The organism is Caulobacter vibrioides OR37, assembly GCF_000372645.1.
GTDB classification, from domain to species: Bacteria; Pseudomonadota; Alphaproteobacteria; order Caulobacterales; family Caulobacteraceae; genus Caulobacter; species Caulobacter vibrioides_E.
This window is the reverse complement of sequence record NZ_APMP01000001.1, coordinates 226,751-281,180: the sequence shown is the minus strand read 5'-3', so window position 1 is coordinate 281,180 and position 54,430 is coordinate 226,751. Positions and strand designations below refer to the sequence as shown.

The 54,430-nt window shown below is 66.4% G+C and carries 59 protein-coding genes and 1 pseudogene (2 of these 60 cut by a window edge); 19 read left to right on the top strand and 41 right to left on the bottom strand.

Annotation, left to right across the window (positions count from 1 at the left end):
- Positions 1–832 carry the 3' portion of a hypothetical protein gene (locus OR37_RS01360; RefSeq protein WP_004615337.1) on the top strand. Its footprint begins 767 nt before the window's first position, so the window shows 832 of its 1,599 coding nt (coding positions 768–1,599); its start codon lies off the left edge, out of view; it ends in the stop codon at positions 830–832.
- A 6-nt stretch (positions 833–838) separates the two neighbouring features.
- Here the strand turns inward: OR37_RS01360 and OR37_RS01355 are convergent, their stop codons facing one another.
- Positions 839–1,738, bottom strand: coding sequence for a LysR family transcriptional regulator (locus tag OR37_RS01355; RefSeq protein WP_004615336.1), 900 nt, complete (start codon positions 1,736–1,738; stop codon positions 839–841).
- A 143-nt stretch (positions 1,739–1,881) separates the two neighbouring features.
- Here OR37_RS01355 and OR37_RS01350 point away from each other — a divergent pair, with 143 nt between their 5' ends.
- Together OR37_RS01350 and wrbA are read left to right on the top strand one after the other, a co-directional pair.
- Positions 1,882–2,580 (top strand): pirin family protein, encoded by a 699-nt coding sequence (locus tag OR37_RS01350; RefSeq protein WP_004615335.1) that lies wholly within the window; start codon positions 1,882–1,884, stop codon positions 2,578–2,580.
- 80 nt (positions 2,581–2,660) lie between these two features.
- Positions 2,661–3,260 (top strand): NAD(P)H:quinone oxidoreductase, encoded by a 600-nt coding sequence (gene wrbA, locus OR37_RS01345; RefSeq protein WP_004615334.1) that lies wholly within the window; start codon positions 2,661–2,663, stop codon positions 3,258–3,260.
- A 129-nt stretch (positions 3,261–3,389) separates the two neighbouring features.
- On the opposite strand, the gene OR37_RS01340 is transcribed toward wrbA, so the two are convergent.
- The 5 genes from OR37_RS01340 to ppdK all read right to left on the bottom strand — a co-directional run bounded on the left by OR37_RS01340 (position 3,390) and on the right by ppdK (position 9,787).
- Entirely contained in the window at positions 3,390–4,307 is a 918-nt protein-coding gene (locus OR37_RS01340) for a DUF4861 family protein (protein ID WP_004615333.1), read from the bottom strand.
- Between the two features lie 11 nt (positions 4,308–4,318).
- A complete protein-coding gene (locus tag OR37_RS20550) occupies positions 4,319–4,777 on the bottom strand; it encodes a GlcG/HbpS family heme-binding protein (RefSeq protein ID WP_004615331.1) in 459 nt (152 codons plus the stop codon).
- A gap of 100 nt (positions 4,778–4,877) precedes the next feature.
- Positions 4,878–6,251, bottom strand: coding sequence for an APC family permease (locus OR37_RS01330; protein WP_004615330.1), 1,374 nt, complete (start codon positions 6,249–6,251; stop codon positions 4,878–4,880).
- A 94-nt stretch (positions 6,252–6,345) separates the two neighbouring features.
- Positions 6,346–7,005 (bottom strand): SAM-dependent methyltransferase, encoded by a 660-nt coding sequence (locus tag OR37_RS01325; protein WP_004615329.1) that lies wholly within the window; start codon positions 7,003–7,005, stop codon positions 6,346–6,348.
- 94 nt (positions 7,006–7,099) lie between these two features.
- Entirely contained in the window at positions 7,100–9,787 is a 2,688-nt protein-coding gene (gene ppdK / locus OR37_RS01320; protein WP_004615328.1) for a pyruvate, phosphate dikinase, read from the bottom strand.
- A gap of 319 nt (positions 9,788–10,106) precedes the next feature.
- Here ppdK and OR37_RS01315 point away from each other — a divergent pair, with 319 nt between their 5' ends.
- Positions 10,107–10,655, top strand: a complete 549-nt coding sequence (locus OR37_RS01315; RefSeq protein ID WP_004615327.1) for a GNAT family N-acetyltransferase — start codon at positions 10,107–10,109, stop codon at positions 10,653–10,655.
- Between the two features lie 54 nt (positions 10,656–10,709).
- Here OR37_RS01315 and OR37_RS01310 read toward each other — a convergent pair whose 3' ends face one another.
- From OR37_RS01310 to flbT, 13 genes are all read right to left on the bottom strand, one after another.
- A complete protein-coding gene (locus tag OR37_RS01310) occupies positions 10,710–10,922 on the bottom strand; it encodes a helix-turn-helix transcriptional regulator (RefSeq protein ID WP_004615326.1) in 213 nt (70 codons plus the stop codon).
- Positions 10,915–11,331 (bottom strand): hypothetical protein, encoded by a 417-nt coding sequence (locus OR37_RS01305; protein WP_004615325.1) that lies wholly within the window; start codon positions 11,329–11,331, stop codon positions 10,915–10,917. The genes OR37_RS01310 and OR37_RS01305 overlap by 8 nt, the downstream gene beginning before the upstream one ends.
- Positions 11,332–11,524: 193 nt before the next feature.
- Positions 11,525–12,040: a single-stranded DNA-binding protein gene (gene ssb / locus OR37_RS01300; protein ID WP_004615324.1), complete on the bottom strand. Its 516-nt coding sequence runs from the start codon at positions 12,038–12,040 to the stop codon at positions 11,525–11,527.
- 158 nt (positions 12,041–12,198) lie between these two features.
- Positions 12,199–12,597, bottom strand: a complete 399-nt coding sequence (locus OR37_RS01295) for a hypothetical protein (RefSeq protein ID WP_004615323.1) — start codon at positions 12,595–12,597, stop codon at positions 12,199–12,201.
- A gap of 17 nt (positions 12,598–12,614) precedes the next feature.
- A complete protein-coding gene (locus tag OR37_RS01290; protein ID WP_004615322.1) occupies positions 12,615–13,307 on the bottom strand; it encodes a hypothetical protein in 693 nt (230 codons plus the stop codon).
- Positions 13,308–13,378: 71 nt separating this feature from the next.
- The gene (locus OR37_RS01285) at positions 13,379–16,258 is read right to left on the bottom strand and encodes a hypothetical protein (RefSeq protein WP_004615321.1); all 2,880 of its coding nucleotides are present in this window, start codon (positions 16,256–16,258) and stop codon (positions 13,379–13,381) included.
- Positions 16,259–16,335: 77 nt separating this feature from the next.
- Positions 16,336–16,890 (bottom strand): UDP-4-amino-4,6-dideoxy-N-acetyl-beta-L-altrosamine N-acetyltransferase, encoded by a 555-nt coding sequence (gene pseH, locus OR37_RS01280; protein ID WP_004615319.1) that lies wholly within the window; start codon positions 16,888–16,890, stop codon positions 16,336–16,338.
- A 79-nt stretch (positions 16,891–16,969) separates the two neighbouring features.
- Positions 16,970–17,806, bottom strand: a complete 837-nt coding sequence (locus OR37_RS01275) for a flagellin (protein WP_004615317.1) — start codon at positions 17,804–17,806, stop codon at positions 16,970–16,972.
- A gap of 187 nt (positions 17,807–17,993) precedes the next feature.
- Positions 17,994–18,353, bottom strand: coding sequence for a hypothetical protein (locus OR37_RS01270; protein WP_035016793.1), 360 nt, complete (start codon positions 18,351–18,353; stop codon positions 17,994–17,996).
- 121 nt (positions 18,354–18,474) lie between these two features.
- The gene (locus OR37_RS01265; RefSeq protein ID WP_004615315.1) at positions 18,475–19,299 is read right to left on the bottom strand and encodes a flagellin; all 825 of its coding nucleotides are present in this window, start codon (positions 19,297–19,299) and stop codon (positions 18,475–18,477) included.
- A gap of 276 nt (positions 19,300–19,575) precedes the next feature.
- Positions 19,576–20,397: a flagellin gene (locus OR37_RS01260; protein WP_004615314.1), complete on the bottom strand. Its 822-nt coding sequence runs from the start codon at positions 20,395–20,397 to the stop codon at positions 19,576–19,578.
- 248 nt (positions 20,398–20,645) lie between these two features.
- A complete protein-coding gene (gene flaF, locus OR37_RS01255) occupies positions 20,646–21,008 on the bottom strand; it encodes a flagellar biosynthesis regulator FlaF (RefSeq protein WP_004615313.1) in 363 nt (120 codons plus the stop codon).
- A complete protein-coding gene (gene flbT / locus OR37_RS01250) occupies positions 20,968–21,393 on the bottom strand; it encodes a flagellar biosynthesis repressor FlbT (RefSeq protein ID WP_004615312.1) in 426 nt (141 codons plus the stop codon). Before flbT ends, flaF begins: the two co-directional genes overlap by 41 nt.
- 195 nt (positions 21,394–21,588) lie before the next feature.
- On the opposite strand from flbT, the gene OR37_RS01245 reads away from it, so the two are divergent.
- The 5 genes from OR37_RS01245 (at position 21,589) to OR37_RS01225 (ending at position 26,534) form a co-directional block, all read left to right on the top strand.
- Positions 21,589–23,385 carry a tetratricopeptide repeat protein gene (locus tag OR37_RS01245; protein WP_004615311.1) on the top strand — a complete coding sequence of 599 codons (1,797 nt, stop codon included), beginning with the start codon at positions 21,589–21,591 and terminating at the stop codon, positions 23,383–23,385.
- A gap of 4 nt (positions 23,386–23,389) precedes the next feature.
- Positions 23,390–24,109 (top strand): cytidylyltransferase domain-containing protein, encoded by a 720-nt coding sequence (locus OR37_RS01240; RefSeq protein ID WP_004615310.1) that lies wholly within the window; start codon positions 23,390–23,392, stop codon positions 24,107–24,109.
- The gene (pseH, locus tag OR37_RS01235) at positions 24,106–24,672 is read left to right on the top strand and encodes a UDP-4-amino-4,6-dideoxy-N-acetyl-beta-L-altrosamine N-acetyltransferase (protein ID WP_004615309.1); all 567 of its coding nucleotides are present in this window, start codon (positions 24,106–24,108) and stop codon (positions 24,670–24,672) included. The genes OR37_RS01240 and pseH (OR37_RS01235) overlap by 4 nt, the downstream gene beginning before the upstream one ends.
- 95 nt (positions 24,673–24,767) lie before the next feature.
- The gene (locus OR37_RS01230; RefSeq protein ID WP_004615307.1) at positions 24,768–25,637 is read left to right on the top strand and encodes an AAA family ATPase; all 870 of its coding nucleotides are present in this window, start codon (positions 24,768–24,770) and stop codon (positions 25,635–25,637) included.
- Positions 25,638–25,718: 81 nt separating this feature from the next.
- A complete protein-coding gene (locus OR37_RS01225) occupies positions 25,719–26,534 on the top strand; it encodes a hypothetical protein (protein WP_004615305.1) in 816 nt (271 codons plus the stop codon).
- Between the two features lie 28 nt (positions 26,535–26,562).
- Here the strand turns inward: OR37_RS01225 and OR37_RS01220 are convergent, their stop codons facing one another.
- Both OR37_RS01220 and OR37_RS01215 read right to left on the bottom strand, forming a co-directional pair.
- Entirely contained in the window at positions 26,563–26,934 is a 372-nt protein-coding gene (locus OR37_RS01220) for a hypothetical protein (protein ID WP_004615304.1), read from the bottom strand.
- Positions 26,935–27,043: 109 nt separating this feature from the next.
- Positions 27,044–27,856: a universal stress protein gene (locus OR37_RS01215; RefSeq protein WP_004615303.1), complete on the bottom strand. Its 813-nt coding sequence runs from the start codon at positions 27,854–27,856 to the stop codon at positions 27,044–27,046.
- A gap of 105 nt (positions 27,857–27,961) precedes the next feature.
- On the opposite strand from OR37_RS01215, the gene OR37_RS01210 reads away from it, so the two are divergent.
- The gene (locus OR37_RS01210; protein ID WP_004615302.1) at positions 27,962–28,609 is read left to right on the top strand and encodes a YfbR-like 5'-deoxynucleotidase; all 648 of its coding nucleotides are present in this window, start codon (positions 27,962–27,964) and stop codon (positions 28,607–28,609) included.
- Positions 28,533–29,586, top strand: a pseudogene (locus OR37_RS01205) (NUDIX hydrolase). The gene OR37_RS01210 and the pseudogene OR37_RS01205 overlap by 77 nt, the downstream one beginning before the upstream one ends.
- A gap of 21 nt (positions 29,587–29,607) precedes the next feature.
- Here OR37_RS01205 and OR37_RS20900 read toward each other — a convergent pair.
- Genes OR37_RS20900 through OR37_RS01190 form a run of 3 tightly spaced genes read right to left on the bottom strand, consistent with a single transcriptional unit; the run spans position 29,608 to position 31,208 of the window.
- Positions 29,608–29,901 (bottom strand): putative quinol monooxygenase, encoded by a 294-nt coding sequence (locus OR37_RS20900; RefSeq protein ID WP_035016791.1) that lies wholly within the window; start codon positions 29,899–29,901, stop codon positions 29,608–29,610.
- Positions 29,902–29,910: 9 nt separating this feature from the next.
- Positions 29,911–30,825 (bottom strand): sterol desaturase family protein, encoded by a 915-nt coding sequence (locus OR37_RS01195; protein ID WP_004615298.1) that lies wholly within the window; start codon positions 30,823–30,825, stop codon positions 29,911–29,913.
- Positions 30,825–31,208, bottom strand: coding sequence for a hypothetical protein (locus OR37_RS01190; RefSeq protein WP_004615297.1), 384 nt, complete (start codon positions 31,206–31,208; stop codon positions 30,825–30,827). Before OR37_RS01190 ends, OR37_RS01195 begins: the two co-directional genes overlap by 1 nt.
- 157 nt (positions 31,209–31,365) lie before the next feature.
- Here OR37_RS01190 and OR37_RS01185 point away from each other — a divergent pair, with 157 nt between their 5' ends.
- The gene (locus tag OR37_RS01185; RefSeq protein WP_004615295.1) at positions 31,366–31,845 is read left to right on the top strand and encodes a DUF805 domain-containing protein; all 480 of its coding nucleotides are present in this window, start codon (positions 31,366–31,368) and stop codon (positions 31,843–31,845) included.
- 61 nt (positions 31,846–31,906) lie between these two features.
- Here OR37_RS01185 and OR37_RS01180 read toward each other — a convergent pair whose 3' ends face one another.
- The gene (locus tag OR37_RS01180) at positions 31,907–32,440 is read right to left on the bottom strand and encodes a porin family protein (RefSeq protein WP_004615293.1); all 534 of its coding nucleotides are present in this window, start codon (positions 32,438–32,440) and stop codon (positions 31,907–31,909) included.
- 224 nt (positions 32,441–32,664) lie between these two features.
- Here OR37_RS01180 and OR37_RS01175 point away from each other — a divergent pair, with 224 nt between their 5' ends.
- Positions 32,665–33,780 carry a beta-ketoacyl-ACP synthase III gene (locus tag OR37_RS01175; protein ID WP_004615291.1) on the top strand — a complete coding sequence of 372 codons (1,116 nt, stop codon included), beginning with the start codon at positions 32,665–32,667 and terminating at the stop codon, positions 33,778–33,780.
- A 49-nt stretch (positions 33,781–33,829) separates the two neighbouring features.
- Here the strand turns inward: OR37_RS01175 and mfd are convergent, their stop codons facing one another.
- Entirely contained in the window at positions 33,830–37,297 is a 3,468-nt protein-coding gene (gene mfd / locus OR37_RS01170; RefSeq protein WP_004615290.1) for a transcription-repair coupling factor, read from the bottom strand.
- Between the two features lie 21 nt (positions 37,298–37,318).
- Entirely contained in the window at positions 37,319–37,612 is a 294-nt protein-coding gene (locus OR37_RS01165; RefSeq protein ID WP_004615289.1) for a succinate dehydrogenase assembly factor 2, read from the bottom strand.
- A 221-nt stretch (positions 37,613–37,833) separates the two neighbouring features.
- Between OR37_RS01165 and OR37_RS01160 the strand changes: the two genes are divergently transcribed.
- Positions 37,834–39,384 (top strand): DEAD/DEAH box helicase, encoded by a 1,551-nt coding sequence (locus tag OR37_RS01160; protein ID WP_004615288.1) that lies wholly within the window; start codon positions 37,834–37,836, stop codon positions 39,382–39,384.
- A 94-nt stretch (positions 39,385–39,478) separates the two neighbouring features.
- Here OR37_RS01160 and OR37_RS01155 read toward each other — a convergent pair whose 3' ends face one another.
- Positions 39,479–40,936, bottom strand: coding sequence for a coniferyl aldehyde dehydrogenase (locus tag OR37_RS01155; RefSeq protein ID WP_004615287.1), 1,458 nt, complete (start codon positions 40,934–40,936; stop codon positions 39,479–39,481).
- A gap of 194 nt (positions 40,937–41,130) precedes the next feature.
- On the opposite strand from OR37_RS01155, the gene OR37_RS01150 reads away from it, so the two are divergent.
- The gene (locus OR37_RS01150; protein WP_004615286.1) at positions 41,131–42,192 is read left to right on the top strand and encodes a GGDEF domain-containing protein; all 1,062 of its coding nucleotides are present in this window, start codon (positions 41,131–41,133) and stop codon (positions 42,190–42,192) included.
- A 132-nt stretch (positions 42,193–42,324) separates the two neighbouring features.
- Positions 42,325–43,140: an enoyl-CoA hydratase/isomerase gene (locus OR37_RS01145; RefSeq protein WP_004615285.1), complete on the top strand. Its 816-nt coding sequence runs from the start codon at positions 42,325–42,327 to the stop codon at positions 43,138–43,140.
- Here OR37_RS01145 and OR37_RS01140 read toward each other — a convergent pair.
- From OR37_RS01140 to OR37_RS01130, 3 genes are read right to left on the bottom strand one after another with little or no spacing between them, the layout of a single operon-like run.
- Positions 43,127–43,534, bottom strand: a complete 408-nt coding sequence (locus OR37_RS01140; protein WP_106404322.1) for an ACT domain-containing protein — start codon at positions 43,532–43,534, stop codon at positions 43,127–43,129. The two genes, OR37_RS01145 and OR37_RS01140, sit on opposite strands and share 14 nt — an antisense overlap.
- Positions 43,531–43,935, bottom strand: a complete 405-nt coding sequence (locus OR37_RS01135; RefSeq protein ID WP_004615283.1) for a DUF6165 family protein — start codon at positions 43,933–43,935, stop codon at positions 43,531–43,533. Before OR37_RS01135 ends, OR37_RS01140 begins: the two co-directional genes overlap by 4 nt.
- Positions 43,936–44,907 carry a glycosyltransferase family 9 protein gene (locus tag OR37_RS01130; RefSeq protein WP_004615282.1) on the bottom strand — a complete coding sequence of 324 codons (972 nt, stop codon included), beginning with the start codon at positions 44,905–44,907 and terminating at the stop codon, positions 43,936–43,938.
- Between the two features lie 100 nt (positions 44,908–45,007).
- Between OR37_RS01130 and OR37_RS01125 the strand changes: the two genes are divergently transcribed.
- Both OR37_RS01125 and OR37_RS01120 read left to right on the top strand, forming a co-directional pair.
- Positions 45,008–45,568: a TetR/AcrR family transcriptional regulator gene (locus OR37_RS01125; protein ID WP_004615280.1), complete on the top strand. Its 561-nt coding sequence runs from the start codon at positions 45,008–45,010 to the stop codon at positions 45,566–45,568.
- An 11-nt stretch (positions 45,569–45,579) separates the two neighbouring features.
- Positions 45,580–46,380 (top strand): lysophospholipid acyltransferase family protein, encoded by an 801-nt coding sequence (locus OR37_RS01120; protein WP_004615279.1) that lies wholly within the window; start codon positions 45,580–45,582, stop codon positions 46,378–46,380.
- A 19-nt stretch (positions 46,381–46,399) separates the two neighbouring features.
- On the opposite strand, the gene OR37_RS01115 is transcribed toward OR37_RS01120, so the two are convergent.
- From OR37_RS01115 to OR37_RS01070, 10 genes are read right to left on the bottom strand one after another with little or no spacing between them, the layout of a single operon-like run.
- The gene (locus OR37_RS01115; RefSeq protein ID WP_004615277.1) at positions 46,400–46,600 is read right to left on the bottom strand and encodes a hypothetical protein; all 201 of its coding nucleotides are present in this window, start codon (positions 46,598–46,600) and stop codon (positions 46,400–46,402) included.
- Entirely contained in the window at positions 46,600–46,992 is a 393-nt protein-coding gene (locus tag OR37_RS01110; protein WP_004615275.1) for a HesB/IscA family protein, read from the bottom strand. Before OR37_RS01110 ends, OR37_RS01115 begins: the two co-directional genes overlap by 1 nt.
- A 14-nt stretch (positions 46,993–47,006) precedes the next feature.
- Positions 47,007–47,366, bottom strand: coding sequence for an SUF system Fe-S cluster assembly protein (locus OR37_RS01105; RefSeq protein ID WP_004615274.1), 360 nt, complete (start codon positions 47,364–47,366; stop codon positions 47,007–47,009).
- Positions 47,367–47,374: 8 nt separating this feature from the next.
- Positions 47,375–48,643: an aminotransferase class V-fold PLP-dependent enzyme gene (locus OR37_RS01100; protein WP_004615273.1), complete on the bottom strand. Its 1,269-nt coding sequence runs from the start codon at positions 48,641–48,643 to the stop codon at positions 47,375–47,377.
- Entirely contained in the window at positions 48,640–49,677 is a 1,038-nt protein-coding gene (sufD, locus tag OR37_RS01095; protein WP_004615272.1) for a Fe-S cluster assembly protein SufD, read from the bottom strand. The genes OR37_RS01100 and sufD overlap by 4 nt, the downstream gene beginning before the upstream one ends.
- Positions 49,674–50,423, bottom strand: coding sequence for a Fe-S cluster assembly ATPase SufC (sufC, locus tag OR37_RS01090; protein ID WP_004615271.1), 750 nt, complete (start codon positions 50,421–50,423; stop codon positions 49,674–49,676). The genes sufD and sufC overlap by 4 nt, the downstream gene beginning before the upstream one ends.
- A complete protein-coding gene (locus tag OR37_RS01085; RefSeq protein WP_004615270.1) occupies positions 50,416–50,805 on the bottom strand; it encodes a hypothetical protein in 390 nt (129 codons plus the stop codon). Before OR37_RS01085 ends, sufC begins: the two co-directional genes overlap by 8 nt.
- A complete protein-coding gene (gene sufB, locus OR37_RS01080) occupies positions 50,802–52,271 on the bottom strand; it encodes a Fe-S cluster assembly protein SufB (RefSeq protein ID WP_004615268.1) in 1,470 nt (489 codons plus the stop codon). The genes OR37_RS01085 and sufB overlap by 4 nt, the downstream gene beginning before the upstream one ends.
- Positions 52,271–53,410: a cysteine desulfurase family protein gene (locus OR37_RS01075; RefSeq protein WP_004615267.1), complete on the bottom strand. Its 1,140-nt coding sequence runs from the start codon at positions 53,408–53,410 to the stop codon at positions 52,271–52,273. Before OR37_RS01075 ends, sufB begins: the two co-directional genes overlap by 1 nt.
- On the bottom strand, positions 53,407–53,868 hold the full coding sequence (locus OR37_RS01070) for an Rrf2 family transcriptional regulator (protein ID WP_004615266.1): 462 nt from the start codon (positions 53,866–53,868) through the stop codon (positions 53,407–53,409). Before OR37_RS01070 ends, OR37_RS01075 begins: the two co-directional genes overlap by 4 nt.
- Positions 53,869–54,048: 180 nt before the next feature.
- On the opposite strand from OR37_RS01070, the gene OR37_RS01065 reads away from it, so the two are divergent.
- A protein-coding gene (locus tag OR37_RS01065) for an alpha/beta hydrolase (RefSeq protein WP_004615265.1) crosses the window boundary here: on the top strand, positions 54,049–54,430 show its 5' portion. 269 nt of this gene lie beyond the right edge of the window; the window shows 382 of its 651 coding nt (coding positions 1–382); its start codon is at positions 54,049–54,051; its stop codon lies off the right edge, out of view.

Sequence of the window (54,430 nt, the reverse complement as noted above, 5' to 3'; positions counted from 1 at the left end):
CTCGGGACTAAACTCGACCCAGGTCGGGAACCTCTCCCTGACCCAGGTCTCGGGCCTTTCGACCACCGTGCTGCGCTCGCTCAGCACGACCGACTTCGCCGAACTGACCGCGACCCAGGTGGCGAGCTTCTCGGCGTCGCAGCTTGGCGCGTTGTCGGCCAGCAATATCAGCAGCCTCGGCGCGACCCAGATCCAAGCCTTGAGCGCGACCCAGCTGGCCGGACTGACGACGACCCAGATGGGCGGCCTGACCACAACCGACTTCGGCGAGTTCACGAGTACGCAGGTCCAAAGTCTGAGCGCCAGCCAGATCGGCGGCCTGTCGACCACCAACATCTCCGGCTTGGACACCACGACCTTCCAGAGCCTGAGCTCGACCCAAATCTCTGGGCTGACCGCGACCCAGTTGGGCGCGCTCACGACCACCGACATCGGCGAGATCGCCACGACGCAAGTCGCCGCCCTCTCCGCCAACCAACTGAGCGCGATCTCCGTGACCGACCTGGCGGCGTTGTCGTCGACGCAAATGGCGTCGCTCTCGACCTACGCCCTGAAGGGACTGTCGGCTTACCAGGTGCGGAGCCTGTCCTCGACCGCCTTTGGTCAGCTTAGCGGAACGCAGGTCCAGGCGCTGAGCGGCACGCAGCTCGGTTCGGTGTCGACGACGGTGATCGCCGGCCTCAGCACCACCCAGATCGGCTATCTGCTGCCGGCCCAGATCCCGGGCCTGACCATCAGCCAGCTCGGCGCCTTGTCCAAGACCAATCTGAACGCCATGACTCCGCTGCAGGTGGCCGCGCTGACGCCGACGCAGGTCCAGGCCCTCGGCTAAAAGGGCCTAACTCTTGCCGGATAGGGCCTTGGCCAGATAGGCCGCCAGCGCCTCGACTCGGGCCGGTCGAGGCCCGCCGGGCGGCATGACGAGATGCAGAGCGATCGGCGCGGCGGTCCAGTCGGCCAGCACCGCCTCCAACTTGCCCTCGGCGATCGCGGGACCGACGATAAAGTCCGGCAACACCGCCACCCCGATCCCGGCGACCAGCGACGGAACCAGAACGTCGCCGTTGTTCGCGCGGATGGCCGCCCGAGGCCGGATCGAGACCTCCTCGCCCGCTTGGGTGAAGCGCCAGGTCTCTGGCGCGCTTTGATGGCCGTAGGTCACGCCGCGATGCTCGGCCAGGTGCGCCGGATGGCGCGGACGGCCGTGAAGCTCCCAATAGCCCGGCGAGGCGACGACGTATCGGGTCACGCTCCGCAGCCGGCGCGCCACGAGCGAACTGTCGGGCAAGGACGCCACGCGCAGGGCCATGTCGAAGCCCGCGCCGACCAGATCAACGGTGGCGTCCGAAAGATGCAGGTCGATCGAGACCTCGGGATAGGCCGCCAGGAACCCAGGCAAAACCGGGCCCAGGGTCGTGATACCCAGCGACATCGGCGCGGCCAGGCGCACAACGCCGCGCGGGGCCGAGGACTGGCTGGACGCCTCTTCCTCCGCGGCCTGGGCCTCGGCCAGCACCCGGGTGGCCCGCTCGACCAGAGACTGGCCGGCGTCGGTCAGAGCCAGACGTCGCGAGGTGCGGTTGAAGAGCCGCGCGCCAAGCCGCTCTTCCAGGCGGGTGACGGCCTTGGAAACCGTGGCCTTGGACATCGACAGTTCGTCCGCGGCGGCCGCGAACGAGCGCAGCTCCACCACCTTGGCGAATACGGCAAGGCCTTCGAGGTCGGGGAGTTTGGACATGGGGTATAGCTATATTTGGAAACAATGAGTTTCAACAGTTTCTATTTATGATGCGGGTGAGCGGCCTATCTTCTCCTCAACAGGACGCGCCGACGCGGCGCTTCGCCGGGCCCAAGGCCCAGAGGTAAGGAAGGGTTAGAGCCATGATCGAGCGCAGACCGTTCGACAAGCTTGGCGGCGCCGACCACGGTTGGCTCAAGGCCAAGCACCACTTCTCGTTCGCCAGCTACTACGATCCCCGCAACATGAACTGGGGCGCGCTGCGGGTCTGGAACGACGACGAGATCGCCCCCAACACCGGCTTCCCGCCGCATCCGCACAGCGACATGGAGATCATCACCTATGTTCGCGACGGCGCCATCACCCACCAGGACAGCCTGGGCAACAAGGGTCGCACCGTGGCCGGCGACGTCCAGGTCATGAGCGCGGGCACGGGCATCCGCCACTCGGAATACAATCTCGAGTCGGAAACCACCCGGATCTTTCAGATCTGGATCGAGCCCAAGGCCTTCGGCGGCGCGCCGTCGTGGGGCGCCAAGCCCTTCCCGAAGGGCGACCGCTCCGGCAAGTTCGTGACCCTGGCCTCGGGCTTCGAGAATGATAACGACGCCCTGCCGATCCGCACCGACGCGCGGGTTCTGGGCGCGACGCTGAAGGCCGGCGAGTCCGCGACCTACGCCCTGGGCAAGGACCGTAGCGGCTATCTGGTGCCGGCCGTCGGCGTGGTCGAGGTCAACGGCGTCAAGCTGAACAGCCGCGACGGCGCCGCCATCAAGGACGAGGACGCCATCACCGTCACGGCCCTGGAAGACGCCGAGCTGGTGCTGGTCGACGCCGCCTAACCCTTCAAGAAACCGGACGCGGGAACCGCTATCCCGCGTCCGCCCTCTTCACGTCTACGAGATCAAAAAAGGAGGCCCTCATGGCCAAGGTTCTGGTGCTCTACTATTCGTCCTACGGTCACATCGAGACCATGGCCAAGGCGGTCGCCGAGGGCGCTCGCGAAGCCGGCGCTCAGGTCGACATAAAGCGGGTTCCCGAAACCGCGCCGCTGGAAGTCGCTCAAAAGGCCCACTTCAAGCTCGACCAGGACGCTCCCGTGGCCACGGTCGAGGATCTAGCCAACTATGACGCCGTCATCGTCGGAACCGGCACGCGCTTCGGCCGCATGAGCTCGCAAATGGCGGCCTTCTTCGATCAGGCCGGCGGCCTCTGGGCGCGTGGCGCTCTGCACGGCAAGGTGGGCGGGGCCTTCACCTCGACCGCCACCCAGCACGGCGGCCAGGAAACGACCCTGTTCTCGATCATCACCAACCTGCTGCACTTTGGCATGGTGATCGTGGGCATGGACTATGGTCACGCCGGCCAGATGACCCTGGACGAAGTCACCGGCGGCAGCCCCTACGGCGCCACGACGATCGCCGGCGGCGACGGCTCGCGTCAGCCCAGCGAAAACGAGCTGGTCGGCGCCCGCTATCAGGGCCGCAAGATCGCCGAGACCGCCCTTAAGCTGCACGGCTAAGACCTTAGCCAGCGGCCGTTCGACACCCCTCCCCCCTTAGGTCGGACGGCCAGTAGCCGCCCCGAAGCCGCGAATGGTTTCGGGGCGGTTTTTATCTGGTCTGGATGGTCAGATCCAAGCCACGCGGGTTTAGTGCTTTGGATCGAAGTCCGGCTTCTGCGCCGCGACATAGGCGTCCCACTCGGCCTGGCTGTGGATGTCCAGCCCTTTGTCCCAAGCCGCGCCCATATAGTAGACGAACGGCTGGCCGGGCATGACCTTGACAAGGACCAGGTAGTTGTCGAAGTCCGAGCGCACGTCGACGACGGAGTTGGGATCGACCATCAGGGCGACGCCCATCGAGCCCTTCTCGGGCTCCGCGCCCTCCCAATAGGTCACCCGGCCCGGCGCCAGATCCTTGCGGAACACGCCAGGGCCGCCCGGATGCTTGTGCTTGGAGATCCCGATGCCGACGATTAGCGGCCCGGGTTTGTCGGAGCGGATGGTCGAGACCATGCGCGTGAAGTTCGTGCCCAGGGGCAACGCGAAGGTCCGCGTCTCCCAGACCTTGCGGTTCACATCCACCGGCCAGGGCGCGTAGTCGACGCTGAACTTGGCGACGTCGGGACCGTTCTTGATCAGCTTCCAGGATGTCCAGTTGCGCGAGGTCCACAGTTTGTTGTCGTACCAGATCCCCAGGCCGCCGGCGCCGCGCGCCGTGCCCACGTCGTAGAAGTCCAGGCCCTCGCCGTGATAGCGGTGCTGATCGCCCGTCTTCAGCTGGCGCTCCATGAACGGCCAGCGCACCTGCTTGCCCCAGGCGTCGATGCCCGAGCTCGATGGCGGCTCATTCGCTTCCAGCGCCTTGCCGTAGATGCGGTGCGCGGTGCGGTCGTTTTCCCAGAGGATGTCGTTGAAGCGGTACGGCGCCAGGCTGACCGTGGCTCGGGGCTTCTGTCCCTCGGCGTCGGGTTTCTCCAGCGTCGCGGACACTCCGGCGTGCTCCTGCGCGATCGCGGCGGAAACCCCGAGCGACAGGACGGCGGCGAGAACGAGGGTCTTGGTCATCGGACGCGCTCTCAGTGGAATTGCGGGAACTGGGCCAGGGCGGCGCGCGCGCACCGATCAGCGGTCTCATGGCTCGTGTCGGCGACGGCCAGGCCTCCGACCACGAAGGTTCCGACGCGCAACGGCAACGAACCAACGTGCGGATTGAGGCGCTCGGGATCGGCGGCGAGTCTGGCGGCGAAGTCGGGATCGGTCTTCTGACGCGGTTCGAGGACGCTGCCGGGCTCACCGAAGACCACAGCGGTGTTGGCCTTTCGGGGCGCGGCGATCGGGGGCTTGGGGCTCATGTCATCCCGCAGCACGACCAGGGGAACACCCTGGGCGTCGACCACGGCGGCGGAGACATGCTCTCCCTTAGCCACGCAGGCGTCGATGGCGGCCCGCGCCAGCTCGATCGCGGTGGGAAGCGTGAGCACGCGCGGCTGCGGCGGCGCCGTCAGGCCGGCCGCCAAGGCCAGGATCGCCAACATGCTGCTTCCTCCCAGAAGTCTTCACCTCTGGATATACCGACGTCGCAAAATTGGTCTATCCAAAAATTCGATATCGACGAAATTGGATAGTCCAAGCGGGTTAGACGTCCCGCAGCGCCAGGGAGCGACCGCGCCAGCGCAGCCACGACGCGACCACGACCCCAAGCCCGAGCCAGATCAGCCCGCCCAGCTTGGCCATTGGATCGGCGTTGACCAGCACGTAGCCGATGATGGCGGCGCCCAGCACCGGCGCGATCAGGTGACGCCACAGGCTGCCACCGTTCGCGCCCGCCCGGAAATGCAGGATCACCGAGACGTGCAGGGCCATGAACCCGGCGAGCGCGCCGAAGGTCACCAACGAGGTCAGCTGCTCCAGCCGCTCGCTGAAGAAAAGACCCGTGACGATGGTGATCGCGGCGATCAGCAGGACGCCGCGATCCGGGATTTTCCGCGCGCCGCTGACATGGGCTAGGAACCTGGGCATCTGGCCGTCCCGCCCCATGCTGTAGAGGATCCGCGCCGCGGCGGCCTGGGCGACGCCCGCCCCGGCCAGGGCGCCCAGCGCCATGCCCCCGACCGACACCGCCAGCCGGAAGCGCGGTCCACCGATGGTCTCGGAAACCACCAGGAAAGCCGTCGCCGCCTCGTCACCGTCGGCGAACCGCGGATGCCCGAGAACGAACAGGCTGGCCAGATAGGTCTGGCCGATGAACAGCGCCGCGGCCAGGGTCAGCGACAACAGGGTGGCGACGCCGACGGCGCGCGCGCCGCCCTTGGCTTCCTCGGCGAGGGTCGAGACCGCGTCGAAGCCCAGAAAGCTGAGCACCGCCAGCGACAGCGCCCCGAAGATCAGGCTTGGAGAAATCGCCTCGAGCTGGACCAGCGGCGCCAGGCTGAGATGGGCGCCGCCCACGCCATGGGCCAAGGCCCAGCCTCCGAAGCCCAAGAAGGCGACCAGCACGGCGACCTGGGCCAGCAGCAGGAGGCGATTGACCCAGACCGCCGCCTCCAGGCCAGCCAGATTGACCGCGGTGATGGCGACGATGAAGCCCAGGATCAGGGGGATCTTCGGCAGAACCGGGAACAGCACGTGCAGGACCGTGGCGGCGATCACGTAGGACAGGGTCGGCAGCAGGATGTAGTCGAGCAGAATAGCCCAACCCGCCAGGAACCCGGCGAAGGGGCCCGCTCCTCGCGCGACATAGGCGTAGACCGAGCCCGACAACGGAAAGGCGCGCGACATGGTCAGGTAGCTGAGCGCGGTGAAGGTCATCGCCACCAAGCCAACCGCGTAGACCAGCGCGGGCATCCCGTGGCTGGCGTTGTAGACGAAGCCATAGACCGTGAAGGGCGCCGTGGGTCCAATGAAGATCAGGCCATAGACCACCAGGTCCGTCAGGCTCAGCGAACGCTTCAGCTCCTGCCGATAGCCCAGCGCCTCGAGCTCGCGCTCGGCCGTCTCGAAGTTCGCCATGTCCACCGCCCCCGTGGCTCGGACGCGCCCCCGCCCCGCCAGACTCGCAGGCTAGCCTTGTCGTAGGTCAAGCTTCAAGCGACGCTTCACCGCGTCACGCGGGCGGACGAACGACCGCGACCAGCCAGCCGCCGCCCCAGGGCGTGTTGATCACCGCCTCGTCCAGCACCTCGCCCATCGCCTTCAGCCGATGCCACAGGCGCAGCGGTTTGAGCGCCAGCCACATGGTCAGGCCCACGGCGCCGCCGGCCTTCAGGTTGGGTCGGTAATGGGCGATGATCGTCTCAACCTCGCCCAGATGTTCGATGCATTCGGAAAAGACCACGACGTCAAAGGTCTCGTCCGTCTGGAAGTCGCGGCCGTCGCCCAGCAGCATCTTGACCTCGCCGATGACGATCTCGGGCGCCAGGCGCGTCTCGGCCCGCGCGACGGCGAGTTTGGAAAAGTCGACCCCAACATAGCGGGCCGGTCGGTGCGGCCGCAGGGCCTCGTAGAACACCCCCTCGCCCGCCCCGATCTCCAGCACGCGCGGATTGGGCCAGCGGTCGGCGATCATCGCGGCCAGCAGCCGATGATGATGGCGCTGTTCGGAACGGCTCAGGCGGTCATAGACGCCGGCCTGGTATTCGGCGTCCCACGTCTCGACCGGCGCGGCGACGATCGGCTTGTGGCGCTTGCGCATGAACAGCTCGCCCAGCGCCGGATTGTCCAGCGACAGCAGCTCCGTGAACCGGCGCCAGCGCAGATAGGCCATGATGTTTCCCCGAAACCCTTGCCTCGGATAGGGAAAGGGCCCCGGACTGTCTAGTCCGAGGCCCTCCCAGTGAGTTCAGGGTTGCTGCGAGCGTTTAGCTCTTGTGAGCCAGCGCCGCCTGGGCGGCCGCCAGGCGCGCGATCGGCACGCGGTAGGGCGAGCAGGACACGTAGTCGAGGCCAACCGTCTCGCAGAAGGCGATCGAGGCCGGGTCGCCGCCGTGTTCGCCGCAGATGCCCAGCTTGACGTCCGGGCGCGCGGCCCGACCGCGATCGGCGGCGATGCGGATCAGGTCGCCGACGCCGTCCTGGTCGAGGCTGACGAAGGGGTCCTTCTCGAAGATGCCCTTGTCGATATAGGCGTTCAGGAACTTGCCGGCGTCGTCGCGGCTGATGCCGAACGTCGTCTGGGTCAGGTCGTTGGTGCCGAAGCTGAAGAACTCGGCGTTGGCGGCCAGATCGCCGGCGCGCAGGGCCGCGCGCGGCAGTTCGATCATCGTGCCGACGGTGTACTTCAGGTCCACGCCCTGCTCTTCCAGCACCGCCTTGGCGACGCGGTCGGTCAGGTCGCGCAGGTACTTCATCTCCTCGCCCTTGGCGACCAGCGGGTGCATGATCTCGGGGACCGGCGCGGCCTTGCCCGACTTGGCGATCTCGCACGCGGCCTCGAGGATGGCCCGGACCTGCATTTCGTAGATCTCGGGATACGAGACGCCCAGGCGGCAGCCGCGGTGGCCCAGCATGGGGTTGGTCTCGTGCAGTTCCTTAGCGCGGCGCAGCAGCTTGGCGGCGTCGAGGCCGGTGGCGGCGGCCACGGCTTCCACGTCTTCCTCGGTGTGCGGCAGGAACTCGTGCAGCGGCGGGTCCAGCAGGCGGATCGTGACCGGCAGGCCTTCCATGATCGTGAAGAGCTCGACGAAGTCGGCCTTCTGGAACGGGGCGATCTTGGCCAGGGCGGCGCGACGGCCCTTTTCGTCGTCGGCCAGGATCATCTCGCGCACGGCGGCGATCCGGGTGTCGTCGAAGAACATGTGCTCGGTGCGGCAGAGGCCGATGCCTTCCGCGCCGAACTGGCGGGCGGTCTTGGCGTCGAGCGGCGTCTCGGCGTTGGCGCGCACCTTCAGGCGGCGGACCTGATCGGCCCAGCCCATCAGGGTGGCGAAGTCGCCGGTCAGCTCGGGCTCGATCATCTTCGGCGCGCCGGCCAGGATTTCACCGGTCGAGCCGTCGATGGTGATGATCTCGCCGGCCTTGAACTCGCGCCCCCGGACGCGGAACAGACCTTCCTTCTCGAAGATGGCGACGTCGCCGGCGCCCGAGACGCAGGCCCGGCCCATGCCGCGCGCCACGACGGCGGCGTGGCTGGTCATTCCGCCCCGCGCCGTGATGATGCCACGCGCCGCGTGCATGCCGTGGATGTCTTCCGGCGAGGTCTCCTCACGCACCAGGATCACGGCCTCGCCGGCGGCGGCGGCTTTCTCGGCCGCGTCGCTGTCGAAGACGATCTTGCCGGTCGCCGCGCCGGGCGAGGCCGGCAGGCCGACGGCGATGACGTCGCGGTGCGCGGTCGGGTCGATGGTCGGGTGCAGCAGCTGGTCCAGCGAGGCCGGCTCGACGCGGCCCACGGCCTCTTCCTTCGAAATCACGCCCTCGGCCGCCATGTCGACCGCGACCTTCAGCGCGGCCTTGGCCGTGCGCTTCCCGTTGCGAGTCTGCAGCATGTAGAGCTTGCCCTGCTCCACCGTGAACTCGATGTCCTGCATGTCGCGATAGTGACGCTCCAACGTCTCCACCACCGACTTGAACTGGGCGAACACCTCGGGCATCGCCTCTTCCATCGAGGGGGCGGTGTCGCCCATTTCCTCGCGGGCGGCCTTGGTCAGCGACTGCGGCGTGCGGATGCCGGCCACCACGTCCTCGCCCTGGGCGTTGATCAGGAACTCGCCGTACAGGCGGTTGTCGCCGTTCGATGGGTTGCGGGTGAAGGCGACGCCCGTGGCCGAGGTGTCGCCCATGTTGCCGAACACCATCGACTGGACGTTCACGGCCGTACCCCAGCTTTCCGGGATGTCGTGCATCCGGCGATAGAACTTGGCGCGATCGTTCATCCAGCTCGCGAACACCGCGCCGACAGCGCCCCACAGCTGCTCCTGGGCGTCTTGCGGGAACGGCTTGCCCAACTGATCGCGGACGGCGGCTTTGTAGTCCTTGATCACCGCGGCCCAGTCGTCGGCGGTCAGGCCGGTGTCGACATGGACGTCCAGGCGATCCTTATGGTCGTCGAGGATTTCCTCGAACATGTGGTGCTCGAGATTGAGCACGACGTTCGAGTACATCTGGATGAAACGGCGATAGCTGTCATAGGCGAAGCGGCGGTCGCCGGACAGCTTGGCCAAGCCTTCGACGGTCTCGTCGTTCAGGCCCAGGTTCAGGACCGTGTCCATCATGCCCGGCATCGAGGCCCGCGCGCCCGAGCGCACCGAAACCAGCAGCGGGTTCGCCACGTCGCCGAACGTCTTGCCGGTGATCTCCTCGATCTTGGCCAGACCGGTCTTCACCTGCTCGGCCAGCTCGGCCGGGTACTGCTTGCCGTTGGCGTAATAGTGGACGCAGGCCTCGGTCGTGATCGTGAATCCCGGCGGCACCGGCAAGCCCAAAGCGGACATCTCGGCCAGATTGGCGCCCTTGCCCCCCAGGAGGTTTTTCATGGACGCGTCGCCATCGGCGCCGCCTCCCCCAAATGCGTAAACCCACCGGGCCTTGGTCAACGTCTCAACCGGCATATGATCTCACCCTGCGATAAGTGAAGAAGGCCGCGTCTCTCTGTTGGAGACGTCTCGCCCTGGAACAAGCGCTGCTCGTCGTGTCCCGCAGTGCAATATCCGGGCGTTTCACTAGCACCTCGCCCAAGAACGCGTCCACTGGCGGTTGGCGTTCCAGGCGATTAGACGAGAATTCGGCAAATAATTCCAATGACAACGTTGTCCCGTCGACCGGGCTCGCGAGCATCGCGTCAAATGCGCCGCGAATCCTCGACTTGAGAGGGGTACGGACGATCAAGACCCCTTGTCCCCGCGTCGCGGAAGGCCTTTTCTGAAGCCCATGTCGCCCGTCATCGCCCGACTCGAACCGTCTCGAAACGACGCGGACCCGACCCTGGCGGACGCTTTGGCGGACCTCCACACCCGGAGCCGCCAGATCGCCTACCGCGGACTTTATGGCGACGCGTTCCTCGACCACGAGCTGGCCGCGGTCTCGCGAGCCTCCTGGCGGGCGCGGTTCGAGAACCACGACTCCGCTCGCGACCTGATCCTGGCGGCGATCGAGAACGGCGCGCCGGTCGGCCTGGCCTACGCCTCGTTCCGGCTCAATCCGGCGGTCGGCCTCCTGCTGGACAACCTGCACGTCGCGCCCGGGCGCAAGGGCGACGGCCTCGGCTCGGCGCTCCTGGCCGGCGTGGCGCGGTGGCTGATCGAGGATCATGCCAGCGCGCCGCTGCACCTGGAGGTCTATGCGCCCAACGCCTCGGCCCTCGGCTTCTACGAGCGCAAGGGCGGCGTGGCGGTCGCGCGCTATCGGGAAACGGTCCCCGGCGGACGCGAGACGGACGTGGTGCGATACCGGTGGGAGCGGCCAGCGTCGCTCCTTTAGGAGGATATCGCCCGCTTCAATCCATCGAAAAACGTCGACGGCTTTTGGAAAGCCCTATTCGGTCCATTGGAAGACTTCTTCGAGAGACTTTCCGAGCACCCTCGCTATCCGAAAAGCCGCTTCGAGGGACGGGGAATATTTACCCTGTTCGATCGCGGCAATGGTCTGGCGCGTCACGCCGATGCGCTCACCCAATTCCGCCTGTGTCATCTCGCCGGCGAGGAAGCGAAGCGTTCGGAGCTGGTTGGTGATCTTGCCCTCAACCATTCCAGCCTCGCCGATAGCTGACGACCACGACGCCGTACCTGACAACCTCGGCGACGACCAACGCGAGCAGGGCCGCATTACTGATCCGCCATCCCTGTTCGCTGAACGGCATAACGACTCCCACCATGATCATGCCGATCAGCAACACGAAATAGGCGATACGGGCGCTGCGCCGATCGATCGCGCGGTCCCGCTCGTCGGCTCGGGCTTGGGCTTCCTTGCCGGCCCGCGCGGCGAGAACGATGCTTCCGACGATCATTACAACCGCCTGCGCGATCGCCACGCCACCAAACAGGAGCAACATGGCGAGCATGGATCGCCGCTCCCCCGCGACTAGGGCGAAATAGACGCCATAGGCGACAACCATCACCGACAAGGCCAACCACGCCTGCTTCTCACGCCACGCCATGGCGATCCTCCACGTCAATTATCTCCGACTCAATGTTATTTATATATAACATTGAGTCAATAAAATTTGACGAATGGGGCGGGTTCGCGCCAAAACGAAAGCGGCGGGCGACCGTTTCCGGATCACCCGCCGCTCGCCCCCGTGGAGCGCCGATGTCGGCTTTCGTTAGCCGCCAACCGGCCGTCCACTGTCTCTAGAACGGGATTTCGTCGTCCAGATCGGCCGAGAAGCTCTCGCGCGGGCCGCTGGGCTGGCTGCGTTGGCCGCCGCCGAAGCTGGAGCCGCCACCGCCGCCGCCGGAATAACCGCCGCCATAGCTGTCGTCGCCGCCGCCCGACGACATGCCAGAGCTATCCCCGCGCCCGCCCAGCATGGTCAGTTCGCCGCGGAATTTTTGCAGGACGATCTCGGTGGAGTACTTCTCGACGCCCGAATTGTCGGTCCATTTACGGGTCTGGATCGCGCCCTCGATATAGACCGTCGAGCCCTTGCGCAGGTACTGTTCGGCGACCTTGACCAGGTTGTCGTTGAAGATCACGACCCGGTGCCATTCGGTCCTTTCCTTGCGCTCGCCGCTGTTGCGGTCGCGCCAGGTTTCCGAGGTGGCGATGCGAAGATTGGCGACGCGGTCGCCCGAACCGAGGCTGCGGATCTCGGGATCGGCCCCGAGATTGCCCACCAGAATGACCTTGTTGACGCTGCCCGCCATCGACTGACCTTGCTCTCGCCCGGCGACCCTCGCGCCGGAATCCGAGCATGACGTTAACGAGACGCTAAGACGGAAGCAAGTTTTGTTCTTGTAACGTTCTTGTGGGCAAGCAAGACGGCTGTGGACGGACGATGAGGCCGCCCTTCTCGGGCGCCCGCCTACTCGGCGGGAACGCGACGGATGGCGCCCGGAACCGCCAGGCGTCCATCGCCGGTGCGGACCAGCGACATGTAGCGCGGACCTTCAAAGGTCTGGCCCACGTAGATGCCTTCCTTCTCGATGAAGATGAAGGAGCCCTGATAGGCGCCGACCATGCTCTTGTTGTTCGACTGCCCCAGGCGCACGAAGCGGATGCGCATCCCCTCGAGGGTCGCGGCGCATTCCTCAAGCTGCGGCACGTTGTGGGCGACCGGGTTGAAGCGCAACGACTTGTCCTTGTTCGCCGCCACCTGGAAGCAGACGCCGGTCTCGAACGGCGCCTTGGTCTCTTTTTGGCAGCCGGCCAGGGCGAAACCCGAGGCGGCGAGGACGATGGCGGCGAGGACGGTCTTTTTCATGGATTACACTTATAAACCTATCCGGCGTTGGGGATAGTGCAGTTGGTCGATTGTTCGAACGCGGCATGGAAGCTGCGGTTGTCGGACGAGATCTCGACGCGGCCAGGCACCAGGCGCAGCGTCTGCTCGCCCCAGCGGCCGTAGGTGGCGCCGCCGGGCTTCTCGCAGCGACCGTTGAAGAGCTGCTGAGCGCAGGCGTTCAAGGTGATGTCGCCCGGCAGCCGTCGCCACTCCGCGCCGGAGTAGCGCCAGCAGCCACCCAGGGGCGCGTTGGCCGAAGCGCTGGTCGGCGCGACGGGCGCGCTGGCGGGCTGCGTGGGCGTCGCCGGAACGGAAGGGGTCGCGGCGGGCGGCGGCGGAAGCGGCGTCAGGAGGGTGCCGGCCTGGTCGGCGGCGGCCAGAGCCCCGGTTTCATCCACGCCGACGTCGAGACCGCCGGTCGCCACGCCGTTCTTCTTGGCGCATTGGGCGAGTGTGATCTCGCCCACGAAATTGCCGCCCACGAAGCAGCGCAATGGCCGGGCCGGGTCCAGCTTGGTGTCGTCGGCGCGCCCGGTCTCGACGATCAGGCCGCCGCGCGAGGCCGGCGGCTCCTCGGCCGGCTTCTTGTCGTGACCCGCCATGAGCGCCACGGCGATTCCCAGGCCGGCCAACAAGGCCAGACCGGCGCCGCCGCCAAGGATGATGCGTCGATCTTTGAGAAAATCCATGTCCACTGGCTACGACGCGTCGATGACGCTTTCAAGCGCGAGCGTCCGCTAAGCCGGCTCGGGCCGCTGGTTCAGCCGCCGCCGGTCAGGCGATCCAGGGCGGCTTGGTAGTTGGCGATCTGGTTGGTCAGATAGGCTGGCACCGTGCCGCCGGTCTTGCCCGAGGTCGGCGAGTTGCCGCTGCTGTCCAGTCCCAGGGCCGTGTTCGAAACGTCGCGATAGGCCGTGCGGATCTGGGACATGGCCCGGGTGATCACCAGGGTGGCGTTCTTGCGGCCCGCGTCGGTGGTCAGGTCCAGCTCGGGCGTCAATTGCAGGCCATAGGCGGGCCCGCCGCCGTCCGCGGAGACGGTCTTGCCATTGCTGTCGGTCTTGGTGGCGCGCACCACGCCGCCGGCCAGACCCAGCGACTTCAGGACGTCCGTGCCGCCCTTCCCCGCCACGATCTCGATGGTCGAGCTGTTCGAGGCCGGGCTGATCTTCAGCACGTTGCTGGAGCCGCTGGTCGAGATGTCGACCTTGGCGCGATAGCCGGTGGCCTGCTTGATCTTGTCGGCCAGCGTTTCAAGCGTGTCCTTGGCGTCGATGGTGATCGTCGTCAGCGGTCCGCGCTCTCGCGTCCGGATCTGGAAGGTGTCCCCGGCCCGGGCGGTCGTCGCCGAGGTGATCCGGTCGGACTGGCTGTAATCCATCGTCCCCGTCGGGAGGCCCAGGACGTCGAGGGCCGAGGCGCCGGACTTGTCGACCGCGACGGAGGTCGGGGTAGCGATGCCGTCCTTGCCCGTCAGCCGCTGGCTCCAGTCGACCGCGCCCGTCCCGACATTGATCTGGGCGACATAGCCGTCCTTGGTGCCGACCGTCGACTGGCCGTCGAGGTTCGCGCCGGCCGAGCCGACCAGCCAGGCCGTGCCGTTGGAGACGTCGAAACCGGTCACCGTGTCATTGCCGGTCCCGCCGTAATAGGTCAGCGCGTCCGCGCTGGTGTCCCCAAGATCCAGCGCCATGCGGCCGACGAAGGCGTCCGTCCCGCCTTGCGGCGCGGTCGTCGCGCCGCCGATCGACATCAGATTGTTGGCCGTATAACCGCCGACATAGAGCTGGCCATTGTCGATCTTCAGGCCGACAAGGTCGCCGCCCTTGAGGGAGCCCAGGTCGCGCGTCGCGCCGGCTGTCAGGGTCGCCGACTTGGTATAGGTCACCGCCACGTTCTGCATGGCGCCGTACTGGTCAAGCTGATTGACGTTCTCGGTCACCACGTTGGGCGAAACGTCGAAGCTGCGTAGCTTGGCCTCGCCGTTCTCCTTGGAGCCGACGATGACCTGCGAGCCGTTGACGACGATGTCGGAGACGGAGTCGTTCTCGGTGGTGCCGAACTGCTGGGTGAACAGCGACTTGGGCTGGCCGTTGGCGTCGTTGGCGTAGGCGGTGAGATAGGCGTCCCAGCCACCGCTGGGGTCGGTGCTTGTCGCGCCCGGCAGGCCGGCCTTTGTGCGACCGCCCACATAGAGCACGCCGTCGGAGCCGAACGCCACCGCCGTGGCCGCGTCGTCGTCCAGGCTGCCCCGGCGCACGGTCCATTGTTCGTTGCCGCTGGAATCGTAACGCGTGACGAAGCTATCGCTGGTCGTGCCGGCGTCGCTGCTGTTGATGGGGCCGTTGACCGCGCCGTCCAGGCGGCCGGTCACCGAGCCCGCCACGGCCACGCTGCCGTCATCCGCCACGGCCAGGGACAGGCCGCTGGCGTTGTCGGTCGCGCCCAGGGTGCGGGCGTAAAGCAGATGGCCGGCGCTGTCGTATTTCAGGAGCGCGGTGTCGCTGCTCCCCTTGATCACCTGGCCATTGATGTCGGTCTGGCCGTTCACCGGCGTGGCGACGTCGGCCAGCATATAGACCGAGCCGTCAGCGCCGGTCACCGACTTGTGGACCGTCGAAATCGTGCCCTGCAGGGTCTCGGTGAAGACCTTGCCGCCCGGCGCGCCCGCCCCCGCGCCCCCGCCAGCGCCGGCGGCGCTGTACTTGGACAGGGTGTTCTCGATAACCCCGTCGTTGGTCAGCGGGTTCTTGTCTGGATCCGGATCGCCCGATTGGGTTGTGACATAGACCGCCGGAGCCGCCGAGGGCGCGCTGAAGGTCAGCTGTTCGGTGGAGTCGCCATTGATACGCAGCGAGAAGTCGTCGCCGGTGGACGGCAGGGTCACGGTCTTTCCGTTGACCTGCATGGTCTGGCCCTGGGTCGCTTGGCGCTGGACCGAGAACGAGGTCCGGAAACCGGCGTCCTTCAGCTTGTTGTTCATGTAGGCGACGACATTGCCCATCGTGCGCGGCGTGGACCCCATCTCGGACAGATCCATCGCCACATTCGTCGTCACGCCGAAGCTCTTGACCGCGACGTTGAACGTCACCGCGCCCTTGAAACGTGGGACCTCATCGTCCACCTGGCCGGTGTACAGCGTATCGGTCTGATAGGTGTAGGTGGCCTTGGGCACGCCGACGCTGGCCTTGTCCGACGTCATCACCGACCCGGTGCTCAGCCGCAGCTGATCCAGGGACAGCCCTTGCACATAGGCGCCGACCTCGCCGAGTCCTCTGGTCAGGGCCTTCTGCAGCCCGTCGATCTGCCCCGCCGTCTCGCCCTTGGCGCCGGCCTGGGTGACCAGGGCCGACATGGTGTTCAGCGCCTGATAGGTGGCGAACAGCTTGGCGTAGTCCGGACTAGCGCCCTTGAGGCTGGAAGTGTTGGCGGCTTCGTCGACGAACTTGTGACCGCTCAAGGCCTGGCGAACCAGATCGCTGGTCGGGGGCGTCTTCGCCGCCAGCCAAGGCGCCGTCGGAACCACGGCCTTGGGCTTCCCCGTCGCCGTGGGCGTGGAAGATCCAGACGCGCCAGCGCCCGTCAGACCAGCCTTGGCCTGATAGTAGCTGAGCAAAGCGCTGGTATCGAAGCTGATCACGGCCCTGTCCGGACGAGACGCGGAATATCCCGCGTCTACATTCGCCCGGCGATCACTTAGGACTCGTTAACGGGAGCCTAAGCGGCGATCAGATTAGCGTCGGACAGCCCTCGGCGCGCGGCCTCGCGCAGGTCGGCCCATTCCGACGACAGGATGCCCAGCAGAACCACGTCGCGAGGGCGTCCGCCCTTGAGCACGTGCCCCCGCAGATAGCCCTCGCGACGGAAGCCCGCCGCGGCCTGGGCCTTCAGGGCCGCGTCGTTGTCGGCCATCACCTCGGCGAACACCTTGTGCAGGCCGAGCTCGCCGAAAGCCCTGTCCAGACCCAGCACCTGGGCGGCGCGGCCGACGCCCCGGCCACGCGCCTCGGCCGAGCCCAGGAACCAGTTCCAGCTGGCGCGACGGTGATGGCTGCTCAGGCCCGTCAGGGTCAGCAGACCCATGGACGCGCCGGCGCGCGTGATCATCCAGCCGCGCATGTCGGGATCATTCCGCAGCGCCTCGAACCACGCGGCGTGGGCGGCATGGCTGGGAAGGTCGGCGTCGGACATCCAGCGGTCGACCTCGGGTTCGGAACGCCACTGAAAGAGGACCGCCTCGTCCTCGTCCCGCAAGTCGCGCAACTCGATCATGCTCGTCGCCGAATCCCCGTTTTCCCGTCGGGCAGTTTAGCCCGGCGAACGTGACAGACCTAGGCGCGTCACGGCGATGTCAGCCGCCCTTGAACAGTGAGAGGATGATTTGCGGCGCGTTGTTGGCGATCGACAGGGCTTGGGCGCCCAGTTGCTGCTTGACCTGAAGGGCCTGAAGGCGAGCGCTTTCCTTGGCGAGGTCGGCATCGACAAGGTTGCCGACGCCCGTCTCCAGAACGTCGCTCAACTTGCTCACGAAGGTGTTGTGGGCGTCGATCTGCTTGGCCTGTGTGCCGAGATTACCCAGCGCCTGGGTCACCGAGCCCATCGTGGCGTCCAGGCGGGTGAGCACGCCCGCCGCGTTGGCCGGGGTCAGGATATCGTCGGTAGTCGTCAGCGTGTTGATCGGGCCGCCGACCGACAGGTTCTGCAGAGACAGGGTGATCGCCTGAGCCGCGTCCGCGTCGGCCAGGAAGGTCATGTTGGCGGTCTGGCTGCCGTCCAGCAGGTTGGAGCCGTCGAACGAGGCCGTCGACACGACCTTGCTCAGATTGGCCAGCAAGCCTTGGAAGTCAGCGTTCAGCGACTGGCGCGACGAAGTCGACAGCGAGGTGTCCTTGGCGGAAATCACCTTCTCGCGCATCTGGCTCAGCAGGTCGGTGACCGACTGGCCGGCGGCGAGGGCCACGTCGGCGATCGAGGTGGCCCGATCAAGGCTCATCTTGACAGAACCCAGAGCGCTCTGGTCGGCGCGTTGGCTCTGGGCGATGGACCAGACGGCCGCGTTGTCCTTCGGCGTGGAGATGGACTGACCCGTATTGATATGGGTCTGCGTCATCTGCATGTCGTCGTTGGTTTTATTGAGATTCTGCAGCGCGATCAGCGCGGGCTGGTTCGTATTGACGCTCAGCGACATGCGCGGCCTCCAACTGGCTTTTGCCGTGGTTGCGATCGCGCGCGATTCGACGCGCGATCTCCTCGCCGTCGAGACTGGGGTCAGAAAGTAAGATTATGGTTAACGCTTATAAACCATAATCCTTGAGGCCTGCGACACGGGGCCGCGGATCAGGACTCCAATATTAAAGCCTCCAACGACCTGTCGGTCAGGCCTTGCCGTTATAGACGTGCCCGGACTCGTAGCGCGCGGCCTCCCGGAGCTTGAGGATCTCCTCGCGAGGGAACTGCTGGAGCGTCTCGCCCGTGCGACGATCGACGGTCTTGTAGACATAGTCGCCCGACCCTGGGTCCTGGTCGATTACCAGGCGCAGGTCCCCTGGTTGGGGCCCCTTGTCGACCGGCGGCTCGGGCTTGGCCCGCGGAGCGGCCTGATCGACCGCGCTCGGCCCTTGAACGGCTTGACCCGAAACGACAGCGGCGCCCGCGGACAGGTCCGGGGCGTTCGAAGCGGGCGGTGAAACGGCGATGAAGTCTCTGATCGCCGACAATGCGGCCTTAGGTTCCATCCTCTGATGCCGGCGTTGAGCGCCGACCCTCCTCTCTTTCCTTTGGCTCTACTCCGTAGCCTCACCCCGACGAGAAGATCGGAGGCGAGTCCGAGGACCCGCCCCCCCCTCTTCCAAATCCTTAGCCGCGGAACAGGCTCAGGATCGACGACGTGGACTGGTTGGCGATCGACAGCGCCTGGACGCCCAGTTGCTGCTTGGTTTGCAGCGACTGCAGCTTGGCGCTTTCCTTGGCCATATCGGCGTCCACCAGGTTGCCAACGCCGGCGCTCAGGCTGTCTTGCAGCTTGCCGACGAAGGTCAGGTGGGTGTCGAGACCGGTCGAGCTGGTGCCCAGCGAGGCCAGTTTGTTCGTGGCGGTCTGCAGGGCGTTGGTGATCGTGGTGATCATCGTCTTGGCCGAGGCCGCGTCGGTGATCGTGGAGCTGGCCGAAAGGCCGATGCCGGCCAGCGACAGGGTCTGCGCGTTGACGGTGAAGCCCGAGCCGTCCGAATTGGCCAGGAAGGTCAGCTTGGAGGTCGTGCCGTCAGCGACGCTGACGCCGTTGAACTTGGCGTTGGTGGCGGCCTTGGTGATCTGATCGCGCAGCGACTCGAAGTCAGCCTTGAGGGCGTTGAACGAGGCCGTGTTCAGCGAGGTGTCGGACGCAGCCAGGGCCTTCGACTTCATCTGGCTGAGCAGGTTGGTGATGGTGTCACCGGCCGCCAGAGCGACGTCGATGGTCGACTGGCCGCGCTGCAGCGAGTCCTTCACCGAATTCAAGCTGTCGGCGTTCGCCTGCTGGTTCTTGGCGGTGGCCCAGATCGCGCCGTTGTCCTTGGCGCTACCGACCTTCTTGCCGGTGCTGATGCGTTGCTGCACCATGGCGAGGTCGCTGTTGGTCGAGTTCAGATTTTGCAGCGCCGCGAAAGCGTTCGCGTTCGTATTGATGCTGTTCAAGCCCATACGACTAATTCCCTTTTCAAGGTGTCCGACGCCATTTTGGCTGCCGGGAGCGTTTTGCTCGAAAAGGTCTGTAGCAATTGCCGGGCCAATATTGCCGGGCGGACATGTTTTTATAAGTTACTGAAAAATATGAATTAAACTTCTATTAAGCCTGAATGCTCCCGGCATTTTCTGCCGATGACGAGCCGCCATAGGCAATTATTGCCGGGCACAATATGCGCACCCAGCGGGAAAGAGGCGCCGGACGGCTTTTGAAGGCCGTCCGGCGTATCGGGATCACCCCTTGAACAGCGACAGGATCGACTGCGGGCTTTGGTTGGCGATCGACAGAGCCTGCACGCCCAGTTGCTGCTTGGTTTGCAGCGACTGCAGCTTGGCGCTTGCCTTCGCCATATCCGCATCCACCAGGTTGCCGACGCCGGCGTTCAGACTGTCCTGCAGCTTGCCCACGAAGGTCAGGTGCGTATCCAGACCGGTCGAGGCCGTGCCGAGCGAGGCCAGCTTGTTCGTCGCCGTTTGCAGCGAGGCAGTGATCGTCGCGATCATCGTCTTCGCGGAAGCAGCATCGGTGAAGGTCGAGGTCGCCGTCAGGCCCAGGCCGGTGAGAGACAGGGTCTGGGCATTGATCGTCAGCGTGCCCCCGTCCGAATTGGCCAGGAAGGCAAGCTTGGCGGTCGTGCCGTCGGCGAGGCTGACGCCATTGAACTTCGCGTTCGTCGCGGCCTTGGTGATCTGGTCGCGGAGCGATTCGAAGTCGGCCTTCAGCGCGTTGAACGAGGCGGTATTCAGCGAGGTGTCGGAAGCGGCCAGAGCCTTTTCCTTCATCGTGCTGAGCAAGCTGGTGATGGTGTCGCCCGCGGCCAACGCCACATCGATCGTCGACTGGCCGCGCTGCAGCGAGTCCTTGACCGAATTCAGCGAGTCCGCGCTCGACGTTTGCATTTTCGCCATCGACCAGATCGCGCCGTTGTCCTTGGCGCTCGAGATCTTCTTGCCGGTGTTGATCAGCGTTTGTGTCTGAGCGAGCTCCGAAGCAGTTGAATTCAGGTTTTGCAGCGCGATCATGGCGCTGGTGTTGGTGTTGATCGAGTTGAGCATTGGATACCTACCGTTTTGGTGGGATTTGTCCGGCCTATTGCCGGGCGGGCGTTTTGCCCGCGCGAACCGTCGCAAGCGGCGGGCCAACTGGCCGACGCGCGTAAAGGGCGATTAAGTAACTGGTTTAATTGATAATTTTTTGAATGACCGCCCAAAACGAAACCACCCGGCGAATGCAGCATTCGCCGGGCGGCAGGTTTTTCCGGATCTTGATAGGCAAGACGTTCAGTCTTGCGAAGACAAAAGAATCAGGCCGCGTCGACCCGTCCCGACAAGCCCTGCATGATCATGCGATTGATCTCGATCAGAGGCTCGAAATCCTCCTCCTTGCGCATCACGGCGCTGGAGTGCCGACTGACCCAAAGGCTGAGCGAAATGATGCTGGCGCGCAGATCCATCGGCAGCTGGTTTTCGGGCAACGAACAGTCGGTCGCGAGCGCGGACCAGACCTTGCGGTTCCAGTCCAGCGCGTCGATCCGCGTGGCAATGTCGTCCACCGAGGCCTTGGACGCGTCCATGAGGGCGCGCGTCACCTGACCGAACAGGCGGTACTCCATTTCACGGGGATTCTCAGCTCGCGTCGCCGCCTGCTGATACGCCCGAAGAGACATGCCCCAACCTCTCGTCTTCGTATTCAATCAACTTACGGCTCAGCATTAGAGCCTTGTAGTACTCGCGCGCCATCACGTGCTTCGAAATGGCGATACAGTCCTGGAGAACCGTAGGGTTCCGGACCACCCCCATGAACTCATTAAGGCGGCCGGCGAATTCTTCGTAGAACTTCTCGGCCCCTCCTTCGTCGAGGTACATCATCATCACCGGAAAGTAGATCCGACGCGCGGGCGTCGTGACCTGATCCGGTTGCATGATGTCCTTCTCTCGTAGGACGGAGGCCTTGTTCTGGAGCACCAGAACACCGCGCCGATCTCCGTTCTGGACAACGGCGCCGTTGAGAACAAACTTTTCGCCGGGCTTCAGCGACAGCTTCAGAGGCACTTGACGCCGCTCCCTTCCGTTAACGCTGCGAGCCCGATTCCGCCGAGAACGGCGGCTTCGACGGCAAGCTAGGCGAACATCTGTTAACGCCATCTTGCCGCCAGACGGCCGCCCTTGCGACGGTCGGACGCAGCTTAGGACTCGATTAAGCATAACGCCTCAAAACATGGTTAACGCCAGTCCAGGAGTTGGCCCATGGCCCGCAAAAGCGCCCTCGAAACGTCCGCCAGCGCCCTCCCCCATCAGGTCGAGGCCGGCGCCGTCGCGGTCCACCGCGGCACGATCGCCAGCGCGGTCGGCGATTCGACCTCCGCCGAGGCCCTGGCGCGCCTGCAACGCGCCGCCCAGGAGACCAAGAACGCCGAACATGCCAAGGCCCTGAGCCGCGCCGTCCAGGCCGTTCACCTGCGCGACTACCCCAAGGCCGACAAGCTGGCGCTGAAGCTGCTGGAAAAGGATGAACGCCTGGGCCTAGCCTGGCATATCCTGGCCATCACGCGCGAAAAGCAAGGCGACTTCGCGTCCTCGCTCGGAGCCTATGAGGCGGCGCTGAGACTGTTGCCGGACCATGGCCCCGTCGCCGGCGACCTAGGGCGGCTGGCCTTCCGGATGAACATGCCGGAAATCGCGATGAAGTTCTTCGCCCACTATCGCCTGGCGCGGCCGGACGATGTGGAAGGCGCCAATAATCTCGCCTGCGCGCTTCGGGAGCTGAATCGCGAGAGCGAGGCGATCGAGGTTCTGAAAGGCGCGCTCACCGCCCATCCGGAAGCGGCGATTCTCTGGAACACCCTCGGCACCGTGCTTTGCAATACCGGCGACGCCGCCGGCTCCATCGTCTTTTTCGACGAGGCGCTGCGGCTGGCGCCGGACTTCGGCAAGGCCTACCACAACCGCGCCTTCGCTAAGCTGGACATGGGGGATGTCGAGGGATCGCTGGCCGACTGCGAGCTGGCGATGAAGCTTCCCGACTCGGCCGAGGACCTGGCGATGATGCGCTTCGCCCAGGCCACGATCCTGCTGGCCCTGGGCCGCGTCGCCGAAGGCTGGGAAGCCTACGAGGCTCGCTTCTCGCCGGCCCTGAGCCACGCTCCGCTGTTCCAGATCCCCGGAACCCGGTGGTCGGGGCAGGATCTGAGGGGCAAGACCCTGATGATCAGCACCGAGCAAGGTCTGGGCGACGAGGTGATGTTCGCGGGCCTGCTGCCGGAGATCCTGGACGCGCTGGGGCCGGACGGTTCGTTGTCCCTGGCGGTCGAGCGCCGTCTGATCCCGCTCTTCAAGCGCGCCTTTCCGACGGTCGAGGTCACGGCCCACCGCACCGTCTCGCTGGAGGGCCGCGTCTATCGCTCCGCGCCGGAGATCGAGGATTGGGAACGCTTCGACTACTGGGCCGCGATCGGGGACTTTCTGCCGAGCCTGCGGCCAACGGTCGCATCCTTCCCCGACCGCGATCGCTATCTGACGGCCGATCCCGAGCGCGTCGCCCACTGGAAGGCGGAGCTCGCCAAGCTTGGGCCCGCTCCCAAGGTCGGCCTGCTTTGGAAAAGCCTGAAGCTGGACGCCGAGCGCGGTCGACAGTTCTCGCCGTTCGAGGCTTGGCGGCCGGTGCTCGAAACGCCCGGGGTCACCTTCGTCAATCTGCAGTATGGCGACTGCGAGGCCGAAATCGCCTACGCTCGAGAGACCTTCGGCGTTGAGATCTGGCAGCCGCCGGGCATCGACCTCAAGCAGGATCTGGACGACGTCGCCGCGCTGTGCGTGGCGGTCGACCTGACGATCGGCTTCTCCAACGCCACCATCAACCTGGCCGGGGCGTGCGGCGCGGCGATCTGGATGATCACCGGCGCGGCGGCCTGGACGCGCTTGGGCACCGACCGCTATCCTTGGTATCCCCAAACGCGCTGCTTCATCGCCAGCCAGTACGGCGACTGGACGGACGCGATGCAAGAGGTCGGCGGCGCGCTCGCGGCGCTGGCGGCCGAGCGTTAAGGCCATGACGCTGGCCATCCTCCAGGCCCGGATGTCTTCCTCCCGACTGCCGGGCAAGGTCCTCGCCGATCTGGTGGGCGCGCCGATGATCCTTCGGCAGATCGAGCGCGTCAGCCGCGCCCAGAGGATCAGCCGCTTGATCGTCGCCACATCGATGCGCCCGGACGACGACGTGCTGGCAAAAACCCTGAAGGACGCCGGCGTCGAGGTCGTCAGAGGCGACCTCGACGATGTGCTGTCGCGCTTCATTCTGGCCCTGGACGCCGCGCCCGAAGCGCCCGCGGCGGTGCGCCTGACGGCCGACTGCCCCCTGGCCGATCCGACCGTCATCGATGACACGATCGCGCTCTTCCACCAGTCCGGCGCCGACTACGCGTCGAACACGGGCGACACGCGCACCTTTCCCAAGGGCCTCGACGTCGAGATCTTCCGCGCCAGCGCCCTGCGCGAGGCCCACGTCGAAACCATCGATCCCTACGACCGCGAACACGTCACGCCGTTCCTCTATCGACGCCCCGAGCGCTACAGGCTGGTCACCCTGACCCAGGCGCGCGACGAAGGCGATGCGCGCTGGACGGTCGACCGCCCCGACGACCTGGACTTCGTTCGAGCCGTCTACGCCGCGCTCTACGCGGCCCATCCCGACTTTTCATCGGACGATGTCAGAGCCCTCGTCGCGCGGAGACCCGACCTCCAGACCCTAGGCGGAGATCCTCGCTCATGACCACGACCGTGCGGATGCGCGACATCACCGATGAGGACCGGGAGCGCCTGCTGGAATGGCGCAATAGCCCCGCCGTCTCGGCCTATATGTACTCGGACCACCTCATCAGCCGCGAGGAGCATGACCGCTGGTTCGACGCCATCCGGCCACGCGGCGACCGGCGCTATTGGATCATCGAGGTGGATGGCGCCCCCGTGGGCCTGGCCAATCTGAGCGACATCGACAGGGTCAACGGTCGTTGCGCCTGGGCCTACTATCTCGCCGATCCCGGCATCCGGGGACTGGGCGTGGGCTCCTATGTCGAGTTCTGGGTGATCGAACATGTCTTCGGCGTCCTGGGCCTCACCAAGCTGTGGTGCGAGGTGCTGCTTTCCAACGAGGCCGTCTGGAGGCTGCACGAGGCGCATGGCTTCAAGCGCGAAGCGCTCTTTCGCGAACATGTCGTCAAGAACGGCGCGCCGGTCGATGTCGTGGGGCTTGGCCTGCTGGCCCGAGACTGGGCTGAAAAGCGCGAGGCGATGGCCGCGAAGCTCCGCGCCAAGGGCTATGCGATACCCGTCTGAAACCAAGCGCTCTTGCCAAGCGCGTTTGCGCCGGTAGTTTGCTCCGTTCAATTTGAACAACTGTTCGAACCGGATCGATTCCGGCGGAGAAGGGCATGAGCCAACGCTTCGAAGGCACTTCCGACTACGTGGCCACCGAGGACCTGAAGGTCGCGGTCAACGCCGCCGTGGCGCTGGAACGGCCGCTTCTGATCAAGGGCGAACCCGGCACGGGCAAGACCGTCCTGGCCTACGAGGTCGCCAAGGCGATGGGCGCGCCGCTGATCACCTGGCACATCAAGTCGACGACCAAGGCCCAGCAGGGCCTCTACGAATACGACGCCGTCACTCGCCTGCGCGACAGCCAGCTGGGCGAGGAGCGCGTCAAGGACGTCCGCAACTACATCAAGAAGGGCAAGCTCTGGGAGGCTTTCGAGAGCCCTAAGCGCCCGGTCCTGCTAATCGATGAGATCGACAAGGCCGACATCGAGTTTCCCAACGATCTGCTGCAGGAACTCGATCGCAACGAGTTCTATGTCTACGAGACCGACGAGACGATCAAGGCCAAGGTCCGCCCGATCATTATCATCACCTCGAACAACGAGAAGGAACTGCCGGACGCCTTCCTGCGCCGCTGCTTCTTCCACTACATCCGCTTCCCCGAGGAGGCGACGATGCAGGCCATCGTCGACGTCCACTTCCCCGGCATCAAGCAGAAGCTGGTCTCCGAAGCGCTGCGTATTTTCTACGACATGCGCAAGGTCCCGGGCTTGAAGAAGAAGCCGTCGACGTCGGAGCTGCTGGACTGGCTGAAGCTGTTGTTGGTTGAGGACATCGACGATCAGGTCCTGCGCGAGAAGGATCCCACGAAGCTGATCCCGCCGCTGCATGGCGCTCTGCTGAAGAACGAGCAGGACGTCCACCTTTTCGAACGCCTGGCCTTCCTGGCGCGTCGCGAAGGGTCCGGCGGCCGCCCCGGTCAGTAGCCCTTACCGGGATTTCACTGGACGCGCGGACGTTGCACGCTCACCTTCCCGCTCAAACCAGGGAAGATCCCAAGGAAACCCATGCGTCACTCCAAATGGCTCGCCGCCGCGCTGCTGATCGGCGCGGCTGGCCTGTCCGCCTGCCAGCGCGCCGAAACCCATGGCGATCAAGCCAAGCCGGCTGCGCCCAAGCTGGGTCGTCAACCGGTTCGCGTCATCGACCGCCTGGATTGTCCGGAAAAGCAGGGCTACCTAAAGCGGGTCAGCGTCGCGCCGGACGGCCAGTCGTGCGCCTACGCCACCGACAAGGCGACGGTGGAGCTGCGTCTGGTCAAGCTGACCAGCGGCGACGCCGAGTCGGCCCTGACGCCGATCGAGGCCGAGCTGAAGAGCGTGATGCCGCCGCCTCCGCCGCCGCCCAAGCCCCCCAACGCCAAGAGCAAGGGCCACACCAGCATTCACTTGCCGGGCGTGAATATCGACTCCAACGAGCACGGCGCGGACATTCGCATCGGTCACCTGACCATCAATAGCGACGGCGGCGCGGCCGAGGTGAAGATCAACAAGAACGTCAACTTGTCCGATGACGATCGTAAGAGCGCTGTCGCGGGCGCGGCCAGCGATGACGAGCACGGCGACGGCGACGTGTCGATCAACGCCAGCAACGGCGGGGCCGAGATCAAGGCCCGCAAGGCCGGCGACAATCTGGTGCGCTCGACCTTCATCCTGGCCAACGACAAGGCGCCCAAGGGCTATCGCCTGGCCGGCTACGAGGCGCGCGGCCCCAAGGGCGGCCCGCTGGCCGTCGCGGTCGTCAAGGCCAAGACCCGCGACACCGGCGACCATGATATCTTCAAGGATATGAAGGCCCTGCTGCGACACAACGTCGGCGGCTGATGCTTGATCTATCCAAACGAGACGCCCGCTAGACCGGCGTGACTTCCATCACCTTGTAGGTCAGCGGTTGGCCGCCTTCGTCGGTGACGGTGACATATTCGCCGAGCGCGAAGCGATGCTGGCCCAGCCGATATAGGGGCTCGTCGTCGGTCTCATCCGCGTCGTCGTAGTCGAAGAACCAACGCGCGCCGCGGCGGTTCAGGCGGCCGTCCACCGGGTCCTCGTCGGGGGCGAAGCGGCGAACGTCGCAGCGATCCTTGACCTTGGCGTATTCGGCTTCGTCGAGGTGGCCGTCCTCGGTCAGGGGCGCGGTCAGGGCGTAGCCGCGATGGTCGTCGCCGCCGGAGAACTCCGTTCCCGGATTGCGCGCCAAGCGCATGACGATGCGTGAAAGAGACATGGGGCCTCCCTTGTTTTTGTGGTTTCAGAGCATCGCGCGGAAAGTGAATGCGGGTTTTCGGCGAAAGCGATGCGAGACAAAATCTAGCTCAGGCCACACGCGGCTTGCGCTAGTGCGACAGGAACAGCGAGGGGCCGTCGCTGTTCAGCAGCGAGCGGGTGGTCCCGCCAAAGATATATTCCTGCAGCCTCGGGTGACCGAACGCGCCGGCCACCAGCAGGCTTGCGCCCACCTCGCGCGCCGCGCCCAGCAGGAGGCCCGCCGCGTCGCTGGAGCCTTCCAGGGCCTTGACCTGCGCCTGGACGCCGCGCGCAGCCAGAAACTCGGCCAGACGGTCCAGGTCGAAAGCCCGCGACGACGCGCCAGCCGCGCCCGCGACAACCACCGAACGGGCCTTCTGAAGCAGAGGCAGCGACGTCCGCATCGCGCGACTGGCCTCCTTGCCGCCATCCCAGGCGACCAGCGCGACCCCGTCGACCTTGAAGCCCTCGCGCGCGACCAGGGTGGGACGCTGCTCGTCAGCGACCAATTGCTGGAAGGACTCGGCCAGAGGCCCCTTGCCGCGCGCGGCAGCGTCATCGAACACCACGACGTCGGACAGGCGGCCTTCCATGGCCAACCCCGCCCACACGGGCGATTCAAGGCTGATCAGTCGCGAGCGCGAATAGCCGGTCTCGGCCACCAGCTTGCCGCAGCTTCTGGAACCCTCCTGGGCGGCTTCCTTGAGGCTTTCCAGCGCCGTCACCTGGACGCCGCCCATGAACCCCTCGCCCATCCACGGCATAAGGTCGGCCATGTCGGCGGGCGTATGAACACAGGCCAGTTCGGCCTGAAAGGCGGCCGCCAGGGCCGCGGCGGAGCTCAGAACGCCCTTGTCGGTCGCGGTCCCGGCCAGCGGGACCATGATTCTCGCCCAACTCATGATCGAACTCCCTTTGAGGGCATTTCCACAGATGACGGCGACGACCACATTGATCTTTCTCAATCCATGGGTCAGTCAACCACCTTCACCGCAAGGAACGATCTCGTGGCCAAAGGGCTGCATACCAAGGGCAAGCCGCCCCGCGCATGGCAGAGGATGCTTTCCGGACGACGGCTGGACCTGCTCGATCCGTCGCCGATGGACATCGAGATCGAGGACATCGCCCATGGCCTGGCCCGCGTCGCGCGCTGGAACGGTCAGACGGTCGGCGATCACGGCTTCTCGGTGGCGCAGCACAGCTTGGTGGTCGAGGAGATCGCCGCGCACATCAAGCCGGACCTGGAGCCGCGCTGGCGTCTGGCCGCCCTGCTGCATGACGCCAGCGAATATGTCATCGGTGATATGATCAGCCCGTTCAAGGCGGCGCTGGGCATGAGCTACAAGGACTTCGAGGCCAGGTTGGAGGACGCGATCCACATTCGTTTCGGCCTGCCGGTGAAGACGCCCGCGCCGATCAAGAAGCTGATCAAGCAGGCCGATCGCGCCTGCGCCTTCTTCGAGGCGACGCAGCTGGCGGGTTTCGAGCACGCTGAATCCCTGGCCATCTTCGGCGCGCCGCCGGCCGGCTACGACCTGCGCATCACCCCGCTGCCGCCGTTCGAGGCCCAGGCGCGATATGTCCAACGCTTCCACGTGCTGTCGCGCGCGGCGGGTTACGAGAGCGCCCCTGGCGCGGCGTTCGAAACCGAATGAACGCCTCCGTCGTCATCGGTTTGTCGGCGGTGGTCGTGGCGATCCGCGACGGCGAGGCCGTGGTCCTGACCGTGCGACCGCACGACGCCGTCACCGATGTCGCCTCCCCGCTCTCGGGCCTGCCGTTCGGCCCCTTCGATCCGGAGGCGCACCGCACTTTCGAGCTTGGGCTGCGAGCCTTCGTGACCCAGCAGACCCGATTCCAGTTGGGCTATGTCGAACAGCTCTACACCTTTGGCGACAAGGGCCGGGAGGCGCCGCGCGCCGAGGTCGGGGCCGGCGCGGCCCGCGTGGTCTCGGTCGGCTATCTGGGCCTGACGCCCAAGGCCGTCGACACCGACGCCCCCGACACGGCCTGGGCCCCCTGGAGCCGGTTCTTCCCTTGGGAGGACTGGCGCAATGGTCGCCCCGCCCTGCTGGACGACGCCATCGCGCCGGCGCTGCGTCGCTGGGCGGGCGAGGACGCGGCCCGATGGTCGCGCGCCCGCCTCGCCTTCGCCCTGGACGGCGCCCCTTGGAACGAGGAGCGGGTGCTGGAGCGCTACGAGCTGCTCTATGAGGCGGGCCTGGCCCCCGAGGCCGCCCGCGACGCCGCCCGCGCCGAGGGTCATGATCCGGCCGAGCCCAAGGCTCTGTCGGCCGCCCTGGGCGAACCGATGATCTCGGACCACCGGCGCATCCTGGCCACCGGCCTGTCGCGCCTGCGCGGCAAGATCAAGTACCGCCCCGTGGTGTTCGAGTTGACGCCCGAGGAATTCACCCTGTCGACCCTGCAGCGCACGGTCGAGGCCATCGCCGGGGTGCCGCTGCACAAGCAGAACTTCCGTCGCGTGGTCGAGCGCGAGGAACTGGTCGAGGGCTTGGGACGCCTGGACGCCGAGACCGGCGGCCGCCCGGCCGAGCTGTTCCGCTTCCGCAGGGAAATGCTGGCGACGCGCCAGGCGACGGGTCTCTCGCTGCCGCTATTGCGCGACTAAAGAGTCAGGGGCCCGGCGAGTTCAGCCCAGCTCCTCGGCTTGCAGAATGCGCATGACCGGCGGCTTGACGGCGAGCTTTCCCATCTGCGCCGCGAACTGCTTCGAGGCGTCGACCGCGAAGTGTGCGCGCAGGGCGGTCATGTCCGACCAGACCTCGACAAATTGCAGCAGGTTTGGTCGCCCGACCGCCTGAAAGCACTCGTGGGAAATACACCCGGGCTCTTCACGCGAGCGCGCGCAATGCTCGAGCGCCACCCGCAATGTCAAGTCCAGGCTCTCGGGCTGAACATCGACCGAACCAAGAACAACAATCAAATTCAGCCCCTAGATCCGCTGATCCGTTGAGTCCGCCCCCACCCGCGCCCGCCATTTGGCCTTCAGCGTGTGCGAGGTGTCGCGCGAGCCGTCCGGGCTCCAGCCGGGCGGGCCGAAGATGTAGCCCAGCGCGTGACGCGGCGATCCCGCCACGTCCTTGGCGATGCCGATCCACTCGTGGAAAACATTGTGCAGAAGATTGAAATTGCCCAGGTTCTTCACCGTGCCATAGCGGCAGGGCTCCTCGTCGACCTCCGGGATGAAGGTCCCGAACATCCGATCCCAGATGATCAGGATCCCGGCATAGTTGGCGTCCAGATAGCGGGCGTTGCGGGCGTGGTGCACGCGGTGATGCGAGGGCGTGTTGAACACCGCCTCGAACCAGCCAGGCATCCGCTTGATCGCCTCGGTGTGAATCCAGAACTGGTAGACGAGGCTGATCCCCTTCTGGATCGCCACCATGGCCGGCGGGAAGCCTAGGAAGGACAGCGGCAGCCACAGAAGCCAGGTGCCCGCGACGCCGCCGGTCCAGGTCTGCCGCAGGGCGGTCGAGAGGTTGTAGTGGGTCGAGGTGTGGTGGTTGACGTGGCTGGCCCACCAGACGCGCCGCTCGTGCGCCAGGCGATGGAACCAGTAGTAGGTCAGGTCCTCCAGCAGGAAGACGGCGATCCAGGCCCAGACCGCGTTCATCGGGATCGTGAAGAGACGGTGCTGATAGACCCAGACCGTCGTGGCGAAGATCACGCCGCCGAACAGCGCGCCGGCGATCGTGCTGCCCAGACCCATGGTCAGCGACGTGGCCGTATCGCGCACCTCGTAGTGGGCCCTGGCCTTGCCGAAGCGGCCCAGCAGGATCTCCAGAACGATCGCTAGAATGAAAAACGGGATGGCCAGCTGGACTGGGTCGAAGGGCGCTTTGAGCATCAGGCGAACTCTCTGGGCGGCCAGACATCGTCCTTGACGGCGAGGACGGGACGGGCGTCGGACAAGCGCGGCCTCACCCGGCCGTTGATTGGCTTCAGGCTGGCGATCGCGCTCCACGGCAGGTCTCGCGCGACGTAACCGTCGCCCCGCCGGTACAGCACCAAGGCCGCGTCGCCATCGCGCGCGATCACGGCCGCGCCATCGGCGGAAATCCAGACCCTGTCGGGCCGCTGATCGGGAAATTCGAGCGCCAGCAATGCCCGGGCCGACTCGGCGTCCAGCGGCGGCGTCGGCCGCGCCACGCCCATCCAGGCCGTGAACCCCACGAGCACAGCGATACCGGCCGCGGAGCCGCCCAGCTGAATCAACAGCGCCTTGTCCAAGACCGACGCATCCCCCCGATAACTTATTGCCGTTCAGATTGACGATCCAGGCCCGGGCGTCAAGCGCGAGCCCCGGGCTTTACCAACACCACCGGCCTTGGCTATCCTCCCCTAGGGTTGAGCGCGCCGCCTCGGCGTCGCCAAAAGGGGAAGTGTGATGAGCTTGATGCTTGAGCCGCTACGCAAGTTCGCGGTGTTCGAAGGCCGGGCCAGGCGGTCGGAGTACTGGCTGTTCGCGCTCTTCCAGCTGCTGGTGACCGCCGGCTTCTTCATCATTGCTTCGGTCGCCTATGGGACGACGAGCGGTCGACAGGATGGGCCCGTGGCTATCCTCGTTGGCCTGTTCACCCTGTTGGCGCTGCTCTTCTTCATAGCTCTGATCATTCCGGCGCTCGCCGTCACGGTCCGGCGCCTGCATGACACGGACAAGTCGGGGTGGTGGCTGCTGATCAGCTTCATCCCCTTCGGCAGCTTCGTGATCCTGATCTTCACGCTTCTGGACAGCACGCCTGGCCCGAACCGCTATGGCGAGGATCCCAAAGGCCGCCCCGGTCCGCCCGGCGCCGGCCCGGTGATCCACAACCACTATTACGCGGCCACGCCCGCGACGCCGGATCAGCCGACCATCATCAGCTGATCCCGCCCAAGCAAACGGCGCGCCCCGCGAGAGGCGCGCCGTCTTCACTTCGAGCCGACGCCTAGAACTTGCGGACGTAGCCCAGCGACACCGTGTTCGAGCTCAAGTCGCTCTTGCTGTATTCGGACTTGGTCCAGTCGGCGCGGATGCCGTTCTTGTCGTCGATCTTGTACTGGGCGCCGACGCCATAGTTCCAGCTGTCATGGCTGCCGTCGAAGTCGGTGGCGGCCGGATTGTTGGTGCTGAACTTCGTCGACCCATACCCGACGCGGCCCAGAAGATCGAGGTTCTGGGTCACCGGCAGGTAGCCGACGGCGTAGGCCGCGACCTGGTGCTCCATCTTCACGTGAGCGGGACCGCCCGGGGTGTAGACGGTGTCGCCATCGACGCCGCCAGCGGCTTCGGCTTCAACGCCAAAATTAGGCGTAAACTTGGCGCCCACGCGCCCTTGAATAGCGCCGGTGTCGGCGCCTCGGGTCCGAGTTTGGTCATAATTCAGAGAGCCGTAGACCTCCGTCGAATTCTGGGCCTGAGCCATGAGCGGGGCCGCGAGAACCGAACCAGCGACCAGGGTAGTGGCGATGAGAGTCTTCATCGTTGAACTCCTATGCTACGCGTACTCTTCAGCTCCCTCAGCCAGCCTAGGGCTATGCGGATAACGCGGCGGGCGTGGGGCGGTTCACGGCCGGGTTCAAGGCCATTGCGTGTCGTGGCCCCAAAGCCACGGGGATGACGGCGCCGCCATCCATGCTATCTACGGGTCAAACAAACGTCAGAACGCGGGCTCCTAGGCCCGCGCGCATCATCGGGACCGTCGCCTTGCCGCAAGCCGTCATCGCCGCCACGGGGCTGTACACCCCGCCTCACAGCATTTCGAACGCCGAGCTGGTCGAGGCCTTCAACACCTTCGTCGAGCGCTTCAACGCCGCCAACGCCGAGGCCATCGCGGCCGGCGAGGTGGTCGCCCTGGCCCCCTCCTCGCCCGAGTTCATCGAGAAGGCCTCCGGCATCAAGGCGCGCTTCGTGATGAACAAGGACGGCATCGTCGATCCGGAGGTCATGCGTCCGATCATTCCCGAGCGTCCCAACGAGGAGATTTCCATCCTCGCCGAAATGGCGGTCGAGGCGGCCAAGGACGCCATCGCCCGCTGGGGCAAGCCCGTGTCCGAGATCGGCGCGGTGATCTGCGCGGCCTCGAACATGCAGCGCCCCTATCCGGCCATGGCCATCGAGGTGCAGCAGGCGCTGGGCATAGACGGCTTCGCCTTCGACATGAACGTGGCCTGTTCGTCGGCCACCTTCGGCATCAAGACCGCCGCTGACTTCGTCGCCACCGGCAGCGCCAAGGCCGTGCTGATGGTCAATCCCGAGATCTGCTCGGGCCACCTGAACTTCAAGGACCGCGACAGCCACTTCATCTTCGGCGACGTGGCCACGGCGGTGATCGTCGAGGACGCGGACCTGGCCAAGGGCGGCTGGGAAATCCTGGGAACGCGCCTGAAGACCGTGTTCTCCAACAATATCCGCAACAACTTCGGCTTCCTGAACCGCGCCGCGCCGGAAGGCGTCGGCGCCAAGGACAAGCTGTTCGTCCAGGAAGGCCGCAAGGTGTTCCGCGAGGTCGTGCCGATGGTCAGCGAGATGATCATCGAACACGCCGCCGACCTGGGCGTCGACCCGACCGGCCTCAAGCGCCTGTGGCTGCACCAGGCCAATATCAACATGAACGAGATGATCGGGCGCAAGGTGCTCGGCCGCGACCCCGCTCCCGGCGAGAACGTCATCATCCTGGACGAGTACGCCAATACCAGCTCGGCCGGCTCGATCATCGCCTTCCATTCGGCCAATGACGATTTCGCCGCCGGCGAAACCGGCCTGATCTGCAGCTTCGGCGCGGGCTATTCGGCCGGCACGGTGTTCGTGCGCAAGCGCTAGAGGGGCCCAAGCCTTCCATCGGCGCGGCACCGATGGAAGGCGTTCGGGCTCAGGCCTTGGCCAGCTTGGACAGCGCGGTCAGGATCTTCTCGGCCGCGTCGAGCCGCTGGGCCGGCGTGTCCCACTCGCCCTTGACCACGACCTTCTGGTCGGGTCGGGCCTTCCAGATCAGGCTGTTCTTGGCCACGAACTGAACCAGCGCCAGCGGGTTGGCGAATTCGTCGTTGCGGAAGGCCACGACCGCGCCCTTGGGACCGACGTCGATCTTGGCGACATTGGCCTCGCGGCACAGCCCCTTGATCGCCACGACCTTGAGCAACGAGTCGGTCTCGGGCGGCAGGGGGCCGAAGCGATCGATCATTTCGGCGGCCAGGGCTTCGCGGTCGGCGGCCTGCTCGGCTTCCGACAGACGGCGATAGAGCGACAGGCGCACGTTCAGGTCGGGCACATAGTCGTCCGGGATCATCACGGCGGCGCCGGTATTGATCTGCGGCGACCAGCCCCGGTCTTCCAGCAGGGCTTCCTGGCCCTGCCGCTGCTTCAGCTCCGCGACCGCGTCCTCCAGCATCTGCTGATAGAGCTCGACCCCGATCTCCTTGATGTGGCCGCTCTGCTCGTCGCCCAGCAGGTTGCCGCCGCCGCGCTGGTCAAGGTCGTGGCTGGCCAGCTGGAAGCCTGCGCCCAGGCTGTCCAGCGATTGCAGCACTTGCAGGCGCTTTTCCGCCGACAGGGTCAGCGACTTCTCGACCGGCGTGGTCAGATAGGCGTAGGCGCGCGCCTTGGAGCGGCCGACCCGGCCCCGGATCTGGTAGAGTTGGGCCAGGCCGAACATGTCGGCGCGGTGGACGATCAACGTGTTGGCCGAGGGGATATCCAGCCCACTCTCGACGATCGTCGTCGCGAGAAGCACGTCGTACTGGCCCTCGTAGAAGGCCGTCATCACGTCTTCCAGCTGGGTGGCCGCCATCTGGCCATGGCCGACGACGTACTTCACCTCCGGCACATGGACGCGCAGGAACTTCTCGATGTCCTCCAGGTCCTTGATGCGCGGCACCACGTAGTAAGACTGGCCGCCACGGTACTTCTCGCGCAGCAGCGCCTCGCGCAGCGTCACAGGATCGAACGGGCTGATGTAGGTGCGCACCGCCAGGCGATCGACGGGCGGCGTGGCGATGATCGACATCTCCCGGATGCCCGACAGCGCCATCTGCAGGGTGCGCGGGATCGGCGTGGCGGTCAGGGTCAGCATGTGCACGTCGGCGCGAAGCTCCTTGAGCTTCTCCTTGTGCTTGACGCCGAAGTGCTGTTCCTCGTCGACGATGACCAGGCCCAGGTCCTTGAACGACACCTGCTTGGACAGAATGGCGTGGGTGCCGACCACGATCTCCAGGCTGCCGTCGGCCAGGCCGGCGCGGGTGTCGGCGGCTTCCTTGCCGGTGACCAGGCGCGACAGACGCGTGACCTTCACGGGCCAGCCCTGGAAACGGTCCTTGAAGGTCTTGTAGTGCTGGCGGGCCAAGAGGGTCGTTGGGCAGACCACGGCCACCTGCTTGCCGCTCATCGCCACGACGAAGGCCGCACGGAGGGCCACCTCGGTCTTGCCGAAGCCGACGTCCCCGCAGATCAGGCGATCCATCGGCTTGCCGGACGCCAAGTCCTCCAGCACGTCGTGGATGGCGTTCAGCTGGTCGTCCGTCTCCTCGTAGGGGAAGCGGGCGCAGAACTCGTCGAACACGCCCGACGGCGGATCGGTCTCCTCGACATGCTTGAGCTGGCGCGCGGCTGCGATCTGGATCAGGCCCTCGGCCATGACCCGCAGACGCTCGCGCGCCTTGGCCTTGCGTCCCTGCCAGGCCGCGCCGCCCAGCTTGTCCAGCTGAACGTTGTCGGCGTCGGCCGCGCCGTAACGGGTCAGGAGGTCGATATTCTCGACCGGCAGATAGAGCTTGGCCTCGCCGCCGTAGAGCAGGTCCAGGCAGTCGTGTGGCGCGCCCTGCACGTCGAGCGTCTTCAGGCCCTCGTAGCGGCCGATGCCGTGATCGATGTGGACGACCAGATCGCCCGGCGTCAGGGCCGAGGCCTCGGCCAGGAAGTTGGCGGCGCGGCGCTTCTTGCGCGGCCGCGCCAGACGGTCGCCCAGGATGTCGGTCTCTGAAATGACCGCCAGGCTGTCGGTCTCGAAGCCGTGGTCCAGCGGCAGCACGACCCGCTGCGGAACCTTGGGGTCATTGGCCTTGGCCGCCTGCCAGTAGCCGGCATACGGGATCTTCTTCAGACCATGATCGCCCAGCATGGTCCCCAGGCGCTCGGACGAGCCCTCGGACCACGAGGCGAACAGCACGCGTTTTCCTTTGCCCGCGAGATCGCGGGCGTGGGCCGCGGTGGCCTCGAACAGGTTGACGCTGTCCTGGGCGCGTTCGGCGGCGAAGACCCGGCCCAGCTTCGCGCCCATGTCGACGACGTCCAGCCCCTGCGGCTGGAACGGCGTGAAGCGACGGTTCGGGCGATCGGCGATCTCCCGCTCCCACTCCTCCACCGTCAGATACAGCGCCTCGGGCGGCAGAGGGCGGTACGAGGATTTGCGATCGGCCTGCGACCGCGCCTCATAGGCGTCCAGGATCATCGACAGGCGCTCGTCCCGCGCCTCGGTCGCCTGGTGGTCGACGCCGATCAGGGCGCCGGCCGGCAGATAGTCGAACAGGCTGGCCATCCGCTCGTAGAACAGCGGCAGCCAGTGCTCCAACCCGGCGCGACGGCCGCCCTCGCTGACGGTGGCGTACAAGGGATCGTCGCCGGGCGCGCCGAACTCGGCGACATAGCCCTTGCGGAAGCGCGAGATGCCGTCGGCGTCCAGCAAGGCCTCGCTGACCGGAAGGAGATTGATCTCGGTCAGTTGCTTGGTCGAGCGTTGGGTCTCGGGATCGAAGGCGCGGATGCTCTCCAGCGTGTCGCCGAACAGGTCGAGGCGAACGGGCTCCTCGGCGGCCGGCGGATAGACGTCGATGACGCCGCCGCGGATCGCGAACTCGCCCCGCTCGGAGACGGTGGAGGCGCGGGCATAGCCGTTGACGGCGAAATAGCGCTCAAGGTCCTTGATATCGACCACGGCGCCGACCTTGGCGCTATAGCTGGCGCGCAGCAGCACATCCTTCGTCGGCACACGCTGCAACAGCGCTGGCGCGGCGATGACCAGCATGGCCGGCTTGCCGTCGCCCAGGCCCCTGGCCAGGCGCGACAAGGTCGCCATCCGCGTGGCCGAGACGCCCGACGACGGACCAATGCGGTCGTAGGGAAGGCAATCCCACGACGGCATTGGCACGGCCTCGATCTCGGGCGCGAAAAACTTCAGGGCGTCGACGAAAGCGTTGGCGCGCGCGGTGTCCCGGGCCACGAACGCGGTCAGGCCGCCGCGCGCCCGGGCGATGTCGGCCATCACCAGCGCGTCGAAGCCTTCCGGCGCGCCGGCGAGGGTCAGGCCGCCGGCGGCCTTGGCGATCTGTTTGGCGTCGTAGGCCATCGGGTCTCTTGATCTAAAGGGTCAGGCGCCGTCGCCGGCGGGGCGCGAGGCGTGCGCCTGGAACCTGAACGCGCGGATCATCGCCATGACGTCCGTCTCGAACCGTTCGGGCGTGGCCTCCTGGCCGACGATCCAGGCGTAGATCTCGCGGTCCGACTGTTCCAGCAGGGTTTCCAGGGTGTCGAACTGCTCGGGCGTCAGGCTCGGGCCATGGATGTCCGCAAACGGCCCAAGGATCAGGTCCGCTTCCCGGAAACCGCGATGCCAGGCGCGGAACCGAAGGCGCCGGAGGCGGGAGTCGTGGTCGATGCTCATGTGTCGGCGGATATAGAGCGAGCATCGACGCGGCGCCAGCGCCACGGCGTTTTCAGGTCCGCACAGTCGTTCCGAGCAAAGCTCCGAATACCCCCTATCGCCTTGTGGAGATTGACTTTGCCGACTTTCGGCCTATTTATCCCCAACTTCGGAGCAGGTCTGGCGAATCCGCGCCGCCCGCTCGCCCAAGCACGGGCGGCTCCGGATCAGACCAGCGTGTAATGACCGAATTTTCCGACCTCGGGCTTTCGCCCACGACCCTGCAGGCGGTCGCCGACACCGGCTATACCACCGCGACCCCCATTCAAGCCCAGGCCATTCCGGTCGCCCTCGCGGGCCAGGACGTCCTCGGCATCGCCCAGACGGGCACCGGCAAGACCGCCGCCTTCACCCTTCCGATGGTCGATCGCCTCGCCTCGGGCCGCGCCAAGGCCCGGATGCCGCGGGCCCTGGTCATCGCCCCGACCCGCGAACTGGCCGACCAGGTCGCCGCCAGCTTCGAGAAATACGCCAAGGGCACCAAGCTCTCTTGGGCGCTGCTGATCGGCGGCGTCTCGTTCGGCGACCAGGAAAAGAAGCTGGACCGCGGCGTCGACGTGCTGATCGCCACGCCCGGCCGCCTGCTCGACCACTTCGAGCGCGGCAAGCTCCTGATGACCGGCGTGCAGATGATGGTGGTCGACGAGGCCGACCGGATGCTCGACATGGGCTTCATCCCCGACATCGAGCGCATCTTCAAGCTGACGCCGCCGAAGAAGCAGACCCTGTTCTTCTCGGCGACCATGCCGCCGGAAATCACCCGCCTGACCAAGCAGTTCCTCCGCGACCCGGTCCGGATCGAGGTGGCTCGCCCGGCGACAACCAACGCCAACATCACCCAGCGCCTGGTCAAGGTGCCCTCCTCCGATCCCAAGGCCAAGCGACTGGCTCTGCGGGCATTGATCGAGAAGGCCGGCATCGAGACCGGCATCGTCTTCTGCAACCGCAAGACCGAGGTCGACATCGTCGCCAAGTCGCTGAAGGTGCATGGTTTCGACGCCGCCCCGATCCATGGCGACCTGGACCAGACCCAGCGGATGAAGACCCTCGCGGACTTCCGTTCGGGCGCGCTGAAGATCCTGGTGGCCTCCGACGTCGCCGCGCGCGGCCTGGATATTCCGGCGGTCAGCCACGTCTTCAACTACGACGTCCCGCACCACGCCGACGACTATGTGCACCGGATCGGCCGCACGGGCCGCGCTGGGCGCACCGGCGAAGCCTACATGCTGGTGACGCCGTCCGACGACAAGGGCTTCGACAAGGTCATCAAGCTGATCGGCTCGACGCCCGAGGAAGAGAAGCTGGACCTCGACTACTCGAACGCCGTCACGGTCAAGCGCGAGGGCGACCGCGATCGCAAGCGCGGCGGCCGTGATCGCGGCGACCGGGAAGAACGTGGCGGCCGCGGCCGTCGCGGGCGCTCCGAGGACGCCGCCGAGACGCCCGCCGAAGTCGCCGCCGACGCGCCGGAAGCCCTTGAGGAGCGTCCGGCCCGCGAACGCAGGCCGCGCCGCGACCGCGAGCCGCGCGAGCCGAGAACGGTCGCTCCGGCCCCGATCGAGGCCGAACCGCGCGCCGCCCGTCCCGAGCGCCCCGAACGTCCCGTGCGCGGCGTCCAGCCGGTCCGGGACCGCGACGACGACGATCGGCGCGTGGTCGGCTTCGGCGCCGACATCCCGGCTTTCCTGGCCCGCCCCACGCCGGGCGTCGCCAAGGCCAATACCGACAACTGAGGCTCTCCAGCCCCACGAACGTCAAAGGCGCCGGACGATCATCCGGCGCCTTTTTCATGTTCCGCCCAGCGCGCGCCGGGCCGAGGCCTCGACGCTACCGCTTGATCTGATCCGCCAAGTACTTGCGGATGCCTTCGCCATAAGGCGGACGCAGCGCCAGCATCGGCGCGATGTCCTTCTTCAGTTGCTGGAACACCGCCTTCTTGTGGCTGAATTCGAGGAAGCCGTCGTGGCCGTGATAGGCGCCCATGCCGGCCGGACCAATGCCGCCGAAGGGCAGCTCCTCCTGGGCGACGTGGAAGATGACGTCGTTGACCGTCACGCCGCCACTGGTAGTGCGCGCCAGCACCCGATCCTTCTCGGCATCGTCGGTCCCGAACCAGTAGAGCGCCAGCGGCCGCTCGCGGGCGTTCACATAGTCGACGGCCTCGTCGACGGACTTGTAGGTCTTCACCGGCAGGACGGGTCCGAAGATCTCCTCCTGCATCACCTTCATGTCGTCGGTGGGGTCCAGGATCAGGGTCGGGGCGATCTTGCGGTGCTCCTGCTGCGACAGGTCCTCGCCGGCCGGATTGATCTCGACGATGCGAGCGCCCTTGGCGCGGGCGTCATCCACATAGCCCTTCACGCGGTCGTAATGGCGCTGGGCGACCACGGCGGTGTAGTCGGGATTGTCCTTGATGGTCGGGAAATAGCGGCCGACGGCGGCCTTGGCCTCCTCGACGAAGGTCTCGACCTGGTCCTGGGGCGCGAACACATAGTCGGGCGCCAAACAGATCTGTCCGGCGTTCAGGGTCTTGCCGTTCATGATCCGCGCCGCGGCCGTGGCCATGTCGGCGCCGCGCGACAGGATCACCGGACTCTTGCCGCCCAATTCCAGCGTCACCGGCACCAGGTTCTCGGCCGCCGCTCGCATCACGTGCTTGGCCACGGAGGTCGCGCCGGTGAAAACCAGGTGATCGAAGGCCAGGCCCGAGAAGGCTTGACCCACTTCGGGTCCACCGACGAAGACCGCGACCTCCTCCTCGGAAAAGGCCTTGGCGAACATCGCCTTGAGCAGGTCCGAGGTGGCGGGCGTGAATTCCGATGGCTTGATCATCGCCCGGTTTCCGGCCGCGAACACGCCCGCGAGTGGCGCGAAGGTCAGGTTGACCGGAAAGTTCCACGGACTGATCACCCCGACCACGCCCTTGGGCTGGTACTGGATTTGAGCCTTCGCGCCGAACAGGCCCAGGATCGCCGGGGTCGTCTTGCGCTTCTCGGGCTTCATCCACTTGGCGAGGTTGTCGCGGGCGAACTTCAGCGGGCCGATCGACCCGGCCACGTCCGTCAGGGCCGTGGCGTCGGCCGAGCGCGCCCCGAAGTCAGCGTTGACCGCCTTGGCGATCTCCGCCTGATGCCCGACAAGGAGGTCGATACAGCGGTTCAGCCAGTCGATCCGCTTCTCCGCGCTGGGCGGACCGTCGCGCAGGTGCGCGGCCTTTTGCCTCCGCAAGACGTCGTCCATGAGCGCCTTGTGAGCGTCCAAAGTCAGATTAACCGGTGCGTTCATGATCTGTCGCTCCTCCCGCGGCCCGCCCTGTCGGCGCGAGGCTCACCTTATCAGCGTTCACCATGCGCGAGACTAGGTCATCGCGCAAGCGAACGGCGTTCGTTCTTAACGGCTCGTAAGAACTCTAGGGCCTATGCTCGCGCTCCAAGTGATCGGCGTCGCCGCAGGGGGCCGCGTCGACCAAGGAAGAAGACATGTCGGACGTCGAAACCACGCTACGCGGTCCAGAAGCCTACAAGATCGCCTCGCGCGCTTTGGAACTGATGGAGCGCCATCAGGTCTGGCCAACGGCATTGAACTTCGAGCTGTGGACGCACTATGTGGCCGATCCCGAAGGTGCCCTGGCCCGCGAACTGACCCGTCTGATTTCCCTCGGCGAACCGATGACCGAGCTGGTCTCCGAAGAACTGGCCGCCGCCTATCTGCCCAAGGCCAGACTGAACCAGCAGATCCGCGACGCGGGCGACATCTTGTCCAAGGAACTGGAAGCCGTCTCCAAGGCTATCCAGAACGCCCAGAAGTCCAACGCGGCTTTCGGCAAGGAATTGGCCGGCGCCAGCAAGACCCTGGACAAGACCACCGACGTCGAAGCCATCAAGAACCTGGTCGGCGGCCTCGCCGAAGCCACCCGGCGCGTCGCCAAGGAAAACCGGTCGCTCGAAGCGCGCCTGGCCGAATCGACCTCGGAGGTCGAGCGCCTGCGCGAGCACCTCGAACAGGTCCGCCGCGACGCCACGACCGACGGCCTGACCAATCTGGCCAATCGCAAGGCGTTCGACGAAGAACTAGATCGCGCCTGCCAGGAGGCTGACGAAAGCGGCACGACGATCTGTTTGGCCGTGCTCGACATCGACCATTTCAAGGGCTTCAACGACACCTGGGGCCACCAGACCGGCGATCAGGTCATTCGCTACGTCGCGTCGGTCATCGGCCGCGTCGCCGCCCCGCCGCGATTCGCGGCCCGCTACGGCGGCGAGGAGTTCGCGATGATCTTCCCGCGCGAGACCGCCAAGGCCGTCTCCAACACCCTTGAGGAAATTCGCGTCGAGGTTTCCTCTCGGATGCTCAAGCGTCGCTCGACCAACGAGGACCTGGGCGCGATCACCATCTCGTCGGGCTTCGCCGAGCGTAAGCCGGGCGAAAGCGGCCACTCGATCATGGAACGCGCCGACGCGGCGCTCTATGCCTCCAAGCGCGGCGGCCGCAACCGCGTCACCTCGGCCGAAACCTCGCCCGCGTCGGCGAACGCCGCCTGACGCCATTCATCAAAAGACCGCCGAGCGCCGTCGATCGAAGGATCGGCGGCGTTTGCTTTTGAAGATTCCGCTAGCCTTCCCAAGCGGCAAAGGCGCCTAGAGTCTCCCCAAAGAACTTAGGGAGCCCGCGTCATGACCGCCCATGGGGACTATCAAAAGATCCGCGTCTCGACCGAAGGCGGCGTCGCCACGGTCACCCTCGCCGATCCGGCGACGCTGAACGCCGCCAGCCTGGAGATCGCTCGCGAGCTGATCCATGCCTTCTCGTCGATCGCCGCCGGCAAGGTCGAGGCGCGCGCCGTCATCCTGACCGGCGAGGGCCGCGGCTTCTGCTCCGGCGCGAACCTGTCGGGCGGCGGCGCGGCCGGCCGCGAACTGGACGTCGACGGCAAGCCAGACGCCGGCTCGGCGCTGGAGAACACCTATAATCCGCTGATGACGCTGTTGCGGGACTTCCCGTTGCCGATCGTGACGGCGGTGAACGGTCCGGCGGCCGGCGTCGGCTGCTCGATCGCCCTAATGGGCGACATGATCGTGGCGGCCGAGAGCGCCTATTTCTTGCAGGCCTTCCGCCGCATCGGCCTCGTTCCCGACGGCGGCTCGACCTATCTGCTGCCGCGCCTGATCGGCAAGGCGCGCGCTATGGAAATGATGCTGTTGGGCGACAAGATTCCCGCCGCCACCGCTCTGCAATGGGGCCTCGTTAATCGCTGCGTTCCCGACGAAGAGCTGATCGGCGCGGCGACGGCGATCGCCCAGGAGCTGGCGCGGGGCCCGGCGGCGCTAGGCGCGATCCGCAAGCTCGTGTGGGACAGCCTGGACGCCGACTGGACCGGCCAGCTGCACGCCGAACGCAAGGCTCAGAAGTTCGCCGGCAAGACCGAGGACTTCCTCGAAGGCGTCACCGCCTTCCTGCAGAAGCGCGCGGCGGCGTTCAAGGGGCGGTAGCCGAAACCTGCAAGGCCCTAAGCGCCGCCAGGGCCTCAGCCGCGCGCTCGGCCGGCACGAAGACATGGTCGTGGTTCAGCGCCGCGACCATGTTGCAGGCGATCCCGGCCTCGGCCAGCGCCGTCGCCACGGCGGCGGTCAGGCCGACGCCGTCGAGGGCGGAATAGACGTTCAGGGTGATCATCGCCATCGGCGCGTCGACGGAGAAGCCCGCTGACCTCGCCGCTTCGGCTTCCAGGATCAGGCTGACACCCTCGGCTTCGCGAAACATCGCCAACGGCTCCAAAGCCCACCAATCCCGATCACCGGCGGCGCAGAAGACATAGACTCCGTTCTTAAGCTCGGGCGTCATGCCGGCGACCATTTCCCGAGCGCCGCGAACGACTTGCATCAGTCTTTCGACGCCTGGAGATACGGCTTGTAGCTCTTCTCCTCGACGATCTCGGAGCCGGCGGCCTCATTGATCGCGCGCTTGATCGCCGCGCGCTTGTCGTTGTCGATGTAGACGCGGCGCGCCAGGGCCACGAAGTCCGGGCCGAAGTCTTGGCGGCGCTCGCAGTCGCGCTTGCCGTCCTCGATGTCCCAGAGCGCGGCGTTGACGTCGGTCAGTTCGTCGGTCAAGCGCGCGATCTCCGCGGTATCGGGCAGATGTTCGCGCGCGGTGGCCTCCAGCAGGGCCAGCTCCTTGCGGACATTAGCTTCCTTGGCCGCATCGCCGATCCGCTCGGCCTTCACCCGCAGGATGGTGATTTTGTCGACCAGTTCGCCCGCCGAGATCGGCGCGAGGATGGACATTCAGGACGCTCCGGACACCAACTTTTCGACGGCCGCCCAGACCGCGTTGGTCGGCAAGGCGCCCATGCCGCTTCCGTAGTCCTCCGCGATCAGCATCTCAAGCCGCTCGGCGGCGGGACGGAACTTCACGGCTTTGCGGCGGTCCTGTTGCAAGGAGAGCAAGGGCGCGCCGCCGGCGGCCAGCATGTGGCCAGGGCCGGCGTCATTGGCGACGCCCGCCGCGAGACGTCCGGCCAGGGCGATGACCAGTAGCGGCCCCTTAACCGGCAGGCCGTCCGTCCGATTGCGTTCGGGCTGCACCGCCCGCGGGATCTCGCGCGCGGCGATCGCCGCGTCCTCGGCCTCGTCGGGGCCGAAGAAGAACACTGGCGTCCAGCCCTGGGCGACGATCCGACGCGCCAGGTCGAGATAGTTCTCAAGCGGCCAGCGCTTGTCCTGGCCGCCCGCGCCGGGCGCGAGGCCGACATAGGTCTGACCGGCCGGCAGCAGGATCTCGGCGGCCTTCAGGGCGTCGGGATGGGTCAGCGCCAGGGGCCTCGGCGCGCCCTGCCCGTCCGTGGCCAGCGTCAGCAGTCGCGCCAGGCGGTCAGTCACCGCCACGGGCCAATCTTGGCTCCGCGCCTGCCGCGCCGCCGATACGAAACGCCCCGCCGCGCCGCGCCGGGCGACGCCGCCGCGCCGCAGGTTCTCCTGGGTGTCGATGACGAGGTCGAACTTACGACCGCCAAACGGCCTGGACCAAGGCAGGCTGTCGAGCACGCTGGCGCCGTTCGCGCCCTCCAAGATCACCTCGTCGATATAGCCCTGGACCACGGTCTTCAGCGGCCCCGTGTAGACGGTGTCGCCCTTGGCGGCGCACCAAGTGATCCGCGCATCGGGGAACGCCGCCCGCAGACCAGCGATGAAGGGCAGCTTGATCAGGCCGTCGCCGATCACCTCGCCCATCGAATAGATCAAAACCGTCTGGACCATGGCCGTGTGTCGCCGCCCGGCCGCGCCGGGTCAATGTCGATCACGGAAATGTAAGTGATTACTCACTTGCATTTCAAGGGCACGGCGCGATGCTTGTCTCATGAGCGCCAAGCCCCGCATCGAACGCGCCGCCCTCGAAGCCTTCGTCGCCGACGGCGTCGACGCGACCACGACCAAGGCGATCGCCGCCCGCGCCGGGGTCTCGGAAGGCGCGATCTATCGCCACTGGAAGAGCAAGGACGCGCTGGCGGTCGGCCTGTTCATGGACTGCCATCGGCGGCTCTCGCGACTGATCGAGGACGAAGCCGCCGCCGTCGATGGGATCAAGGCCAAGGCCATGGCGCTGGTGAAGGCCTATTGCGCGGTAGCCGACGAGGACTGGCTGCTGTTCTCGTTCCACCTTTTGCAGCTGAACCACTTCCTCCCCTACTATCAGGAGGATGGTCGCGACCCGGTCACCTTGGTCGAAAACGTGATCAAGCGCGCCATGATCAATGCCGAGCTGCCGCCGGGCGACCCGCGCGTGCTGGCCGCCATGGCGATCGGCGTGATCACCCAGACCGCCCAAAACAAAGCTTATGGCCGCCTGGGCGACGACGCCCTCTCGGCTCACGCTTCACTCATGACGGCGGCCGTCCAGGCCGTGCTCTTCGCTCGCTAGGATCGAACACAATGCGCAGCGCGCTTTTCAACGCCTACTACTGGGTCCTGTCGATCTTCTACGGCCTGTCGGCCGCCCTCGCCGCGCTGGCGCCGGGACGCGATGCGGTGACCTTCGCGCTGCGGCTCTACAGTCGCCGGATGCTCTGGGCGCTAGATCGCCTCGCGGGCGTGGAGGTCCAGCTGAAGGGCCAGGAGAACCTACCCGCCGGCCCGTGCATCATCGCCGCCAAGCATCATAGCTGGGGCGACGGCTTCGTGATGTTCGCTCACGTGGACAACCTCTCTTTCGTCACCGGCGACCACCTGGAGAAATTCCCGCTGGTCGGCGCGATCCTGAAGAAGTTCGGCGCCATCGTCGTCGACAGCTGCGGCGGTCCCGAAGCGCGCGAAGCCCTGTCCAAGAGCGCGGCCCAGGTCGCGGCCGAGGGTCGGCGCATCCTGATCTATCCCGAAGGCCACCTGGCCGCGCCCGGCGAGCGGTTCCGCTACCGGACGGGCGTCTATCACATGAGCAAGGACTTCTGCCTGCCGGTGGTGCCGGTCGCGACGAACCTGGGGTGCTTCTGGCGGCAAACGGAAAAGCAAAAGACTCCCGGCGTGGCCACCGTCGAGCTCCTGCCGCCCCTGCCCTTGGGACTGGAGAAGGACGTCTTCATGGCGGAGCTGGAGCGGGTGGTCGAGACACGCACCAACGAACTGATCGCGGAGGCGCGCGGCGCGCCCGCGCGGGAGTCAGTGCTTGTGGAATGGGATGGGCGGAAGAACGTGCCGATAGAAACGAAGGTCGTTACAGCGAAGCCTATCCCCTAGGGAGAAGGTTTCGCCCGGCTCAAACCTCGACCGGACACTCCGCCGGGATCGCCACGAATGTCCCCTCGACCCTCCGCTTGCCGAAGTGGGTCTGGGCGCAGGTCGAGGAGCACAGCAGGCCGGTATCCGACCAATAGAGCGGCGCCTCGTCCTCGTGCTTGAAGCTCGGCGCGCCCCACGGCAGACCGCATTCGACGCAGGCGGGGGTTCTGGCCAACATCAGTCCTGAACCTCGGCCGCCGGCTGAATCGTCACGCTCTCGCCGCAACCGCAGGCGTCGGTCTCGTTGGGATTATGGAACACGAACTTCGAGGACAGCTTAGTCACCTCGTAGTCGATCTCGGTGCCGATCAAAAAGAGCACGGCCTTCGGCTCGATCAGGATGATGACGCCCTTGTCCTCGACGACCTCGTCGATCGGCCCCTTCTCCTCAGCGTATTCGAACACGTACTCCTGGCCGGCGCATCCGCCGTTCTTCACGCCCACGCGCAGGCCGACATAGGGCTTGTCGGCCTTGGCCATGATCTCCTTCACGCGCGCGGCCGCGGCGTCGGTCAGGGTGACGACCTTGGGGCGCGGGCGGCGGGGACGGGGCGAGACGGCGGCTTCCATGGCGTTTGAACCGATCAGAACATATTCAACTGCAGCTTGGCCTCGTCGCTCATGCGCGAGGCGTCCCACGGCGGATCGAAGACGAGGTCGACCGCGCAGGACTTCAGGCCCGGGATCTCCATGACGGCGTCCTTGACCCAGCCGGGCATCTCGCCGGCCACCGGGCAGCCCGGAGCGGTCAGGGTCATCTCGATGGCCACGTCCCTGTCGTCCGAGACGTCGACCTTGTAGATCAAGCCCAGCTCATAGATGTCGACCGGGATTTCCGGGTCATAGACCGTCTTCAGCTTCTCGATCAGCTGGTCGGTCAGCCGGTTCAGCTCGTCTTGCGAGAGGGCCGAAGCGGGTTCGGGAGCGGCGGCGGCGTCGGTCATGAAGCGGCTCAACTGAAGAAACTGCGGGCCTTGGCCAGCGCGTCGACGAACGCGTCGGCCTCTGCCTCGGTGTTATATAGGGCGAACGAGGCGCGGGCGCTCGACGTCACGCCGAAACGGCGCATCAGGGGCTCGGCGCAGTGGGTCCCGGCGCGCACGGCGACGCCGTAGCGGTCCAGCACCTGGGCGATGTCGTGGGCGTGGGCGCCCTCGACCGTGAAGGACAGCACCGCGCCCTTGCCGGGCGCCTCGCCGAGGATCCGCACGCCATTGACGCCGCGCAGCCGCTTGGCGACGCGTTCGTAGAGGGCGTGCTCGTGGGCGAAGATCGCGTCGCGGTCCAAGCCGTTCAGCCACTCGATCGCCGCGCCCAGGCCGACGGCCTCGAGGATCGCGGGCGTGCCGGCCTCGAAGCGGTGCGGCGGGTCGGCATAGGTGATCTTGTCGAGCGAAACCGAGCCGATCATCTCGCCGCCGCCCTGGTACGGCGGCAGGGCCGCCAGGCGCTCGGCCTTGCCATAGAGCACGCCGATGCCGGTCGGGCCGTACAGCTTGTGGCCGGAGAAGACGTAGAAATCGACGTCCAGGGCTTTGACGTCGACCTTGGCGTGAACCACGCCCTGGCAGCCGTCCAGCAGCACCGGCGCGCCGGCCGCGTGGGCCAGGCGAACGATCTCGGCCACCTCGTTGACCGTGCCCAGCACGTTCGACATGTGGGTGACGGCGACCATCTTGGTCTTGTCGGACAGCAGGCCCTTATAGGCCTCCATGTCCAGGCGCCCGTCATCCAGCACCGGGATAAACTTCAGAACGACGCCCTTGCGCTCGCGCAGGAAGTGCCATGGCACGATGTTGGCGTGGTGCTCCATCTCCGAGAGCACGATCTCGTCGCCAGCGCTCAGGCTGAGGCCAAACGAGGACGCGACCAGATTCACCGCTTCCGTCGCACTCTTGGTCCAGACCACCTCGTCGCGGTCGGCGTTGATGAAGCGCGCCACGGTTTCCCGGGCCTTTTCATAGGCTTCGGTCGTTTCGTTGGCCAGCGTGTGCAGGCCGCGATGGACGTTGGCGTAGGAGGTCCGCGCCAGGCCCATCATCGCGTCCAGCACCGCGTCCGGCTTCTGGGCGCTGGCGGCGCTGTCAAGGTAGATCAACGGCTTGCCGTGGACTTCCCGCGCCAGGATTGGGAACTGGGCGCGGATCGCCGCGACGTCCAAGCCCCTTCCCCCTTGCGGGGAAGGGGTCGGGGATGGGGGTGTCAGCGCGGCGCTGGTCATGCCTCGCTCCCCAGCTTGCGGACGACCCAGGCGGCGGCGGCGTCGCGCGCGCCCTCGTGCCCAATGCGCTCGATCACCTCGCAGACAAAGGCCACGGTCAGCATGGCCTTGGCCTCGGCCTCGGGGATGCCGCGCTGCTCGGCATAGAACAGCACCTCGTCGTCCAGGGCGCCGATCGTGTTGCCGTGGGCGCAGGAGACGTCGTCGGCGAAGATCAGCAGCTCGGGCTTGGCGTCGATCTCGGCCTTGTCCGACAGGATCAGGGCGTGATGGCCCATCCTCGCGTCGGTCTGGTCGGCGCCCTTCTCGACGACGATCCGGCCCTGGAAGACGCCGCGCGCCTGGTCGGTGACCATGCCCTTGGTCAGCTGGCTGGTGACGCCGTCGAGGCCGCCGTGCGTGACGACGCTGGTCAGGTCGGCGTGGCGCTGGGCGTCCAGCAGATAGGCCCCGTCCAGGCGAACCTCGGCGTGTGCGCCGGGGTGGCGGACGCGGGTCTCGATCCGCTGGCGGCGCGCGCCGGAGGTCAGGACGGTCTGGGCGAACTTGGCGCCGGGGGCCAGGGCGACGTCGGCGGTGACGACCGAGATGGCGTCCGCATCGTCGTCGGCGAAGATAATCCGTTCGACGATCGCGTCCTTGCCCAGACGGATATTGACCGCCACGTCCGAAACGTAGCCCGTGCCGCGTCCTTCGTAGCTTTCGATCAAGGTCAGCTTAGCGCCTTCGCCGACGTCGACCCAAAGCTCGGCGCCATGCGCTGTTGCATCCGTCGCCGACATGAAGCGCCAGCCGACGAAGCGCTCTTCGCCTGCGTCAACAGCGAGATCCGTGGGTCCGCGACCGTTGACGACACCCCCTGTCATGTCGAGGGTTCCGGAAAGCGGGTTCTCCCAGAACCAAGCTCGGCCTTGGGGTGACGCAGGCGGCAGGACCTTCAGCAGACCTCGCAGGTCGGTCCAGCGCCAGTCCTCGTCACGCCGCGACGGCAGCGCCGAGAGGTCGCCGGTCTTGAGGGCGGTCGAAAGGGTCAAGCCGCCGCCCCCACGATGCGGTCATAGCCCTCGGCTTCCAGCTGCAGGGCCAGCTCCGGACCGCCCGAGGCGACGATGCGGCCGGCGGCCAGCACGTGGACCTTGTCGGGTTTGATGTAGTCCAAGAGGCGCTGATAGTGGGTGATGACCAGCATCCCACGCTCGGGCGAGCGCAGGGCGTTGACGCCTTCGGAGACGATCTTCAGGGCGTCGATATCCAGGCCGCTGTCGGTCTCGTCGAGGATGAGGAACTTCGGCGAAAGCATGGACATCTGGAAGATTTCCATCCGCTTCTTCTCGCCGCCCGAGAAGCCGACGTTCAGGCCGCGCTTGAGCATCTCGAAGTCGATCTTCAGCGCCGCGGCCTTCTCCTTGGCCAGCTTCAGGAAGGCCGGGGCGGCGATCTCGTCCTCGCCCCGCGCGCGGCGCTGGGCGTTGAGCGCGGTGCGGATGAAGGTCAGGGCCGGAACGCCCGGAATTTCCAGGGGATATTGGAACGACAGGAACAGGCCCTTGGCCGCCCGCTCGTTGGGCTCCAGCGCCAGCAGGTCCTCGCCGTTGAGCGTCGCCGCCCCTTCCGTGACCTCATAGCCGTCGCGGCCGGTCAGCACGTAGGACAGGGTCGACTTGCCGGCGCCGTTCGGGCCCATGATCGCGTGGACCTCGCCGGCCGGCACGTCCAGCGTGACGCCCTTCAGGATCGGCTTGTCCTCGACGCGGGCGTGAAGATTTTGGATCTTAAGCATTGGTCTCACGGGTCTTTTGAGTGGCCGCGTCATCACCGACGAATGTCTCGACGACCTCGATCTGGCCTTCGATGGCGGCGTTGAACAGCGAAAGATCCTCGGCGGGGATCCAGTATTCCTCGTGCTCTCGCCCGCCCACGACCTTCTTGTCGTAGGCGCTCAAGAAGGCTGCCGAGACGTCGAAACGCGTAACGTAGCCGCGCCTGTCATCGTTATGCACAGCGTTCCAATCGCGAGCGATCTGGGCTGCGTAATCCTGGTTGGTCACGGGATAGAAGATCGGCTGCTCGGGCAAACGCGGCGGGAACTCAATCCAACCGGAATCCTCGATCAGCTTCAGCTCCGCCGTGCCAACAGGTCGATAGAGGGTGACACACGTCATCCCACAGACCCTTCCAGCGAAATCGCCACGAGCTTCTGGGCCTCGACGGCGAATTCCATGGGCAGTTGCTGCAGCACGTCCTTGACGAAGCCGTTGACCAGCAGGGCCACCGACTCCTCTTCCGACAGGCCGCGCTGCTGGCAGTAGAACAGCTGGTCATCCGACAGCCGGGTGGTGGTGGCCTCGTGCTCGAAGACCGACTGGCCGTTGCGGGCCTCGATGTAGGGCACGGTGTGGGCCGCGCAGTCCTTGCCGATCAGCAGGCTGTCGCATTGGGTGAAGTTGCGCGCGCCCTTGGCCTTGGGGTGGGCCGAGACCAGGCCGCGATAGGTCGAGGTCGACTTGCCGGCGCTGATGCCCTTGGCGACGATCCGCGAGCGGGTGTTGGCGCCTAGGTGGATCATCTTGGTGCCAGTGTCGGCCTGCTGATGGCCGTTGGTCACCGCGATCGAATAGAACTCGCCCGAGCTGCCCTCGCCGCGCAGCACGCAGGACGGATACTTCCAGGTGATGGCCGAGCCGGTCTCGACCTGGGTCCAGCTGACCTTGCTGCGGTCGCCGCGGCAGTCGGCGCGCTTGGTCACGAAGTTGTAGATGCCGCCCTTGCCGGTCTCCGGATCGCCCGGGTACCAGTTCTGGACGGTCGAGTACTTGATCTCGGCGTCGTCCAGCAGGACGAGCTCGACCACGGCCGCGTGCAGCTGGTTCTCGTCGCGCATCGGGGCCGTGCAGCCCTCCAGGTACGAGACGTAGGCGCCCTTGTCTGCGATGATCAGGGTGCGCTCGAACTGGCCGGAATCCTTGGCGTTGATCCGGAAGTAGGTCGACAGCTCCATCGGACAGCGCACGCCCGGCGGGACGTAGACGAAACTGCCGTCCGAGAAGACCGCGCTGTTGAGGCAGGCGAAATAGTTGTCCGAGGTCGGCACCACGCTGCCCAGGTACTGGCGGACCAGCTCGGGGTGCTCGCGGATCGCCTCGCTCATCGAGCAGAAGATGACGCCGGCCTGGGCCAGCTCCTTCTTGAAGGTCGTCACGACGCTGACGCTGTCGAACACGGCGTCGACGGCGTAGCGCGGCGCGCCCTCGACGCCGGCCAGAACCGCCTGCTCCTTCAGCGGGATGCCGAGCTTTTCGTAAGTCGCCAGCAGCTCCGGATCGACCTCGTCCAGGCTCTTGGGGCCCTCTTTCGACTTAGGTGCTGCGTAGTAATAGGTGTCCTGATAGTCGATCGGCGGATAGCTGACCTTGGCCCAGTCGGGCTCGTCCATCGCCAGCCAGCGGCGATAGGCGTCAAGCCGCCATTCCAGCATCCATTCCGGCTCGTCCTTCTTGGCCGAGATGAAGCGCACGATGTCCTCGGAGAGGCCCTTGGGGGCAAACTCCTGGTCGATTTCGGTCGTGAAGCCGTGCTCGTACTTCTCGAGCGCGGCGACGGTTTCGACAGTTTCTTTGACCGCGGCCACTAAGCCACCTCCCGGCGCCGGGCGCCGATACGCTTCCAGGCGGCGAGCCAGGCGTCGCCGCACTTGATCCAATCGTCTTCCGTGCTCGCCCAACCGCCGCTGACACGCAGGGCGAACGGGGCGAGATCGGCGCGGCCCAGGGCTTCCACCACGCGGCTGGCCTTGACCTTGCCCGACGAGCAGGCGCTGCCCGCGCTGACCATGATCCCGGCCAGATCCATGTTCATGACCTGGACCTCGGAGCCAAAGCCCTCGCCGGCGAAACACAGGGTTTGCGGCAGGCGATCGGCGCCTTCGCCAAGCACGACCGCGCCAGCCGCCTTCAGCCGCTCGGCCAGGGCGTCGCGCCATTGGGCCTGTTCGGCCATCGAGGCAAGGCCTTCCCGCGCCGCCTTGGCCGCCGCGCCGAAGGCGGCGATCCCGGCGACGTTCTCGGTGCCGGCCCGGCGGCCGCGCTCTTGACCGCCGCCGTGCAGGCGGCGGGTGACGGTGGCGCGGGTTCCGGCGACCAGCGCGCCCACGCCCTGCGGTCCGCCCAGCTTGTGGGCCGACAGCGCCATGGTGTCGGCGCCGAGGCCGGAGAAGTCGATGGCGATCTTGCCGGCGGCCTGGACGGCGTCGACATGCAACCAGCCATCGTGGGCGCGGACGAGGGCCGAAGCCTTATCCACAGGCTGGATGACGCCGATCTCGTTGTTGGCCAGCATCAGGCAGACCAGAGCCTTGCCCGGCTTTTCAAGCGCTTGCGCCAGCCAGCCGAGATCGGCGACGCCATAGTTATCCACAGGCAGGACCTCGACCGGCAGGCCGGATGCCTTGGCCGTTTCGGTCACCGCGTCGTGCTCGATCGCGGAGAGGATGATCCGCTCGACGCCCGCGACCTTGGCGCTCTCGATGGCCAGGGCGTTACCCTCGGTGCCGCCGCTGACGAAGGTGATCGAGCCGGCCGGCACGCCGACCAAGGCGGCGACCTCGGCGCGGGCGCGCTCGACGACGTCGCGGGCGGCGCGGCCGGCGGCGTGGACCGACGAGGGATTGGCCGGGCTCTCCAGGGCGCGCAGCAGCGCGTCCTTCGCCTCCGGCCGCAGGGGCGCCGTGGCGTTGTAGTCGAGATAGACCGATGTGCGGGAGGCGTTCACTCGGCCGCGATCTCCATCGGGCGCGCTGGACGCAGTTCGCCCGCCAGCACGTCGGCCACCGAGACGCTGGCCAAGTAGCCGTGGATCTGCCGGCCCATCTCTTCCCAGAGATTATGCGTCATGCAGCGCTCGCCGCCGGCCATGCAGCCCTTGGCCTGGCCCTTGGTGAAGTTGCAGCGGGTGGCCCGCAGCGGCTCGTCGACCGCCAACACGATGTCGGCGATGAAGGTCTCGGCGGAGGCCTTGGCGAGTCGGTAGCCGCCGCCCGGGCCGCGCGCGCTGATCACCAGCCCCTTGCGGCGCAGGCGGGCGAAAAGCTGTTCGAGATAGGAAAGCGAAATCTGCTGGCGCGCGGCGATCTCGGCCAGGGCCACGGCGCGGCCCTCGCTTTCGTCCTGGCGCTTGGCCAGGTCGGTCATCGCCATGACCGCGTATCGCCCCTTGGTGCTCAGGCGCATCGCCTTACCCCTTGCAGATTCCGCGCGCATCGGCTTTTGCGTGTGCTACAAGCCGCGACTTCGCGCGCGGGCTCGGTGGCCCGCTACGCGTTGGCGATTTAGGAAGACCAAGCGCGGCGGTCAAGTATTCCGAGTCTCAAAAAGGCCGGACGCGGACCGTCGCCAGCGGAAGGGGACCACATGCCTGATGTGATTTTGACCGGCGCGTCCGGGCGGATCGAGGGTCGCTATTCTCCGGGCAAGACCGAAACGGCGCCCATCGCGCTGATCCTGCACCCGCACCCCAAGGCCGGCGGTCACATGAACCACCCGGTGTCGGTTCAGCTGTATCACCTGTTCATGAAGCGCGGCTTCGCGACTCTGCGCTTCAACTTCCGCGGCGTCGGCCGCAGCCAGGGCGAGTTCGACGCCGGCATCGGCGAACTGGCCGACGCCGCCACCGCTCTGGACTGGCTGCAGACCTCGAATCCGGCCGCCAGCCAGACTTGGGTCGCCGGCTTCGATTTCGGCGCCTATATCGGGATGCAACTGCTGATGCGCCGGCCCGAGACGGACGGCTTCA

What these genes read in the sequence shown, in the direction of transcription:
- OR37_RS01145 (WP_004615285.1), top strand. Translation starts at nt 42,325, where the DNA reads ATGACCGCCCATGGGGACTATCAAAAGATCCGCGTCTCGACCGAAGGC.
- OR37_RS01150 (WP_004615286.1), top strand. Translation starts at nt 41,131, where the DNA reads ATGTCGGACGTCGAAACCACGCTACGCGGTCCAGAAGCCTACAAGATC.
- OR37_RS01155 (WP_004615287.1), bottom strand. Translation starts at nt 40,936, where the DNA reads ATGAACGCACCGGTTAATCTGACTTTGGACGCTCACAAGGCGCTCATG.
- wrbA (WP_004615334.1), top strand. Translation starts at nt 2,661, where the DNA reads ATGGCCAAGGTTCTGGTGCTCTACTATTCGTCCTACGGTCACATCGAG.
- OR37_RS01100 (WP_004615273.1), bottom strand. Translation starts at nt 48,643, where the DNA reads ATGACCAGCGCCGCGCTGACACCCCCATCCCCGACCCCTTCCCCGCAA.
- OR37_RS01330 (WP_004615330.1), bottom strand. Translation starts at nt 6,251, where the DNA reads ATGGCGAACTTCGAGACGGCCGAGCGCGAGCTCGAGGCGCTGGGCTAT.
- OR37_RS01315 (WP_004615327.1), top strand. Translation starts at nt 10,107, where the DNA reads ATGTCGCCCGTCATCGCCCGACTCGAACCGTCTCGAAACGACGCGGAC.
- OR37_RS01325 (WP_004615329.1), bottom strand. Translation starts at nt 7,005, where the DNA reads ATGGCCTATCTGCGCTGGCGCCGGTTCACGGAGCTGCTGTCGCTGGAC.
- OR37_RS01290 (WP_004615322.1), bottom strand. Translation starts at nt 13,307, where the DNA reads ATGGATTTTCTCAAAGATCGACGCATCATCCTTGGCGGCGGCGCCGGT.
- sufC (WP_004615271.1), bottom strand. Translation starts at nt 50,423, where the DNA reads ATGCTTAAGATCCAAAATCTTCACGCCCGCGTCGAGGACAAGCCGATC.
- OR37_RS01220 (WP_004615304.1), bottom strand. Translation starts at nt 26,934, where the DNA reads ATGTCTCTTTCACGCATCGTCATGCGCTTGGCGCGCAATCCGGGAACG.
- OR37_RS01185 (WP_004615295.1), top strand. Translation starts at nt 31,366, where the DNA reads ATGAGCTTGATGCTTGAGCCGCTACGCAAGTTCGCGGTGTTCGAAGGC.
- mfd (WP_004615290.1), bottom strand. Translation starts at nt 37,297, where the DNA reads ATGGCCTACGACGCCAAACAGATCGCCAAGGCCGCCGGCGGCCTGACC.
- OR37_RS01130 (WP_004615282.1), bottom strand. Translation starts at nt 44,907, where the DNA reads ATGGTCCAGACGGTTTTGATCTATTCGATGGGCGAGGTGATCGGCGAC.
- pseH (WP_004615309.1), top strand. Translation starts at nt 24,106, where the DNA reads ATGACCACGACCGTGCGGATGCGCGACATCACCGATGAGGACCGGGAG.
- OR37_RS01260 (WP_004615314.1), bottom strand. Translation starts at nt 20,397, where the DNA reads ATGCTCAACTCGATCAACACCAACACCAGCGCCATGATCGCGCTGCAA.
- OR37_RS01085 (WP_004615270.1), bottom strand. Translation starts at nt 50,805, where the DNA reads ATGACGTGTGTCACCCTCTATCGACCTGTTGGCACGGCGGAGCTGAAG.
- OR37_RS01275 (WP_004615317.1), bottom strand. Translation starts at nt 17,806, where the DNA reads ATGTCGCTGAGCGTCAATACGAACCAGCCCGCGCTGATCGCGCTGCAG.
- ppdK (WP_004615328.1), bottom strand. Translation starts at nt 9,787, where the DNA reads ATGCCGGTTGAGACGTTGACCAAGGCCCGGTGGGTTTACGCATTTGGG.
- OR37_RS01180 (WP_004615293.1), bottom strand. Translation starts at nt 32,440, where the DNA reads ATGAAGACTCTCATCGCCACTACCCTGGTCGCTGGTTCGGTTCTCGCG.
- OR37_RS01160 (WP_004615288.1), top strand. Translation starts at nt 37,834, where the DNA reads ATGACCGAATTTTCCGACCTCGGGCTTTCGCCCACGACCCTGCAGGCG.
- OR37_RS01240 (WP_004615310.1), top strand. Translation starts at nt 23,390, where the DNA reads ATGACGCTGGCCATCCTCCAGGCCCGGATGTCTTCCTCCCGACTGCCG.
- OR37_RS01105 (WP_004615274.1), bottom strand. Translation starts at nt 47,366, where the DNA reads ATGACCGACGCCGCCGCCGCTCCCGAACCCGCTTCGGCCCTCTCGCAA.
- OR37_RS01270 (WP_035016793.1), bottom strand. Translation starts at nt 18,353, where the DNA reads ATGGAACCTAAGGCCGCATTGTCGGCGATCAGAGACTTCATCGCCGTT.
- OR37_RS01230 (WP_004615307.1), top strand. Translation starts at nt 24,768, where the DNA reads ATGAGCCAACGCTTCGAAGGCACTTCCGACTACGTGGCCACCGAGGAC.
- OR37_RS01115 (WP_004615277.1), bottom strand. Translation starts at nt 46,600, where the DNA reads ATGTTGGCCAGAACCCCCGCCTGCGTCGAATGCGGTCTGCCGTGGGGC.
- flaF (WP_004615313.1), bottom strand. Translation starts at nt 21,008, where the DNA reads ATGTCTCTTCGGGCGTATCAGCAGGCGGCGACGCGAGCTGAGAATCCC.
- OR37_RS01125 (WP_004615280.1), top strand. Translation starts at nt 45,008, where the DNA reads ATGAGCGCCAAGCCCCGCATCGAACGCGCCGCCCTCGAAGCCTTCGTC.
- OR37_RS01165 (WP_004615289.1), bottom strand. Translation starts at nt 37,612, where the DNA reads ATGAGCATCGACCACGACTCCCGCCTCCGGCGCCTTCGGTTCCGCGCC.
- OR37_RS01135 (WP_004615283.1), bottom strand. Translation starts at nt 43,935, where the DNA reads ATGTCCATCCTCGCGCCGATCTCGGCGGGCGAACTGGTCGACAAAATC.
- OR37_RS01070 (WP_004615266.1), bottom strand. Translation starts at nt 53,868, where the DNA reads ATGCGCCTGAGCACCAAGGGGCGATACGCGGTCATGGCGATGACCGAC.
- OR37_RS01110 (WP_004615275.1), bottom strand. Translation starts at nt 46,992, where the DNA reads ATGGAAGCCGCCGTCTCGCCCCGTCCCCGCCGCCCGCGCCCCAAGGTC.
- OR37_RS01310 (WP_004615326.1), bottom strand. Translation starts at nt 10,922, where the DNA reads ATGGTTGAGGGCAAGATCACCAACCAGCTCCGAACGCTTCGCTTCCTC.
- OR37_RS01355 (WP_004615336.1), bottom strand. Translation starts at nt 1,738, where the DNA reads ATGTCCAAACTCCCCGACCTCGAAGGCCTTGCCGTATTCGCCAAGGTG.
- OR37_RS01265 (WP_004615315.1), bottom strand. Translation starts at nt 19,299, where the DNA reads ATGGGCTTGAACAGCATCAATACGAACGCGAACGCTTTCGCGGCGCTG.
- OR37_RS01215 (WP_004615303.1), bottom strand. Translation starts at nt 27,856, where the DNA reads ATGAGTTGGGCGAGAATCATGGTCCCGCTGGCCGGGACCGCGACCGAC.
- OR37_RS01340 (WP_004615333.1), bottom strand. Translation starts at nt 4,307, where the DNA reads ATGACCAAGACCCTCGTTCTCGCCGCCGTCCTGTCGCTCGGGGTTTCC.
- OR37_RS01295 (WP_004615323.1), bottom strand. Translation starts at nt 12,597, where the DNA reads ATGAAAAAGACCGTCCTCGCCGCCATCGTCCTCGCCGCCTCGGGTTTC.
- OR37_RS20550 (WP_004615331.1), bottom strand. Translation starts at nt 4,777, where the DNA reads ATGTTGGCGATCCTGGCCTTGGCGGCCGGCCTGACGGCGCCGCCGCAG.
- OR37_RS01225 (WP_004615305.1), top strand. Translation starts at nt 25,719, where the DNA reads ATGCGTCACTCCAAATGGCTCGCCGCCGCGCTGCTGATCGGCGCGGCT.
- OR37_RS01195 (WP_004615298.1), bottom strand. Translation starts at nt 30,825, where the DNA reads ATGCTCAAAGCGCCCTTCGACCCAGTCCAGCTGGCCATCCCGTTTTTC.
- OR37_RS01305 (WP_004615325.1), bottom strand. Translation starts at nt 11,331, where the DNA reads ATGGCGTGGCGTGAGAAGCAGGCGTGGTTGGCCTTGTCGGTGATGGTT.
- OR37_RS01350 (WP_004615335.1), top strand. Translation starts at nt 1,882, where the DNA reads ATGATCGAGCGCAGACCGTTCGACAAGCTTGGCGGCGCCGACCACGGT.
- ssb (WP_004615324.1), bottom strand. Translation starts at nt 12,040, where the DNA reads ATGGCGGGCAGCGTCAACAAGGTCATTCTGGTGGGCAATCTCGGGGCC.
- pseH (WP_004615319.1), bottom strand. Translation starts at nt 16,890, where the DNA reads ATGATCGAGTTGCGCGACTTGCGGGACGAGGACGAGGCGGTCCTCTTT.
- OR37_RS01120 (WP_004615279.1), top strand. Translation starts at nt 45,580, where the DNA reads ATGCGCAGCGCGCTTTTCAACGCCTACTACTGGGTCCTGTCGATCTTC.
- OR37_RS01245 (WP_004615311.1), top strand. Translation starts at nt 21,589, where the DNA reads ATGGCCCGCAAAAGCGCCCTCGAAACGTCCGCCAGCGCCCTCCCCCAT.